Here is a 57,671-nt window from a genome sequence, read left to right as displayed (position 1 = left end):
ATACTATCTCGGGCATAAACTAATTGTTTCCAAATCAGTGGAACTAAATACCAGAGTGCAATAGTTAAGGTTACACCTATTCCGACGAATACCACGCTAATTGCTAACCAGCGAGGCAATTTCATTTTTACCAGCACATCAACAAGTGGACTGAATAAATAAGCCAGGAAAAAAGCACCGATAAAAGGAATGACTACAGGCTTGAGTAAGTACAACACCCATACCAGCAATACAATACCTGCGAGTAAAAAAATACGGCGCAGTATACGATCTTGCATAAAATCTAGCCTTTTTTGATTTAATCGTTATAAATGAAAAAATATTTTTATTAAAGATAGCATTTTCGAGCATAAATAACATAAGAGTTTCGTATATTCAGGTTATAATCTGCCGCCAATGCGGAGACTTCATTTATGAGCAACTCAACTTCTACCCCAAATACCGGTTTAAGCTACAAAGATGCGGGTGTCGACATTGAAGCGGGCGACGCACTGGTCGATCGTATCAAGTCAGTCGCTAAACGTACAAGTCGTCCTGAAGTAATGGGCGGGCTTGGTGGCTTTGGTGCACTATGCAAAATTCCTAAAGGTTATGAAGAGCCTGTTTTAGTCTCTGGAACCGATGGTGTAGGAACTAAATTACGTTTGGCCCTTAATCTCAATCGTCATGACACAATCGGCCAAGACCTTGTGGCTATGTGCGTAAACGACCTTTTAGTTTGTGGCGCAGAACCATTATTCTTCCTTGATTATTACGCGACTGGTCACTTAAATGTTGACGTTGCTGCAAATGTTGTTACTGGTATTGGTAAAGGTTGTGAGCTTGCAGGTTGCGCACTTGTAGGTGGTGAAACCGCGGAAATGCCAGGCATGTACGAAGGTGAAGATTACGATCTTGCTGGTTTTGCAGTTGGTGTTGTTGAGCAAAGCAAAATTATTGATGGCTCTAAAGTAAAGTCTGGTGACGTACTTATCGGTGTTGCATCAAGTGGTGCTCACTCGAATGGTTACTCATTACTACGTAAAATTTTAGACGTTAAAAACGTTGATTTAACTCAAACGATTGATGGTCGTCCTCTTGCTGATGTAACAATGGAACCAACTCGTATTTATGTAAAACCGGTTCTTGAACTCTGCAAACAAGTTGATGTTCATGCTATGGCACACATTACTGGTGGTGGTTTACCAGGTAACTTACCTCGTGTATTACCAAATGGTGCACAAGCAGTTATTGATGAATCTTCTTGGGGATGGCCTGAATTGTTCCAACTTCTACAACGCGAAGGCAATGTAGAACGCTTTGAAATGTACCGTACGTTTAACTGTGGCGTAGGTATGGTTATTGCTGTTGATGCAAATGATGCTGAAAAAACAATTGAAGTACTTAATGCTCAAGGTGAAAAAGCTTGGAAAATTGGATATATCCAAGAAAATGCTGAGTCAGTGGAAGGTGCAGACGAAAAAATTCGTGTGATCTTTGCATGATAAAAATTGCTGTTCTAGTCTCTGGGAATGGCAGTAATTTACAGGCCTTGATAGATGCAAATCTATCAGGGCAAATTGTAGGTGTACTGTCTAATAAAGCAGATGCTTATGCCCTAGAGCGTGCTCAAAAAGCCAATATTGCTACCGCTGTTATCTCCCATAAAGACTTTCCAACGCGCGAAGTTTTTGATGAGGCAATGCATCAGCAACTCTTAGCTTGGGAAGTAGATGTAGTTATTTTAGCTGGCTTCATGCGTATCTTAACATCCACCTTTGTCAACAAATGGCAAGGGAAAATGCTGAATATACATCCCTCGCTTCTTCCAGCTTACAAAGGTGTGAATACTCATCAACGTGTTTTAAACACAGGTGATCGTTTGCATGGTTGTACCGTACACTTTGTAACTGCTGAACTGGATTCTGGTCAATCTATTGCCCAATCAGCTATATCAGTTCAAGAACATGATACTGCCGCTTCATTAGCAGATCGAGTGCACACACTTGAGCACTTTATCTACCCACAAGTTGCAGAGTGGCTGTGTAACGGTCAACTTACATGGAAAGATGGGCAAGCCTATTTCCGTAATCAAGTTCTAAAAGACCCTATTCGTTTTGCAAGTTGGTAAAGTATTTTACTAGCAAACAAAAATAAAAAAGGACATGCTGGCATGTCCTTTTTTATAAGCTTTAAATTAATTTAATTAATGATGAATCAATTTCTTTATAGAATTTACTGTATCAATAGGATGCTCTAGAGGGAACATATGGCCCCCTTCAACCACAGTAAATGGGATTCCCATTTTTCGCTTTGCCATTTGAGGAAAGCCTCTTTTTAAGAAGTCACTTCCTTTACCCACAACTAAATGCACAGGCATCTTAGGTTTTGGCATAGGCAGCCACCACCAAGAAGGATTTTTACGGAAAATTGCAACTTCATCTTCACGAGAAATCGTTAAAGTTACTCCACCGCGAATCGAATCTTCTTTCAAAGCATAATCAATGTAAGCCTGAAAACAATCTTCATCAAAATCTTTATAAAATCCTTTAGGATGAAGTAACTCAGCAGCCTGCTCTCTCGACTCCCAGTGTTCACGACGACGTGCAGATAAGCCCGCCGGTGTCATCGCATCAACCAATTTAGGACGAAATAATTTTGCCATATGAAAAGCAAATGAATATCGCCCTAAAATAAGAGGCGGATCTAACATAATGACTTGAGAAAACAGTTCAGGACGTCGAAAAGATGCCATTAATGTTAAAACCGAACCAAGAGAATGGCCTAATCCGATGACTTTACGTCCTTTCGCCTGACGCACAATACTATCAATAACTTGATCAACCAAAGCAGGCCAATGGTTAGTCACAGGATAACGTTTGTCAGGACCAATGAGTGGAACATAAATTACGTCATACTCATCTTTTAATTGATCAAACAATTTTTGATACACCATAGATGGCACACCATTAGCATGCGCAAAGTGTATAACCGGTTTTACTGACATACCGTTATCCTAAAAATACAGATTTATTGTAATTTTGCGCTTTGACTAGTCTGCACCTCTTGAGCAATAGATTCACTTACTCCTTGCCCGATTTGTGCCCCCATACGGCCCAAAATGGATTGTAGTGGGTTACGCTCAATTGTGTAGTCAACTTTATTATCAAGGTTTAGTTCACGCATCAAGCTCGTAATATTACCTGAACGGTCAGCAACACCTAATTGAATTGCTTGTTCACCTGTCCAGAATAAGCCAGAAAAAATAGCTGGATCATTCGATTTTAAACGCTTACCACGGCCTTCTTTCACTGCGGTAATAAAGTGAGTATGAACATTATCAAGAACAGATTGAATATGTTGCTTTTGAGCAGGATCAATCGGTTTTGTCATACTTAAAATGTCTTTATTCGTTCCGGCAGTTAAAGTGCGGTCTTCAATACCGAGCTTCTGAGCTAAACCAGTAATGCCATAGTTAGGCATGATCACACCAATTGAGCCCACTAAACTTGATGGGTTGACAATAATCTCATCCGCAGCAGAAGCGATATAGTACGCACCCGATGCCCCCATATCACCAATAACGGCATAAACTTTCTTATCAGGGTGCTGTTTTTTCAAATAACGAATTTCCTGCCAGATTTCATCAGACTGAACTGGAGAACCGCCAGGTGAGTTAATGTTAAGTGCAACAGCCTTACTATTTGAGGCTTCAAAAGCACGTTTAAGCGCTTTATTGGTATCTTCACTATTTACCGCTTGATTACTCGAAGCATCAATCGTTCCAATAATATCCACCACTGCCAAATGAGTACTACTGCTACTTACAGCAGAGCCTTCTTTGCTGGTTGAACAGCCTTTGCCCATGAGTACAATAATGAATAGTAAATAAATAAAAGTTAATGTTTTAAAGAAGATACCCCAACGACGACTACGGCGTTGCTCTTCTACTGAAGCGAGTACAGCCTTCTCAAGAATTTGCCATTCTGGTCCATTTTGTTTAGGGATTATAGGTTCATTTTGTGGTTTTGGTGGCCAATCGGACATAAAATTCCAATCCAAATCAATCTAAAATGATGTCATTATATACGTTGATTTGATAAAAACTGTCTAAATTATATGATTTCATTTATAATATTTTTATCTTTTTTTACTTGTTGCCTCCTTTTTACCGCGATAGATGACCAAACTAGATGTAAAAAGCATGAACTATTACTTACTCAAAACTTTTAGCCGTCAACCCATTCAATTTGGACGTTTTATTGCCCGTATGTTGGCAGGGTTAGTCAATACTTTAAAAATTACTAGAACATCAAAAAGTATAGAACTTAACTTACAAATTGCACTTCCCCACTTAACACCACAGCAACGAATAGATATTACACAACAAGCTATTCGTAACGAGTTAACCTCATACTTCGAGTTTTTAAGTATTTGGGGCTCATCAAATAGTAAGAATATTTCACGTATTCACCATATTGAGGGTGAACATTACTTTCATGAAGCACTAGCAGCAAAAAAAGGTGTGGTATTGATTGTTCCACATTTTGGTACATGGGAAATCATGAATGCTTGGTGTGCCCAGTTCACTTCTATGACTATTTTATACAAGCCTGTAAAAAATGAAGATGCAGACCGTTTTGTTCGAGAAGCACGTAGCCGTGAACAAGCCAACTTGGTACCTACCGATGAGACTGGTGTTCGACAAATTTTTAAAGCACTCAAACAAGGCGAAACCACTGTAATTTTACCCGACCATACACCTAATGTTGGTGGGGATATGATCAATTATTTTGGTGTACCACTTGCCTCAAGTAATTTAAGCGCCAAGCTCATCCAAAAAACAAAAGCCAAAGCATTATTTCTTTATGCGATTCGTAATGAACACAACGGTTTTACGATGCATATTGAACCTATGGATGAGAAGATTTACGAAGGTAGTGCCGATGATGGAACTTTTGTTATTCATCAAGCCATTGAACAACTGATCCAGCACTATCCAGAACACTATCACTGGAGTTATAAACGTTTTAAAGCAAATCCCGCTTTAGATAATATTTACAATATTGATCCGAATGAAGCACTTCAAATTGTAGATAGACTTAAAGCAGAAGCTTCACAAATTCCTGTGAAGCCAAGTACGCTCGAGACGTCGAGTGTATAAAACCATCTCTTGATTGCGAGATACAAAGCTCAATGTTCCTTGCTCAACTGTGCTTTTAAATGGAATATTAAGCTCTTGTATTCTCGCTAAAACCTCTTTGCTTGGATGACCATAACGATTATTAAAGCCAGCAGAAGCAACAACAAGCTTGGGGTTTAACGTCGCTAAGAAGTCGTAAGCTGAACTATGTTTACTTCCATGATGACCTAATACCAGAACATCTACCTTGAAATCAGGATATTCTTTCATGAGTTGATATTCTGCTTCCCACCCTGCATCACCCATAATTAAATAATTTTGATAGCCATTTATCTGTTTTAAATGAATATAAACCACACAAGAATATTGATTTTGATTTGAAGAAACTAAGTTTAAATCTTTTTCTTTAGGCCAAAGGATTTCAATATCTAATTGTGGATATTGCCATTTTTGACCTTGATGACAATAGGTAAATGGTTCTTTAATTTGCTCTGTCCATCGTTCATTTGATATGACTTGTTTAATAGGAAAAGCCTGAGCGATTGAAGGAAATGCTCCGCTATGATCTTGATCAAGATGAGACAGTACGACGTGATCCAGTTGTTTAATTCCCTTTTGACGTAAATATGGAATCACCACATTTTGACCAATACTAAAAGCTTTCTCATCATAAGACCCACCCGTATCGATGAGCCATGTCTGCTGCGGGTGCTGCAAGAAAATAGCTTGCCCCTGTCCTACGTCTATAATATTTAATTGAACTTGCTGGGACGACTTATCTGGAATGATCAAGGGTAAACAGCATATTAGCCCCCAAGATTTTGGTAAAACCCCACGCGGTAAAAATAAGATAATAATAACGAAGCTAAGGCAAACTAAAGCAAGTGGTGTCAGGCTAAAACCTTGTAATGGTAGAGATAACTTTTCTAAAAGATTAAAACATGACAGTACTATACTAATCAGGACGTCATTAATTTGAAAAAGTAAATTTCCGAATGATTTAAAAATAAGCCATACACAAGCTGCAAAAATATTTAAAGGAACAATCACTCCTCCGAGTAAAGGAACTGCAATAATATTTGTAAAAGGAGCAACCCATGAAATCTGTTGAAAGAAAATCAGCATTAAGGGACATAAGGCAATAAATATTTTGCCTTGAGATTCAATTAAAATTTTACTGAAAAGAATGATTCTAGATAACAGACTAGTTGAAACAACATTTGGAGCTTGCTCTATAGTTTGATAAATCCGTAATAAAATAAAGCAAGAACCATAAGACAGCCAAAAACCTGCGGATAAAACACTGAAGGGATCGAAAAGTAAAAGTAGACTTGCACTATAAACCAAGAGTGAAAATGGTTTAACAGGCACTTTAATCAATACCAAAGAAGCAAATAAAAATACTGAGAGTAAAGTTCTTAAGGCAGGAATTTCAAAACCAACAAATGCCGTATAAATCAAAACACCAAAACATAATGGAATCATGGTCCAAATTTGTTTAGGTTGACGCAAATAAAGCTGCGGATAATAACGTCTTATTAATTGATGTAATACCCAAGACAACATGATAGCAAAAATGAGTACATGAGGCCCTGAAATGGCTAACAAATGAGAGATTCCTAATTCCTTAAATTGATTTTTAATCTCATCATTTAAGAGACTTTCGTCCCCTGTTAACAAAGCTAATAACAGACCCTTATTTTGCAAAGGAGATTGTTTTAACATTAATCTAAATGTTAGGCGCAACTTTTCTACATTTAACTTTTGTCTGTTAAAGAATTTTTGTTGCTCTTTTAAATGATGTTGATAACCCAACTGATAAATTTCATCAGAGCTTAAAGGCTCAATATGCTGAACACTAAAACCGGACATTATATTTCGTTGAATGAACCACTGTTCTTGGTCAAAAACACCAGCCACTGCGTAACTATGAGCAGGTTTGGTTTTGCCAGAAATTCGATAATAATGACCTAATTTTAATTTTGGCTCATCTATGGCCGAGTTTACTTTTTGATTTTTTAAATATAATAGCCAATTGACGGGATGTAAGGACTGCCCTAATACCTGAACGGGTTGCTGTGTCTTATCTTCTTTTTCTTCACTTATACGGTCGACATACACAATAATATCTAAAGATTTAGGCTGCATTTGTCGCAGTTCTAATCTTTCATTTAAGGCATACTGAGCATATTGATGTCCTATAGTAAAAAAACTAATAGCGCAGACTAAACAGTAAATGGTTTTTAATATGGGGCGATTTAAGAAAATATTTCTCTTAAAAATATAAAAAATAAAGCCCATAACAAGCAAAACTTTACCTAACCACCCATATTGCATTATTAAAGGGATATCTATCCCCATAAATGCAATACCCCCAATCCACCCCATTAAAATAAGTTTTAACATTCAAGGTCATATCATTATCTTTTTAGGGGCAAAATTAAAGCCCAACTAAGTGGGCTTTAACAATGTGATTTAATGACAATTTTTTAAGTGCCACTCACCCAGAGTCCATCTTGCATATGCAAAATAGAATCAGCAGCCTGAGCTAAATGCTCATCATGGGTCACAATTAACATTGCCATGTTGAGTTCTTTCTTAAGATCGGTCAGTAATTCAAAAATACCTAGAGCTGTTTTACGGTCTAAATTACCTGTAGGTTCATCAGCCAGAACAACCGCAGGTTTAGTGACTAAAGCACGCGCTAAAGCCACACGTTGGCGCTCACCACCCGAAAGCTCCCCTGGCTTATGATCCATACGATGAGATAACCCAACTCGATCAAGCAAATATTCAGCTTGCGCTTTTACAGATTTAAATTGGCTATCTGCACGAAGCATTAAAGGCATCGCCACATTTTCAAGCGCAGAAAACTCAGGTAATAAATGATGAAATTGATAAACAAAACCGAGGTATTGGTTACGCTGAAAACCACGTTCAGCTTCACCTAAATTATCAAAACGCTGACCATTTAAAAATACTTGCCCTTGAGTTGGCTGCTCTAAACCACCTAGCACATGAAGCAAAGTACTTTTACCTGAACCACTCGCACCGACAATCGAAACAAACTGCCCTGCTTCAACTTGTAAAGAAAGACCTTTAATGACTTCAACTTTAGATTTTCCGTCATCAAAATGTTTATATATTTCTTTCGCTTCTAAAACAATTTTACTCATAGCGCAGTGCCTCGGCAGGTTGAACTTTGGCAGCACGAAGTGCCGGATAAATAGTCGCCAAGAAGCTTAAAAGTAAAGAAACAATCACGATAATCGTTACATCTTGCCATCTTAAATAAGAAGGAAGGTAATGTACAAAGTAAGCATCAAATAGATTTAAGCCCAACACATTGTTAAACCATGAAATGATATCGCTAATGGTTAAAGCTAAAATTACACCTAAAACCGTACCTGCAACTGTACCAATCACCCCAATCACGGTACCTTGAACCATAAATATTTTAGTGATCATCGATGGCGAAGCGCCTAATGTACGCAAAATTGCGATATCAGATTTTTTATCAGTCACCACCATGACCAATGATGAAACAATATTAAATGCTGCAACCACAATAATAAGGACAAGCAATAAACCGACTAGAGTTTTTTCCATTTGAATGGCATTAAATAAATTACCATGCGTATAGGTCCAGTTCGTCGCGTAGAAATTGCTTGGTAAACTTTTTACTAAGTCGTCAGCAACTTGCGGCGCTGCAAAAATATCATCTAGTTTTAAACGGACACCTTGGGCACCATCTGGTAAACGTAATAAGGTTGAAGCATCGTATAGGGCGATATAACCCACCATAGAGTCGACTTCAGCGCCTACACTAAAAATACCAACCACTTTAAAACGCTTGAAACGAGGTACAACACCTGCTGGAGATGGCGTTGCTTCTGGTAAAACCAATGTCACGCTGTCATTTAGACGTAAGCCCAATGAATCAGCCATATCTTTACCAAGTACAATACCAAATTCACCTTTTTTAAGTGAATCTAAACTCCCTGCAACAATATGATTTTGAATAATAGAGACATTCTTTTCATATTTTGGGTCAATACCCGTCACCATAATACCAGCGACCTGTCCTTGCGCAGTTAACATACCTTGCAATTGCGTAAAAGGTGCAACCCCTGTTACATGTGGATGATGTTCAACTCGCTTCACGAGTTCAGGCCAATCCGTGAGGATTTGTGTAGATGAAACTGTTGCTTGTGGCACCATTCCTAACACACGGTTTTTCAATTCGCGATCGAAACCGTTCATGACAGAAAGTACTGTAATCAGCACAGCGACACCTAGTGTCAAACCGACCATCGAAACCAATGCAATAAAAGAAATAAAATGATTACTGCGTCTTGCGCGAGTATATCTCAACCCTATATACAGTGAGATTGGTTTAAACATACCTTCTAAATCCAAGGTCATTGATGGAAAATATAAGATGTTGATGGCAAATTGCACCCACATCTACTATTTGACCATACCGTTAGATGCTGTATTAAGGTTTAAAAATCAGTAAGTTCTGACTTATCCTTAACAATCCTAATATTATATTGCTGCGCTATTTTCTACTAGTTGAGTTGGGAGATCAATTTGATCGTGCATTTCGCTACGAATTAGAACAATTTAATGAATAAGCTCAACAAATTACCCAAATCTTCTCCTATTTAGACTTCATATGTTGAGCAAAGTTCCGGTTTGCCTGAATGTCTTTGTAGAAATATAAAAAAAGTCCAGACAAGATAATGAAAGCACCTACAAAAACCATAATTGAAAGTTGTTCATGGTTTAAAGCAGCTCCAATCATCATCGCTAACATAGGTGTAATAACTGTCGTTAAAGATAAAGTCGTTGCCTGAATATTTTGTATAAGTTTGAAATAACAGAACATGGCAACGAGTGATGCCATAAGTACCGTATAAATTAAGGCAAATAAAGATTTAGCTTCTGGCAAATGTGTTGGTGCATATTGCCAAATAAATGGAATAAAACAACTAGCAAAAATTGAAGACACTAAAATAGAACCAGTTGCCTGAGCCATCGGCTGGATCTGCGCATTAACTTTCTTAACCCAAAAAATTGAAAAAGAATAAACAAACACACTGATCAGCATAAGAACAATACCAAACGGGTGTACATGCTGATTCGCACCGCTCAGACAAATAATAGTTAACCCACAGACCGCAATTGCCATACCCAACCATTGCAGCTTATAAAGTTGTTGGCCAAAAGCAAACCGCCCAATAAGCCCCGTCATAATCGGTGCTAAGCCAAACATAAGCGCAATCATGCCTGAACTTAAATATTGGGTTGCGGCATAAGTGAAAATTTGAGAACCAATTAAGCTAAAAGATCCAGCAATGTAGCTATGAACTGCTTGTCGATGCGTTGGAAAAGGTGTTCTCAAAATTAGCAATATGATGACAGCCAAAGGCAGTGCAATAAAAAAGCGTAATAACAATGCCCACATAAGATGTAGATCAGACACACTCCAGACAATTGCCAACGGAGTTGTTGCCCAGATAAACACTAACAAGGCATAGGTTAGAGCCAAATTGGTTTGCGATGGCATGCGATGCTCACTTAGCTATTTTACGTTTTTGCTTTAAAATCGTTTGATCTAATGAACTTGAAAATTCACGTTTATCTCGTTCGGAAATAGGAGGCGGTCCACCAGTTTGCACACCTGCACCACGGAGCGTATCCATGAAATCACGTAGATGTAAACGCGCTTTAACATTCGCCGTTGTATAGACTTCACCACGGGGATGAATAGCAACTCCACCTTTCTCAATCACCTGAGCTGCCAGTGGAATATCCTGCGTAATGACAATGTCATTTTCAGTCATACGATCAACTATTTCTTTATCTGCTTGGTCGGCACCACTTAAAACTTGTATTGATTTAATTCGTACTGAAGGCGTAATCCCAACATTTTGATTGGCTACAAAAATAACTTCTAATTGATAACGATCTGACGCACGTAAAATCACTTCACGTAAAATTTTCGGTAAGGCGTCTGCGTCTACCCATAGCTTAAATGGCAGCACGTTATTCTCTATTTCCACTAAAAATATTAGTCTAACAGATGCTTTTCTAAGGTGAGTAAAAATAACGATTAAACTGATTTTTAATTTCAACATTTAATTTTTTTATAAATTAAACGTACTTTTAACTTATAAATAGAAACGGCGCTTCTTTTTAAATGACTAAATACGCGCTTTTACAAGAGAATTTACATATGGTGACTTGAAAAATAGTAAACACCCTCGATTTAATATAACAAGTAATGTGAACCCAACAGCATCGTGCTTATGAAAAATCAAAACAGTCCAGAAGTTATTAAAGTAAATGACCAAAATTTTGGTAGTCATGGAGAACATTGGAATCTATTGACGTCCCATCCCGAAACAGATGTACCAAAATGGTTAGGACTGGCACTTGATGCACCTGTAATGCCAATGGGTTTGTGTGAACATGAAGAAGACATGGATCAATCTTTTTGGCTCATTCAAGGTCCACAAGACCAAAAAGTTACCATCAATCAAATTATTGCTGTTGAAAATCAAAAACCTCGTGCGCTTAAAACAGCCTTCCCAAGTTTTGAAAGTCCATATCAATATAATGCGAAAATTGAACGCATCATTACTTGTGACTCTGCTACACAAGCCGTGTTGAGTTTAAGACTAAATAAAAATACAACCGTTTATGCATTTGATAATTTATTTAGTGTTAACTACTGTCAATATGACAAAAATCAAAACTATCAAGTCCAATTTAATGCATGGGCTTATGAATTAGAACCTGTTCCAGCAGGTGAAAAAATCATTGTTGATGACCCCGCTTCTATTAAACATCACCGTGCATTAAATGCAATTTTAACTGAACATAATGGTGTTGCTCCTGAAAACTTACAGGAACTCATTAATGAATGGCAACCAAAAACTCCAGAAGATCAAGAACCTGTAACCGTTGATTTTTCTAAAATGGTCGCTTATTTATATGGCGAAAATCTTGGTCAAGAAGATGAAGCATGGTTCCAAGGTAATATTGTTGGTAAAACCTCTATGACATTTATGGGGGCAGAATATACCCTTTATGATGTCACTTTGGTTTTAGAAGATGATCTTCCTGCCATATTAGTGCGCATTGCGACCAAAAACGATTTGTATAAAAACTTTAATATTGGCGAATATATTCGCGGTAATATCTGGATTCAGGCGACTATTTGTGCTAAAAAGGGTGAAACTAATTGAATTTCACTAATATTTTAATAATTAGGTTATTGAATGAAGATTATACCCGAACAAACTACCAGCCTCATTCAATCCAGTAGCCTGCGCGTAAAGGTCGATACTGGTGCGTTTTGCTTTTTTGTCTTGGGTATGTTCTTAGCTGCCATATTCATGCACCAGTTTGGTTTAGTGCCTTTTTAATTTATAACTTATTCAATAAATAAAGCCCTCATTTGAGGGCTTTATTTATTTGATTTGCTTAACCATTACGCTTAGCAAAATCATCCATAAAGTTGATTAAAGCCTGTACGCCTTCTAATGGTACAGCATTATAAATACTTGCACGCATACCGCCGACAGAACGGTGGCCAGCTAAATTCAACAAGTGATTAGCTTCCGCTTCTTTTAAGAATTGCTTTTCTAAAGCTTCGTCTGCCAAGGTAAACGGTACATTCATAATTGAACGGTTTGGAATTGCGATAGGATTATTGTAGAAATCGCTTGAGTCGATATAACCATATAACAACTGAGCCTTTTCAAGGTTCACTTTATGAATAGCCTCTACCCCACCCTGCTCTAGCAACCATTCAAATACCAAACCAGACAAGTACCAAGCGTAAGTCGATGGTGTGTTTACCATAGAACCATTTTTGGCTTGGTCACCATATTTTAAAATGCTTGGAATTTCTGGTTTAGCCTGATCAAGTAAGTCATCACGAATAATGACAATTGTTAAACCAGCAGGACCAATATTTTTTTGCGCGCCAGCATAGATTAAACCAAACTTGGTGACATCTAATGGAGCAGATAAAATACTTGATGAATAGTCACAAACAAGTGGCGCTTTTACATCAGGAATTCCTGCGAACTGTAAGCCACCAATCGTTTCATTATCCGCATAATGTACGTATGCTGCATTGTCCGATAAATTCCATTCGCTTTGTTCAGAAATTGCGAACTTGCCATCTACTTTAATGCCAGCTTCTACAACATTAATATCGCCATAACGTTTTGCTTCTTTTAACGCTTTTTCAGACCAGATGCCGGTGTGAATATAATCGGCTTTACTGTTCTTACCTAAAAGGTTTAAAGGAATAGCAGAAAATTGTAATGACGCACCGCCTTGTAAAAACAGTACTTTATAGTTTTCTGGAATGTTCATTAAATTGCGTAAATCTGCTTCAGCTTTTTCAGCTACAGCAACATAGTCAGCACTACGGTGACTCATTTCCATGATGGATAGACCTTTACCCTGCCAATCCAACAATTCTTGTTGAGCTTTTTCTAAAACGGCAGTAGGTAATGCAGCAGGACCAGCACAGAAATTGTACGCGCGCATGATTTTTCCCTTGTATAAAGTCAAACACAATAAAAATGGCATTTAACCACAGATTGCTTAAGCTTGCAGCAGCTTCTCAAGTAAATATTTCAATGCTGGACTGTATTTAGCTTTATTTTTTCAATTATTGTTGTCGTTATTTCTTTAATTTTAATAATCAGCTTCCCCATTTAAAAAAATTTTTAAGCAAAAAGATCAACTTGACTTGTGATTATCATTTCACATACCTTGATAGCTATTACAAAAATATTGGCTTAGTAAATTCAATAATTAAAGGAGCTAAAAACCACCATGTTTTTATACAAATGTATAATAAACAAGATGATAATTGAATTTAATAACAAGAAATTTAAACTATAAGGGATGCCAAAAATTGTTATTTAAAATGCCAACACATCGATATAGACAGTCTATTTTTCCCTTTTCATTTAAACCAAAACATCTTGCTTTGGCTTTAGGCTTTTTTTTCACTAATCATTTATATGCCGGAAGCTTAAGTTATGCCGAAGCAGAACAACAAGCTTTAAAAAGTTCATACAGTACTCAAGCCAACCAAGCATTACAGCAAGCATCTCAATTAGAAGCTGAAGCAGTAAAGGGCCTCGGATTACCTAGAGTTGATTTGAATGTCAGAGCCTACGCTTTTCATAGTGAAACAGATGTACCTCTTGGGGCTTTTAAACAAAAACTTGAAAATGATTTAAGCCAAGGACTAAATGACAAACTTTCACAGTGGAGCAATGTCATTCCATCAGATGTGCTGGGACAAGTTCAAGAAGGCGCAAACCAAACCATACATGATGGTATAAATCGCTTTCCTGATTATGCGAATCTGACTATCGAAGATCAGGTGGTACGCCCTTCGATTTCAGTCGTAATGCCACTCTATACAGGCGGCTTAACCAGCAGCGCTAAAAAAATAGCTAATATACAAGCACAGCGCTCTGAGCTTTCAAGCCAACAACAGCAGGATATACAGCGATTTGAAGTAGTACAAAGTTACTTTAATGTGCAATTACAGCAGCAGCTGGTCGCAAGTAGCTTATTTAACTTTAATGCGATGCAAAAACATTACAGCAATGCCCTAAAGCTGGAACAACAAGGATTTATTAGTAAAGGGCAACGCATGCAGTTTGAAGTCGCTCGTAATAATGCAGAACGTACTTTACAAAATACTCAAGCTAACTTAAACGCCAGCCGCTTTAGCCTTAATAACCTTTTACATCAACAAAATAATGTAGATTTAAGTACACCTTTATTTGTAAATAACACTCCAAGCCAGTCTCTAGAATCACTTTTAACCAGTTATTCACAAAAATCTAGCCTTGTACAAAAAATGCAGATGGATACTCAACTGGCTAATGTCAATATTCAAGCTCAACAAGCAGCAAAAAAACCAAGTTTATTTGCATTTGGTGAATATGCGCTTGATGAAAATGAAAATTGGATTGTCGGTGTAATGGCAAAATACAATCTATTTTCTGGGGTAGATAAAAATAAGAATATTCATGCCGCTGAATTAAAGCGTTACGCTTCTGAACTCATGACTGAACGAACCAAACAAGAGATTGAAGCTCTTTTGAATAAATCATATAACGAGCTTGACTCTGCTCAGCAAAGTCATCAGCTTTTACAAAGAAACGTAAATGCTGCTCAAGAAAACCTACGTATTCAAGAACTTTCTTTCCGCGAAGGAATGGGTACAGCAACCCAAGTGATTGATGCGCAAAATGCATTAAGTGCGTTAAAAACTGAAATGGCTTTAAATGCTTATAAATATGTCATATCACTTGCAACTTTACTGCAAAGTCACGGCTCAATTGACCAATTTAAAGCTTACGTTAATCAACCACATACCGACTATATTCGTTAAGGGGAGTATAAAATGAATCAAGACTCAGCTCATTCAGAACAAGATTCTCCTGCTGCGGATACGGCAGAAACCAACCAAGCTCCAAAAGATGATCAAGCTAGCAATGATCAAGAATCAAACGCAAATAAAAATGACGCCAATCCTCCTAAAAATTCCAAAATTAAACTGATTATTGGCCTGATCATCATTGCCTTATTAGGTTTAATTATTTTTGGTTTGTGGAAAAGTTATCAACCGAAACCTATTGAACTACAAGGCCGTGTTGAAGCTGAAACTATTCACGTAAGTACAAAAGTCCCAAGTCGTATTGAAGAAATTTATGTACAAGAAGGCCAGAAAATTTCCAAAGGTCAGCCACTTGTTCGTTTGGTTAGCCCTGAAATAGAAGCTAAAAAGCAACAAGCTTTGGCTACCTTACAATCAGCTTTAGCCTTTCAATCTACGGTAGACCGCGGTTCGCAACAAGAAAATATCGATACTCTTTATGCCAACTGGCAAAGCACCAAAGCGCAAGCGAATCTTGCAAAAACAACTTACCAACGTGGTGAAAATTTATATAGACAAGGGGTAATTTCGCGTCAAAGACGAGATGAAATGCTCGCAGCACAGACCTCTGCTCAAGAATTAAGTGAAGCCTCTTATCAACAATATGCTCGTGCAAAACGTGGAAGTACTAGCCAGCAAAAATCTACAGCAGATGCACAAGTTGAAATTGCAAAAGCAGCGGTAAGCGAAGCAAAAGCTTTAGAGGAAGAGACACGCTTACTCTCTCCGATTTCGGGTACAGTTTCAAAAACTTACGGTAAGCCTTCTGAATTAGTCGCTATGGGTGTACCTGTTGTCAGCATTTTAGAAGATGATGATTTATGGGTAAGTTTGAATGTTGGTGAAAACCAATACGCTTCTGTTTATAAAAGTAAAACCCTTGAAGGATTCATACCTGCTCTTAATCAGAATGTGAATTTTAAAATCAAGAATATTGATGCGGAAGGTGAATTTGCCACTATAAAAACGACTCGCCAAACTGGGGGCTATGATATTCGTAGCTTTAAATTGCATCTGGTGCCTGAACGTCCTGTCAAAGATTTAAAGGTTGGCATGAGCGTTCTATTTAAAATTAAAGAAGAAAAATAAAGCATGTTTGCCAGTATATTACGGGAACTAAACTATCTAAAAAGCAATAAATGGGATTTGTGTATGGTGACACTTATCCCTGCTTTTATCATTTTTTTGTTTAGCAGCATGTTTTATGCAGGTAAAGCTGAACATTTACCAATTGCGATTATTGATCAGGACCAAAGCGAACTCAGCCGTAATATTGAAAAGTATCTTTCGTTGAATCATACAGTAGACATTAAAACAATTACGGTAAGCTCTGCGGAGGCTGAACAACTACTCAATGAAACCAAAATATGGGGTTATGTTTTCATTCCAGACGGTGCTGAAAAACGCTTCGTGAAAGCACAAGATGCTCAAATCAGCATTGCATTTAACCAGTCTTTTTTTAGTGTTGGAAATACGATTTCTTCAGCAATGCTGGTCAGTACCCTCAATGCTTTAGCAGACTATGCTGGTCAAAGTTATCTTGCAAATAGTATTCCCTATTTAGATGTTCCTACCGCTCATGTAAAAATCTCAACGCTTTATAATCCAAGTATGAGCTATGAGTTTTATTTAGAACCTTTCATGGTTCCTGCTGTATTGCACTTATTGCTGTGTTGCTGTGTTGCCTTTGCTATTGGACAAGAGCTTAAACGTGGCACATTAACAGCATGGGTAAACCGAGAAAGTTTTATTCAAGGCTTACTGGCTAAAAATCTGCTTTATAGCCTTATATTTTGTGCATGGACATGGGTATGGATGTTTTGGCTAGTCGAAATCCGTGGCTGGTTCGTAGCAGGTTCTCTTAGTTTATTGTTATGCGCACAGTTTTTACTTTATTTTGCCTACGCTTTGATTAGTAGCACCGTCATTCTTGCAACCAAAAATTTAAGTAAAACTTTTGGCTTTATCGCGGTATATGGCGGCTCTTCTTTAAGTTTCGCAGGCGTTACGCTACCTTTAAATAATGCGCCTATTTTCACCAAATTTTGGTCACTCATTATTCCTTATACCCCTTATGCTAAGCTTCAAACCGAACAATGGGTGATCGGCAGTCCAATTTTCATTTCAATGATTCCTTTTTTAATACTCATCGGTTATTGCCTGATTTACTTCTTTTTAAGTTGTCTATTGCTTAAAAAATTAGTTCGAGGGGCAACACAATGAAAGAATTCTTTAAGGCTTATGGGCAAACATTTAAAGACATTGTAAGTAATAGCTCAGTTTTCACAACTCTGATTTTATCGGTCATTCTTTATAGCTTTTTTTATCCTACCGCCTATAAAGCTGAGCGTGCAGAATCTATTCCTATTGTCATTGTTGATGAAGAACAAAGCCTCTTAACTTCTCAATTGATTGGCCAAAGTGCAAATAGCCCCCATGTTCATATCGTTACCGTTACCAGCAATTTTTTACAAGCTGAACAAATGGTACGTGAGCAAAAAGCCGATGGTATTTTACTTTTACCAAATAACTTAACCCAAAGCTTACGCAGAGGAGAAACAGGTGGAATCGGCTTATACTTAAGCACAACCAACTTTTTAAAAACTAAAGAAATTGGTTTAGGTCTAGCAACCTCGATAGAAGCTACATTAAAAGAATATATTGAAAAATTTGGACAGCGCACTCATTTCCAGCCAGCGCTTTCTATTCATCAAGTGCCGTTATTTAATCCACTTTCAGGATATGGAAGTTATATTTTTCCGGCTGTTGCATCTTTGATTATTCATCAAACGATTGTGCTAGGTTTGGCAATGTTAATAGCTAGCTATCGTGAGCAACGTGAAAAGATTACTGCTGTTCGCCTCGCTGGAGTTTTCGCAAGTATATTTACGATTGGTTGTTTAGGGTGTTTTTATCTTTTTGGTTTTACCTTGTGGTTCAATGACTATCCACACGGTGGAAATTTTATAGGTCTACTCATTGCCGTTCCAATTTTTATTAGTTGTGTGATTGGATTAGGCATGCTGATCGGTTCACTTTTAGATATGCCGGAACGTGCCGGACATATTATTGTGTTTAGCTCAGTACCTTTATTCTTATTAACCGGAGCTGCTTGGCCTCATCAAGCCATGCCTGAATGGTTACAATGGCTTGCGTGGTGTTTACCTTCCACACATGGGGTACAAATGTTTGTGCAACTTAACCAGATGGGTGTTCCATTAGCCACGGTTGTACCAAAGCTGATTTTTCTTGGGACCCTTGGATTAATATTGGTGAGTTTATCTTATTATCGGCTTGTTAAAAAATCTTCTTCATAAAATAAAAAAGGAAGCTTATGCTTCCTTTTTTATTTAAGTTTTACTTACTCTTCAGAAGCATCTTCATTATTTGATACAACTTCTTCGCTATCAGTTTCAGTAGTATCTACTTCGCCTTCGAGAAACTCTTCTTCATCTTCGACAGCTTCAATAGACACAACACCTACTAGAGTTTCTTCTTCGCTTAAGCGAATTAGGCGTACACCTTGTGCATTACGACCAGTCATCGCAACTTCTGCTGCACGGGTACGAACTAATGTACCGCCATCAGAAATAAGTAACAATTCTTTGGTTTCATCAATAGACACTGCACCAACAAGCTCACCGTTACGTTCGCTTGTCTTAATCGCAATTACACCCTTACCGCCACGTTTCTTGGTCGGGAAGTCATTTACTGGAGTACGCTTACCATAACCGTTGGCACTTGCACACAGTACTTCACCTGTTTCAGGTACAACTACAAGGGATACGATACGGCTTACTAAATTTGAATCTGCTGAATCGTCATTGTCATCTGATTCATCATTTTCAACATCTACATCTTCTTCACTTAAAGTACTGCTTGCAAAGCTCACACGCATACCACGAACACCTTTCGCAGTACGACCCATTGCACGTACGTCAGTCTCAGCAAAACGGATTGCCTTACCTTCGTTCGAGAACAACATGATTTGCTGATTACCATCAGTAATCGCAACACCAATTAAGGTATCTTCTTCATTGAGTTCAATTGCACGTAAACCATTTGAACGGATATTAGCGAATTGCTCTAAATCAACACGTTTAACCGTACCTGACGCTGTCGCCATAAATACGTAATGGTTTTCTGGGAACTCAGTTAACGGCAAGATAGCTGTTACTGTTTCATTCGCATCTAAAGGTAACAAGTTCACAATCGGACGGCCTTTGGCACCACGTGATGCTTGAGGCACTTCAAACACACGAAGACGATATACTTTACCTACGTTGGTAAAGCAAAGCACAGTCGCATGGTTTGAAGCTACAATCAGATGTTGAATAAAGTCATCATCTTTCATTGAAGTTGCAGACTTACCACGTCCACCACGGCGCTGAGCCTGATAATCTGAAAGTGGTTGAGTTTTTGCGTAACCTGTTTGTGAAACCGTTAATACAACTTGTTCTTCAGGAATTAAATCTTCACGGCTAAAATCAATACGTGATTCAATAATTTCAGTGCGACGTCCATCACCATACTGTTGTAGTACCAGTGCCAACTCTTCGCGAATTACAGCCATCAATAAATTGAAATCATTCAAAATCGCAGTAAGTTCAGCGATTTGACCTAAGATCTCAGTATATTCTGCATGTAATTTGTCTTGTTCAAGACCAGTTAAACGATGTAAACGTAATTCTAAAATTGCGCCTACTTGTGTTGGTGATAAACGATAAATCGATTCAGTTAAACCGAATGGACGATTTGGATCTTCACCTTCGATTTCATCTGGACGAACAGAAATTGCGCCAGCTTTTTCAAGCAATGAAACGACACCACCACCTGCCCACTCACCTGCAAGTAAACGCTCACGCGCTTCAGCAGGGTTAGCAGAAGTTTTAATCGTCTCGATAATTTCATCGATATTGGCTAAAGCAACGGTTAAGCCTTCTAAGATATGACCACGTTCACGTGCTTTACGCAGTTCGAACATAGTACGGCGTGTCACAACTTCTTGGCGGTGACGGATAAATGCCGCAATAATATCTTTCAGATTCATCAATTTTGGTTGTCCGTTATCAAGACAAACCATGTTGATGCTGAATGAGTTTTCAAGTTGAGTATTTAAGAATAAGTTATTTACAACGACTTCAGCGTTTTCACCACGCTTTAAGTCAATTGCAATACGCATACCTTCTTTGTCAGACTCATCACGAAGTTCTGAAATACCTTCAAGTTTTTTCTCTTTCACTAACTCAGCAATACGTTCAATAACTCTTGCTTTGTTTACTTGATATGGAATTTCAGTAAAGACGATCGTTGTACGGCCTGTCTTTTCGTCTTCTTCGAAATGGTACTTACCACGAATGTGTAAGCGGCCTTTACCTGTACGGTAGGCATCAACAATACCTGATTTACCGTAAATAATACCGCCTGTAGGGAAGTCAGGACCCGTAATGTATTCCATCAATCCTTCAATCGAGATATTCGGATTGTCAGCATAGGCTAAGCACGCATTCACAACTTCTGTCATGTTATGCGGTGCCATGTTGGTTGCCATACCTACGGCAATACCAGCAGCGCCATTAATTAACAAGTTAGGAACACGTGTCGGAAGTACTTCAGGAATACGCTCAGATCCGTCGTAGTTATCTTCCCAGTCAACCGTGTCTTTTTCTAGATCTGCAAGAAGCTCGTGTGCAAGCTTGGTCATACGGACTTCGGTATAACGCATCGCAGCTGCGCTATCACCATCAATCGAACCGAAGTTACCCTGACCATCTACCAATAAATAACGTAAGCTAAAGTCCTGAGCCATACGTACAATGGTTTCATAAACAGCTGAGTCACCGTGAGGGTGATATTTACCGATTACGTCCCCAACAACACGCGCAGATTTCTTGTAGGCTTTGTTATAGTCATTGCCCAATTCGTGCATGGCATAAAGCACACGACGGTGAACAGGTTTAAGACCGTCTCTCACATCCGGCAATGCACGAGATACGATTACACTCATCGCGTAATCTAAATATGAATGCTTGAGTTCGTCCTCAATGGCAATCGGTCGGATTTCCGATACGCTCATGCATACTCCTTCTTACAGATAGAAATTTCCATCTGCTTATATGTCTTGATCTTGCAAAAAATTTAGTTCCGGAAACTGAACTAAAATCGAAAAAAATATAGCTGTATACTATAGCATAAAAGCACTTTGTAATGTGCGGAATCTACACCGCTAATCTGGTGATATTTGTATAATTTAATTGCATATTATTCTTATCATATCGCTATAACGAGCATGTTCTATTCTTGATAAAACTATGTGATTTTTATTCTATAAAAATCAAACCTCAAATGAGATAAAAGTCTCAGTTATACATTTCAGGACACTATCCATAATAAAAAAACCCCTAGTAAAAACTAAGGGTTTTTTAGCTTTAATCAGTAAAGATTAAAGTTTAGATACCAATTCTGGTACTACAGTGTTCAAATCACCAACTAACCAGTAGTCAGCAACACTGTTGATTGGCGCTTCTTCGTCTTTGTTGATTGCAACAATAACTTTAGAATCTTTCATACCAGCTAAATGCTGGATCGCACCAGAAATACCTACAGCAACATAAAGCTCAGGCGCAACGATTTTACCAGTTTGACCAACTTGGAAATCGTTAGGTACAAAGCCCGCATCAACTGCTGCACGTGAAGCACCTTGTGCTGCACCGAGCTTGTCAGCTAATGGATCAAGTACTTTATGGTAGTTCTCACCAGAACCTACACCACGACCACCAGAAACTACGATGCGAGCCGCAGTTAATTCTGGACGATCAAGCTTAACGATTTCTTCAGATACGAAGTGAGAAATACCCGCATCTTTTACTTCGCCAACTGTTTCAACAGCAGCTGAACCGCCTTCCGCAGCAACTGGATCAAATGCTGTACCACGAACGGTACCAACAATGATTGCTTCGTCAGATTGAACAGTTGCAATCGCGTTACCAGCGTAGATAGGACGCTTGAATGTGTTCGCAGATTCAACAGAAATAATATCTGTGATCATGCTTACATCAAGAAGAGCAGCAACACGCGGAAGAATGTTCTTACCAGTCGTTGTAGAAGCAGCTAAAACGTATTTGTAACCTTTAGCCAAGTCAGCAACTAAGCCAGCTACGTTTTCAGCTAATTGGTTTGCATAAGCAGCGTTGTCAGCAAGTAAAACTTTGCTTACACCAGCAACTTTAGCAGCAGCATCAGCAACTGCTTGAGCACCAGAACCAGCAACTAATACAGTAATATCACCACCGATTTTTTGTGCTGCAGCAACAACGTTTAAAGTAGCACCGTTAAGTACTTGGTTGTTGTGGTCAGCGATAACTAAAATACTCATGATTTTATCCTTCCGTATTAGATCACTTTCGCTTCATTTTTCAATTTTTCAACAAGCTCATCTACAGATTTCACTTGTACGCCAGCTTTACGTTCTGCTGGAGCTTCAACTTTAACAGTTTTAAGCTTAGTACCAGCTGTAACGCCATAATCCGCAGGAGATTTTGTATCAAGTGGCTTCTTACGAGCTTTCATGATGTTAGGCAATGCTGCATAACGTGGCTCGTTCAAACGCAAGTCAGTCGTGATGATTGCAGGAAGTGTAAGTTCAACAGTTTGTAAACCACCGTCAACTTCACGAGTCACTTGTACTTTACCGCCATCAACTTTCACTTCAGAAGCGAATGTACCTTGACCAGCACCTAATAATGCACCAAGCATTTGACCTACTTGGTTAGAGTCATCATCAATTGCTTGTTTACCAAGAAGGATAAGTTCTGGTTTTTCAGCTTCAACAACACCTTTTAAAATTTTAGCAACTTCTAAAGCGCCAATTTCATCAGTAGTTTCAACCAAAATACCACGGTCTGCGCCTAGAGCCATTGCAGAACGGATTTGTTCTTGAGCTTCTTTAGGACCAACAGAAACAACAACGATTTCTGATACTGTTCCTTTTTCTTTTAAGCGAACCGCTTCTTCCACTGCGATTTCACAAAATGGGTTAATTGACATTTTTACGTTGGTAAGGTCAACCCCACTATTGTCCGGCTTAACACGAACTTTAACGTTGGCATCAACCACGCGTTTTACAGCAACAAGAGCCTTCATGTAATCCTCGGCTGTTCTAGCAAAAGTAAATGTTGAGAAAAGTATATTAACTCTTCAATTAAAATTTTTTAGGTACCCTATCTTGCAATGTGTTTGGCATTTCGGTCAAGTCACAATTTTCTGGAACAGCACAAAAAAAATGAAATCATCAGTTCATAAAAAAATTTTAGACTGCCATGAGGGCCTATTTTATTCTTTTTAAACTGTATTTTATACATTGATTTTTAGTATCTTTTTATCTTATTTAGCATATTAGCTAGAAACATAACATTACTTTTAAACACCATAAATCCGACGTTTTTTAGACCCAGTCGTCCACAAAATACTCAAAGATCAAAATGGTCAATTGGGTAGTTTCCCTTATTTCTCTTAAACAAATTTGTAAAAAAATCCAAATGATCTCTACATTCACCTAAAACATCTCAATTTAATTATCTTTGATTGAGTCTATTTTTTAACTTTTAGCTTTTATGTGCCCTTGGATGGGCTTGATCATACACTTGAGCCAAATGATCGAAATCAATATGGGTATAAATTTGTGTTGTAGATAAATTACTATGGCCTAGCATTTCTTGTACTGAACGCAAGTCACCGCTACTCGATAGCATATGGCTAGCAAAACAATGTCTGAGTAAATGTGGATGTAAATCGACATTTACACCTGCTCTTTGTGCCTGAAGCTTCACTCGTTTTTCAATTTGCCTTGGAGTGAGCGCCCCTCCTCGTAAGGAAATAAAGACAGAATCGTTTTGATCAAAATGTCCTTTCCAAATTTTATAAACTTTCAACCAGTTCAATAGGCTTTCTTTTGCTTTTTTCCCAAATGGTACTATACGTGTTTTATTTCCTTTACCTGTAATACGAACAAGTTGGCGATTAAAATCTACATCCTTAACTGTTAAACCCTGTAATTCAGCCAAACGTAAACCACTTGAGTAAAGTAACTCAAGCATGGCTTTATCTCTTAACCACAATTGCTGATCAACCGGTTTTTCTGGCATAGGTTGATCCAAAATTTGATTAACCGTTTCTATGTCGATCATGCCGGGCAAAGGTCTAGGTTGGCGTTTTAACTTAAAATCGTCGGTAGGATTAATTTCTAGATATTTACCTTGTTCAGCCCACTTCATAAATTGACGAATTGAGGTGAGATGACGTTGCATGCTACTTGAACTTAACTGGTCCTGTTCGACACGCTGCGCTAAGTACTCTCTTAAATCTGAAGCTTCAATATTTCTCAAATCTAGTTGTTTGTGCTCGCAGAACTCAAGAAAGCTTTTAACATCCCGTTCATAAGCAGTAATCGTGTGCTCAGATTGATTCTGTATTTTTCTTTCTTTTAACCACATTGAGAGCAGTTGTAATGCAAAATCCAAATTGCTCTCCATTTATTTGCTCATTTTTTTGAGTGTATCAAAAACTATGTGATCATGAAAATTTGATACCGCACAACCTAATGCTGATCTAATTTATATATTACAATTTAAACCAAGTATTCATTGGACCTTGCTGCCATGACCACCATACTCATTCCTTATTTAATTGCGATTACCTTACTTACACTGACCCCTGGTTTAGATACGACTTTAATTATTCGTACAGCAACACTTGAAGGTAAATCGAAAGCGTTTCAAGCAGCTGTCGGCATTAGCCTTGGCTGTATTGTATGGGGAATTGTGGTTGCCTGTGGTCTAGGTGCTTTGCTCATGGCATCTGATCTCGCTTTTAATATTCTAAAATGGATGGGAGCAGCTTATCTAGCATGGTTAGGTTTAAATATGATTTTAAAACCACGTAGCCAACTTGCAGATATTCAAGAGAATAGTTCAAATACCTCTCCTTCACAAAATTGGTTTATTAAAGGCTTTTTGGGTAATTTACTTAATCCCAAAGTTGGTATTTTTTATATTTCATTTCTTCCACAGTTTATTCCACCACAAGCATCAGCAGTTACTTGGGTGATGGGACTGGTAATGATTCATGTGGTGATTGGAATGTTATGGTCAACTTTATTAATTTTGACTATGCAACCACTGTCACGTTATCTTAAGCAACCTAAATTTGTGAAATATATGGACCGAATTACTGGCAGTATTTTTGTGTTGTTTGCTTTGAAATTAGCTTTGAGTAAAAGATAATTAAATCAAATATTATTATACATATAAAAGAAAGCCTCTTTTATCACTTTAGCTGATGAAAAGAGGCTTCTATTTAGGTAATGCTATTAACCTTGGAAATAACGTAAATCCAAACGCCCATCATAAACATGAGTTGTTGGACCAGTCATCCAGACCACATCGCCTTCTTGCCATTCGATTTGTAACTTACCACCAGCAAGCTCAACTTCAACTGAGTTCGCAAGTAAGCCACGGCGCATACCACTTACAGCAGCAGCACAAGCCCCTGTACCGCATGCAAGTGTTTCACCTACGCCACGCTCAAATACACGTAAGCGAATATGTTTTTCATCAATTACTTGCATAAAGCCAGCATTAACACGTTCAGGGAAACGTTTATGTGACTCAACTTGTGGACCAATGCCAGCAACATCAGCAGTTAATACATCTGGAACAATAGTGACAGCGTGAGGATTGCCCATATTGACCACATCAATATTAATGTTCTGGTCGTTAGCTAACTCAAGTGTATATAAAGCTTCTGGTTGTTCTGCAATGAATGGAATTTCATTCGGCAAGAACTTTGGGTAGCCCATATTGACGCGAACCCAACCATTTTGTCCCAACTCAGGTTTTACAATACCTGCTTTGGTTTGGACAGTAATACTTGTTTTAGTTGTTAAATGGCGCTCATGTACAAAACGAGCAAAACAGCGTACTCCGTTACCACATTGTTCAACTTCAGAACCATCTGCATTAAAAATACGATATTTAAAATCTGCTTCCGGTAAATCTGGTGGTTCAACAATTAAAAGTTGATCAAAACCGATGCCAAAATGACGATCGGCTAAGCGTTGAATTGTTTCTGTATCCAAATAGGCACGTTGGCTGATTAGATCAACCACCATAAAGTCGTTGCCTAGGCCATGCATTTTAGTAAATTCTAACAACATTTCATTTACTCCTCAGGCAACAAGCGTTCATTTTCCCACAGGGATTCAACCGTTTCACGCTCACGAATCAAATAGGCTTTATCGCCTGACACCATCACTTCTGCGGCACGGCCACGTGTGTTGTAATTTGAACTCATTACAAAACCATAAGCACCAGCGCCAAGAACAGCCAACAAGTCATTTTCTTTTAAAGCCAATGAACGATCTTTACCAATGAAGTCACCTGTTTCACAGATTGCTCCAACAAGATCCCAAGTTTTTTCTTCAGTATCTGAACTTGTCACCACAGGTTGGATATCCATCCAAGCTTCATATAAAGCAGGGCGAATTAAATCATTCATTGCAGCATCAATAATGGCAAAGTTACGGTGGCTCGTTGGCTTGAGCAAATCAACTTTTGTTAGAAGCACACCTGCATTTGCACTAATGCTACGACCTGGTTCCATATAAACCTTGAGACCTAACTTTTCTAAAGCAGGTTTCATTGAGTTGGCATATTCTTCAACACTTGGCGGTGTTTCATCTTTATAACAAACACCTAACCCGCCACCAATATCAATGTGTTTAAGAGTAATACCAAGTTTTTTTAGTTCTTCGATCATCAACATGACACGATCTAAAGCATCAACGAATGGTTTAGTCTCGGTTAATTGCGAACCGATGTGGCAGTCAATTCCAATAATTTCAAGGTTTGGTAAAGATGCAGCATATTGATAAGTTTCATAAACGGTATCACTTGGAATACCAAATTTATTTTCTTTTAAGCCTGTTGAAATATAAGGATGAGTTTTTGCATCTACGTCTGGATTTACACGTAAAGAAATCGGCGCTTTTTTGCCTAGACGAGCTGCAACTTTTTGAAGACGGTCTAGTTCTGCATAAGACTCTACGTTAAAGCAAGCAATGCCTACATTTAACGATGTTTCGATATCGGCTTCAGTTTTACCTAAACCAGAAAAAACAACTTTAGATGCGTCTCCACCCGCTTTTAAAACGCGTGCAAGTTCACCACCTGATACGATATCAAAACCAGCACCAAGTTTTGCCAACACATTAAGAACAGCTATATTTGAGTTAGATTTCACCGCAAAACAGATTTGATGATCAATAAAATCAAAAGCACGGTCCATATCTAAGTAATGTTTTTCAAAAGCTGCTTTTGAATAAACATACAAAGGTGTGCCAAATTGCTGCGCAAGCTGCTCCATAGAACATTGCTCTGCATGCAATACTCCATTAATGCGGGTGAAACTCATGAAGGTGTCCTTATTTCAAAGCTTAAGGTGATGTAGTTTGTGGTTGAGCTGCTGATGATTCGACTGACTGTTCAGCCTGTTCATCTTGTTGCACAACTTGTTTCTGTTCTTTATTACGATAGAGCAAGTATTTTGCACGTTTGTCATAATTTGGATCAGAAGGTAGCTGCAATGCTCCTGACTGACCGCAAGCGCTAAGCAAAATACTGCTGCTCAATAAACTGATGAGGCAAATGACACGACGCATCTGAGCACCTGATTTAAACAATTCGATGCAGTATACCGTGATCAGGCAAGCGGCTAAAGAGTAAACTTGAATAGAAAAACAATATGCATAAAAAACGCCAGCTTTTCAGCCAGCGTTTCATCATAACCAAATAAATTTAATTATTTTTTATGACGTGGTTTATAGAAGAAGAAATAACCAATGATCAAAATAACAAACCAAATTGGGCTGACTTTAAGCGCTTTAAAAGTGTCTGGCTCTAAAGACAATACGTAAATCATACCAATAAAGAAAATAATCGTGATCCAACATGTAAATAAGCCACCCGGCAATTTAAATGTTGATTTGGCATGCAGTTCAGGACGCGTGGTGTAATAACGGATGTAACTCCAAATAATAAGCAACCACACGCAGATGAAGAGAATCGTTGAAAGTGTTGTTGCAAGCGTAAATGCTTCAACTGTATTTGGTACAAAATACTGTAATGCTGCACCTAACAATAAACACGCAGCAGAGAAATACAGTGCATTTGCAGGTACTGCACGTCTGTTAAGCTTACCAAAAGCTTTTGGCCCCTGATCTTCACGAGATAAACCAAATAACATACGGCTTGTTGAGAAGACACCACTGTTCATTGATGACATCACTGATGACAATACCACCAAGTTCATCAGGATGGCTGCTGCTGCCACACCTGCTTGACTAAACAAGTTTACAAATGGACTGATCGCTGGATCAATTTTATTCCAAGGTGTTACAGACATCACAATCAACAATGCCAATACGTAGAAAATAATGATACGGATTGGAATTGAGTTAATTGCTTTTGGTAAGTTACGTGCTGGATCTTTCGTTTCCGCAGCCGTTGTTCCCACAAGTTCCACACCAACAAAAGCAAAGATTGCAATCTGGAAGCCTGCCAAGAAACCATGTACACCTGTTGGGAAGAAGCCACCGTTAGCCCAAAGATGAGTAAATGATGCAACTTCACCTGTACTTGAGGTAAAGCCTGTAAAGATCATCCATAGACCCACAGCGATTAAAATAATAATCGCAAGAATCTTAATGAGCGCAAACCAGAACTCTAACTCACCAAATAGACGTACGGTTAATAGGTTTAAACCCATAATAAATACAATCGCGGCAACACTGATCATCGCCCCTTCGACAGGCGAGAAAGGTAAACCATTATTGAAGAACTGTAAGTAGTAGATAATTGCAGAGAGGTCAGCGATACCAATCGTGATCCAACATAACCAGTACGTCCACCCTACAAAATAACCTGCCCATGGACCGATTAAATCTGTTGTGAAGTCAATAAATGATTTATAGGCAAGGTTTGAAAGAAGTAATTCGCCAAGCGCACGCATGACAAAAAACACCATCACACCAATAATCAAATAAATGAATAAGATCGACGGACCAGCAAGGCTAATTGTTTTGCCTGATCCCATAAATAATCCGGTCCCAATTGCACCACCAATCGCGATCAGCTGTAAATGCCGATTGGAGAGGCTTCGATGGAGCTCACCTTGTTCATGAGGCTCGCTCAGATTTTGATTCGACATTTGATAAATACACTCCAGTAATTTTTTTAGTCCGTTAGCTAAATTCAAATCAAAAAGACGATATCGCACCATTTGCAGGTATCTTTTAAATGTATATTTTTTGACAACTTTTCAGCTAACCAATTTTGTCTGTATTGCTGATGATTCCAAGCTACATACAATTAGGGCCGATAATACGCACAAGCCCACTGCAATACAACGGACTCTCAAGTCAACTTTTGTCGTACTTGCTTAACTTTCGCATATATAAAAAGGCTACCAGTGAGATAGCCTTTTCGATTAAGGATCAGGAAATAAATTTATCTTTTGAAAAATTTACTTTTGTTTATTCTTCAATCTTTCTTCCCAGAATGTCGCATTTTTAATTCCTAATTTAACAGGGTCAAATGTGTACTCTGTTACTCCAGCTTTTTGCTGCGCTTCATAATCTTTAAGAGCTTTAATTGTTGGCTTCCATACAAAATAAGTCACAATAATTCCGACAATATTAATCCATGCCATTAAACCAACACCAATATCACCAATACCCCATATATAACCGGTTGCACTTAAAACCCCATAAGATACAGAGAGAATAATAAAGCACTTAGTCACAAATAATAACGATGGAGATTTAGTAATATAGCTTAGATAAGTAATGTTAGTTTCAGCAATATAGTAATACGCAACGATTGTTGTAAAAGCGAAGAAGAACACAGCCAACGCCACGAAGATTTGGCCAAAATTACCAAACATTGTACTCACTGCCATTTGGGTAAAAGCAGGGGAACCTAGTTCCACAGTAGCGCCAACATTTTGTACAATAAAATGACCAGCTTCTAATGTACCTTGTACGTTATACATACCTGTAATTAAAATCATAAATGCTGTTGCAGAGCAGACGAATAATGTATCGACATAAATCGAGAATGCCTGTACAAAACCTTGTTGAGCTGGGTGTTGAACTTCTGCTGCAGCTGCTGCGTGTGGCCCTGTTCCTTGCCCTGCCTCATTTGAATAAACACCACGTTTTACCCCCCAACCGATTGCAGCACCAAGACCCGCCATAGGAGAAAAAGCATCTTCAAAAATTAATTTGATTACACCAGGTAGCTCGTGAATATTCGCAATCACAATAACAACAGCCATTAGAATATAACCAGCTGCCATAAAAGGAACAACGAATTCAGCAAAACGTGCAATCCGTTTAATACCACCAAAAATAATGATAGCGAGTAAACCAACAATCACCACAAGTGCTACAATTTTAAACAGGCCAATATCACCAAAAATAATTGCCCCTTCACCTGTAATTTGTGTAAATGCCTTACCTACTGCATTTGCTTGAATTCCCGGTAAGAACAAACCACAAGAAATAATTGCTGCTATAGCAAATACGATGCCTAACCAACGCTGTCCTAGCCCTCTGTCAAAATAAAAAGCAGGACCACCACGATATTGCCCTTGATATTCGACTTTATAGATTTGACCTAAAGTTGATTCTACATATGCCGTGCTTGCTCCTAAAAATGCAACCAACCACATCCAAAAGACAGCACCGGGCCCACCAAAGCCAATTGCTGCCGCTACACCCGCAATATTACCTACACCTACTCGTCCCGATAATGAAACAGCTAAGGCTTGAAATGATGAAATCCCCTGTTCTGAAGAAGTACCTTTTATTAATAGTCTGGCCATTTCCTTCATTTGACGCACTTGAACAAATCTTGTCAAAATAGAAAAAAATAAACCCGCGCCTAAGCACAGGTAAATAAGTGCCTTACTCCAAATAATGCCATTAATCCAATCAACAATTTCTGCTGCACTCATAGATATCAACCTTTTGTATTTTTAAAATACAATACTCATATTATTTTGTTCGTTTTCACTTCAGCAATATCCATGCCATATCTATAATAAACAGCTAGATACATACTCCAGTAAAAACACCGTCCTTGGGGAATAGATTAGATTTTTTATATCCACTGAAAACAAACTTTATCTGACTTGTAAAAATCCAATATCGTGTTATTTTTGGTGTCTTTCCCTTATTAGTTCCTTAAAAGATCCCTTCAAATTTCCTCATTATCTTTTATGATAATTTCTGGAAACAAGAACGAAGAACTTCCTAAGAACTATATTTATATAATATTGAGCAAAATTTCAATTTTTTATGAGCAAAGTCAAAACTGTTTACCGTTGCGAGCAATGTGGTGCCGATCATCTTAAATGGGCTGGTCAATGCTCAGAGTGTGGTGAATGGAATTCTCTGACTGAAGTTAAACTTGAGCCAACCACTGCTCACCGTGCACGTCCTAAAATTGGGGGCTATGCTGGACAAGTTGCTAATATTACAACACTAAATAAAGTTTCCGTTTCTCATGAAACCCGCTTACCTACAGGCATTAGCGAATTTGACCGAGTGCTTGGCGGCGGTTTGGTGACAGGTTCTGTGGTGCTGATTGGTGGTGACCCCGGTATTGGTAAATCAACCATTCTTTTGCAAACCGCAACGCACATGGCAAGCGCAAAAAGCTCTGCACTTTATATTACGGGTGAGGAATCTTTATCTCAGGTGGCGCTTCGTGCGCAACGTCTTGATCTGCCAACTGACCAATTAAAAGTCATGGCTGAAACCTGTGTAGAACGCATTTGTGAGGTTTTAGAACAAGAAAAACCTGTAGTCGCTATTCTAGATTCGATTCAAACACTTTATACAGAAACTCTCCAATCTGCTCCGGGTGGTGTTTCACAAATTCGTGAATCTGCTGCTTTATTAACCCGTTATGCAAAAAATAGTGGCACAGCGCTATTCATTGTTGGCCATGTGACCAAAGAAGGTGCACTGGCAGGTCCGCGTGTTTTAGAGCATATGGTGGACTGCGTACTTTACTTTGAAGGTCAATCGGATTCTCGCTATCGCATGATTCGTGCTGTTAAAAACCGTTTTGGTGCAGTGAATGAACTTGGCGTATTTGGCATGACTGATAAAGGCTTACGTGAAGTGGCCAATCCTTCCGCTATTTTCTTAAGTCGTTATGATGAAGCGATTCCCGGTTCAATTGTCATGATTAGCCGTGAAGGAACTCGCCCTCTTTTGGTCGAAGTACAAGCTTTAGTTGATGATGCTCAAGGACAACCACGACGTGTTGCACTTGGTCTTGAACAAAACCGTTTGAACATGTTGCTTGCTGTAATGCATCGTCATGGTGGGGTGCAAACCACTGGACAAGATGTATACGTCAACATTGTAGGTGGCTTAAAAATTACCGAAACAGGTTCTGATTTGGCTGTTTTACTTGCATGTGCTTCAAGTTTACGTACTAAAGCGTTGCCCCAACAGCTTGCAGTTTTTGGTGAAGTTGGTCTTTCTGGTGAAATTCGCCCTGTTCCTAACGGTCAGGAGCGCTTAAAAGAAGCAGCAAAACATGGCTTTAAATATGTCATTTTACCAAGAGGAAACGCCCCTCAAAAGGCAATTCCAGGCGTACAAGTTATTGCTGTTGCGCGCTTGCATGAAGCATTGACAGAAGCTATGCAACTCAGTGATGAATTGACATAAAAAAACATACTTTTATAGTTGAAATTTAGAGTAAAAGCCTGCATAAATACTATTACAAATTAACTTTAAACAGGAATTTCCTATGGAAGTACACCAGCGTGGCTTGATTACCGGTATTTTAATGGCTGCTTTAGCAATTTCTCCTCTTGCTGAAGCTAAACGTGCAGGTGGTGGTAAAAGCCACGGTATGGCACGTTCGACTACTTCAAGCCAGTCTTATCAACAACCTCGTCAAGTGACTCCAGTTCAACAAACCACTACAGCGCCTCAGAAATCTGGTCCAGGCGTTGGTTCAATGGTTGCAGCTGGTGTGGCTGGTGCTGCCGTAGGTGCTGTTGCAGCAAATGCTTTAGCTGATGACAAACCGACATCAACTGAGCAGCAAGCCACTCAGGCGCAAGCTCAAGAAGAGAAAAAAGGTGGAATCCCAGGTTGGATTTGGGTATTGCTTGCCGCAGCTCTTGCTTTCTTTGTATTCCGTAAATTGGGATCAAAAAAAAAATTAGCAGGTAACAACCCTTACGCACCAAATAGTAACGGTCAAAACCCATTTGGCCGTTCTGCTGCGCCACAAGCAGCTCCACGTAATGCTGGCGATAATACAAATATCTTTGGTCAATCTGTGGGTGGCGGTGCAGCAACGCAAGCACCTTTTGGTGGTGTAACCACGAGCAATGGCAATCAACTTCCAGATGGTAGTGAACCAGCTGCGTTCTTACGTATTGCACGTCAACGTTTTAATCACATCCAATCGATGAATACTGCAAGTAACATTGAAGAAATTCGCCGTTACTTAACACCAGAACTTTATAGTTCTATGTATAACGACATCATGGAAAACCAAGATCAAGACGTTGCTGAATTTAGTAACTTGAATGCGATGGTTGTAGACAGTGCGACTGAAAATGGTCAATACGTAGTAAGTGTACGTTTCACTGGTACAGTAAGTGAAGACCTAAACAGCTTGCCACAACCGTTTACCGAAATCTGGCACTTTGTTAAGCCTGCTGGCTCTCAACAAGACTGGGTTGTTGCAGGTATTCAACAAGCTTAAGCTGAATAAACCCTAAATAAAAAAGCCACAATATTGTGGCTTTTTTATTTGTCAGCTTTTAAGCAATTTCTGCAGGAAAGGTCACTACTTTTTCAATTTTGACCTGATCTGTTGCAACCATGAGTAAACGGTCTATACCTAAAGCGATACCTGAACATTCCGGCATATGAGGCAATGCTGCTAACAGATGCTCATCTAAAGGCATAACATGAAGCCCTTGCTTAGCCCGCTCTGCATTATCTGCTTCAAAGCGTGAACGTAACACGTCTGCATCAAGCAATTCATCGTAGGCATTGGCTAGCTCTAAGCCTTCAATATAAACCTCGAAACGCGCCGCGACCTCTTCCCCATCTTCATCGACTTTCACTTTTGCCAAAGAGGCCATTTCTGGTGGAAAGTCAGTTAAAAAAACTGGAGCATCAAAACCCAAACTTGGTTCAACAAAATGAGAAAACAACAAATCCATGTAAGCTAGACGATCATCGCCCAAATCAAGGTTTAACCCCACACGATTTGCCGTATCTTTGAGTTGTTTCAAAGTTGCCTGCAAAGGGTTGATATCAAGACGATCTTGAAAGGCATGTTTATAACTTAAAATAAACGGACGAACTTCACCAAAACGATGTTGCAAACAGGTTTGCAATAAATCGGCTGTTTCATGCATTAACGCTTTTAAGTCCAGCCCCGGACGGTACCATTCAAGCATGGTAAATTCACTGTTGTGTTTACGCCCGTGTTCATCATCTCGGAACACCTTACAGATTTGATAAATCGGCCCACTACCGCTCGCCAATAAACGCTTCATGGCAAACTCTGGTGAAGTCTGTAAATATTGAGTTTGCAATTTGCCATTAATATGGCGCAAAGCCTGAACCGAAGCTAAATGTACATCGGTGACACCTGCCTGTGAAACGATTGGTGTTTCGACTTCCATGACATCACGTTCCGCAAAAAACTGACGAATTTGGGTATAGAGCTTGGCACGTGCTTTTAAGGCATCAATTGAACAAGTAGGTTGATAGCTTAAACTCATGCCTGTGGCCCCCCATGTGCTGCCCATTCACGGCGCAGCGGATAATTTTTACGTAATAAATCAAATGCTTTTTGCTCTACTTTTCCGTCTTTAATACAAGCACGGATGTTGGCATCATCTTGAGCAATATCATAAATTTGAGATAGTTTTTGCTTTAACACTGCTTTTAAATCATGTCCCGAAAAATAGTCTTCGCATGCAGGTAGCTGAGTTTCAAAACGCTTATTAATGTCGTATCCAAATTTTTGGCAAAACGCTTCATAAATCATTTGTGTACCGCGGGCTTTTCCTTCAAGGCTATAACCAGCAATATGCGGTGTTGCTAAAGCCAACATATTTAAAAGCTCTTCTGATATGACTGGCTCATGCTCAAATACATCAAGCACCACTTTACGCTGGGTACGCTGAATATCTTCCATTAAAGCAGCTTCTTTCACGACTGGACCACGTGCACTATTAATTAAAATTGTGTCAGGTTGAAGCGCTGCGAAAGCTTTTTCATCAAACAAATGATATGTGGGATGTTCACCATTTTTGGTCAGCGGCACATGAATTGAAATTGCGTTGGCTTGTTGCAACAAAGTTTCTAAGCTTACATTTTCAATTGAATCTAACTGTATATATGGGTCAAAGCCAATTACATTCCAACCAAGTAACTGAGCCATGTAGGCCAAGCGCTTACCGACATTGCCAAGGCCAACAATACCCAGGATAAATTTTTCTTGTTGTTCTAAAAGGTTTGCATCTAAATGAAGTAAAGCAGTAATGACATATTCAGCAACCGCTTGCGCATTACAACCAGCCGCATTGGCCCACGTAATTCCTTGTTTTTCTAACGCTGCAATATCTAAATGATCGGTCCCGATTGTGGCACTGCCCACATATTTTAATGCTGTATTTTCAATTAAACCTGCGTTAACCGCAGTAACCGAACGGACTAACAATGCTTGAGCATCTTTTACATCTGCATGGGTTAAAGTACGCCCTGCTTTGTGTTGAATATCGCCAAACTCAGAAAAAAAGTAATCGGTAAACGCCAAATTTTCATCTGCGACGATTTTCATTGTCTGCAACCCATAGCTTATAAAAACGTTATTATCCTTTGAGTTGTAGCAAAGCACAATGTTAAGGGTATAAATTAGTATAGGGTCTCAAGACTCAGTTTAGTTACAACCCACCACCAAAATAAAAGTAAGCCATGACCGCGAGTGTGAGCCAAATTAAAATAATGAGTACGGCAACCAAATAGTTTTTTGGTCGTTTTTCATGTTCATCCAACCATTCTTCAGATTGTTGTTCTGCATCGAAAATGACTTGTTGAGGCGTAAAATGGACTGCTAACCAAATCAGCGTTGGTAAAATGATGGCATCATCAATAAAGCCCAAAATAGGAATAAAATCGGGGATTAAGTCGATGGGGCTAAAAGCATACGCCACAGCCACCACAGCAATAATTTTGGGTAACCACGGCATTTGAGGATGCCTTGAGGCAAACCAAAGCATAATAATTTGTTTCTTTAGACGTTTTGCCCATTCTTTTATTGATTGTAACCAAGACATTTGGACAGACTCTGAACCTTTAGAGTTTTATAATAATCCATAAAACCTATCCTTAGCTTAAAAGCCAAAGAAATGTCAAATGAGCTTTATTTTAGGCACATCATCTTGAACAATATATTTTAAATTTCTGTATATAAAACAAATCTGTCTCCCCTACAAAAACTTGCCAAAGTCAGGCCAGATTGTTTGGCTAATTGAATAGCCATGCTGGTAGGCGCTGAAATTGATGCCAATAGGCTGATGTTTAGCTGAGCACATTTTCGTATCAGTTCATAACTTGCCCGACTGGTCATCACCACAAAACCTAAACTGGTGTCGTAGTTTTGTTGCGCTAAATAACCGAGTAATTTGTCTAGGGCATTATGTCGCCCTACATCTTCAAATAAAGCCACGATTTGACCGTCAACCACCCATGCTGCGGCATGTGCCCCACCCGTTAAAGCGGTAATTTCTTGCTGGGCTTTTAAATGAGAAATGGCACTCGGAATTTGCTCAAGCCAAATTTTTGATGCATGTGTTGTAATTTTGGGAGCATCTAACTGAAACTGTTCTAAACTCTCAATTCCACACAAACCACATCCTGTACGCCCTACCATCATGCGGCGGTGTTCTTTTAAGGCAGCAAATGCTCTCGATGAAATGGTCATTTCCACCGTAATGCCCAACTCATTTTGATGTAGATCAAGCGCATATAGCTCTTTTAAGCTAGTTAAAATTCCTTCCGAGAGACTAAAACCTTTGGCAAATAATTCGACATCTGTTGGTGTCGCCATCATCACCGCATGCGAAATTCCGTTATACACCAAGGCGATTGGGTACTCTTGCACAATATGATCTAAAACATTTTCAGAGTCGGTTTTGTTAAACCGCTGTACTGGTAATGTTTCAACCCCATAAGAATGTGGTGTCAAAATTATTTCCTTTATTTCAAAATGGCGCTTGTTTAGAGCGCCATTTGTTTGGATGACATTTTTTAATATTGCCTTTGATTAAAGGTTACTTACTTTCTTATCAGCGTCTTCAGGCGCAACTGCCGTTGCCAAGTTAAAATGCTCAGGTGCATTTCCGGGATGCAAAATCACAGGAACACTTTTTGAAGCAGGAATCTTGGCATATTTATCGTGACTGCTTAATGCCACCAAAGGATTGGTTTCCGGATAGTAAGCCGCCAAGCTGCCGCGCGGAATGTTGTACGGCACAATACGGAAACTATGCACGATCCGCTTCACACCATCCGAGAAAACACTTTCAATATCAACCCATTGGTTTGCTTCAAAACCAGCTTCATCAATATCAGCTTGGTTCATAAATAACACACGGCGTTGCCCAAAGACCCCACGATAGCGGTCATCTAGACCATATAGAGTGGTGTTGTATTGATCATGAGAACGCGTGGTCATTAAGGTATAAACCTTACTGTCGGTATATGCGGCAGCGTACTGATTTTCTTTATCGGCATAGACCTCACTCAGCGGTGTAATCATAAACTGCGCTTTACCACTTTTTGTATTCCAGATGTGCTGATTGGCCGGATGTTCGAGGTGGAATCCACCTGGTTTATAGACACGTAAATTAAAGTCATGGAACTCATCAAACACATCGGCAATAGAGTCACGGATACGGTCATAACTTTCGATATACCACTTCCACTTAATTTGGCTGTCTGGAAGCACTGCTTCGGCCATTCGGGCGACAATATCTGGTTCAGACAAAATATTTTCAGAAATTGGAGCGTTACGCCCTGCTGACAAATGAATATTACTCATTGAATCTTCGACTGAAATTGCCTGTGGGCCATGAAGCTGCTCATCAATTTCGGTACGCCCTAAACATGGCAAAATAAGTGCATCTTTACCACACACCAAATGGCTACGGTTTAACTTGGTTGCGACATGAACGGTTAAATTACACTTTCTAAGTGCTTCTTGGGTATATGGTGTATCAGGCGTTGCAACTGCAAAGTTCCCACCCAAACCAATAAAGACTTTGACCTCACCTTCTGCCATGGCTTTAATAGTTTCAACGACACCATGCCCATTTTTTCTCGGTGATTTAATTCCAAATACGCGGTCAATGTTGTCGAGTAGTTTAGGGCTAGGCAGTTCATTAATGCCCATGGTGCGGTCGCCTTGCACGTTACTGTGCCCACGAACCGGACAAAGCCCTGCACCCGGTCTGCCAATTTGTCCACGCGCCAACAATAAATTTGCCAGCATATGTACGTTAGCTGTGCCGTGGCGGTGTTGCGTGATACCCATTCCCCAACAGAAAATTGAACGCTCTGATTCTAAAAAGAGTTTGGCGAGTTTTTCTAAATGTTCAGGCGATAACCCTGAGTGTTTATAAATATCTGCCCATTCAGTTCTTTCAATCTCAGCAATCATTTCATCGAAACCAACGGTATTCACCGCAATAAAGTTTCGGTCAAAAACGCTTGGTTTACCTGAGGCAAGTGCTTTTTTATCCCACTCATTTAAGTGCTTTAACATCCCTAACATGAGTGCATAGTCGCCCCCAATTTTAGGTTGGAAATAATAACGACTAATTGGGGTACTACCATTGGTCATCATTTCAAGAGGTGCTTGCGGGTCTTGGAAACGCTCAAGACCTCGCTCTTTAATTGGGTTAATCGCAATAATGTTGCCGCCACGTTTAGATACTTCACGCAAAGTACCTAACATACGTGGATGGTTGGTTCCGGGGTTATGACCAAAACTAAAAATAGCATCGGCTACGTCAAAGTCTTCTAGGGTAACTGTGCCTTTTCCTAAACCAATCGAGTCAAGTAAGCCAACACTTGTGGTTTCATGACACATGTTCGAGCAGTCTGGAAAGTTATTTGTACCAAAGCTTCGCACAAATAATTGATATAAAAATGCTGCTTCGTTACTGGCACGGCCCGAAGTATAAAATGCCGCTTGGTCTGGGTTGTCTAGTGTATGTAAATGTTGAGCAATGAGCTTAAATGCATCGTCCCATGAAATAGGCACATATTTATCGGTTGCAGCATCATAGCGAACTGGGTCTGTTAAGCGGCCCAAGTCTTCTAGAAAAAAGTCACTTTGCTCTGACAGCCAACTGACGGTATGACCTGCGAAATATTCAGGAGTCACTGTTTTACTGGTTGCTTCAAAGGCAACTGCTTTTGCACCATTTTCACAGAAGTTAAAGGCATGAGCATCTTTCTTTTCTGGCCATGCACAGCCGGGACAGTCAAAACCTGTAGGCTGGTTAATGTTGAGTAAGGTAATTGAACCTTTACCTAAAATATCTTGTCGCTTTAAGTTTCGAGCAACACTTAGCAGTGCGCCCCACCCGCCAGCAGGATGAGTATATGGCTCAATTCGCGCAAAACCGTTATTTTCCTGTATGTGCTTTTGTTCTTCTGAATTATCCACTTTGTCATCCTCTTAATTCTTCTTAGGCATTCAACAGATCTAATAGAACCACAATTTAATTATGCTTATATCAAGAATCGCTGCTGTCTAGCTTGGGGGTAGAGTCCGCTTGGTATGTTATTCACCATATTTTAAAAAGCTGGCTCAACTGTTCTTATAATATGTGCCATATTTTTTACAATTACAATCATTCAAGCCAACCACGCTATTTATAGAAAAATATATAAAACAATGAGTTAAAAAGATAGAAACTCCGCCTTTTACAGATCAAAACATTATTAGTTTTCATTCTTAACAGAAGAGAAACTCTTTAAAATTGATGCTTACATGTCTTTATGTATGGTTTTTTGGGACTAAGCAGTATAAAACAATTAAAAATCTATCCACATTAGAGCACTTATGAAGGTTGTGATCGCCCCTGATTCATTTAAAGACAGCTTATCTGCTTTAAACGTAGCTCAGGCCATTGCCAAAGGATGGCAAGAAGTTTTTCCTCATGCAGAAACGATTTTATGCCCTATGGCAGATGGCGGTGAAGGAACCATTGAAGCTGTTTTAGAAGTCTGCGATGGTCAATGGCGTGAAAAAACTGTGGTTGGGCCATTAGGTCAGCCTGTTCAAGCCAAATGGGGATGGTTAGAAAAACAAAAAATCGCCATCATTGAAATGGCTCAAGCCAGCGGCATACAGTTAGTTCCACTGGCTGAGCGTGATGCTTGCCACAGCACAACGTTTGGAACAGGCCAGCTCATTCTGGATGCTTTAGACGCAGGTGCAAAAGACATTATTTTAACTGTGGGCGGTAGTGCGACCAACGATGGCGGCACAGGATTACTGAGTGCTTTAGGTGCTGTTTTGCTCGATGCCAACCAAAAGGTTTTACCCACAGGTGGTCTCGCTCTAAGTAACCTATCAAAAATTGATTTAACACATTTCGACTCACGTATTCAGCACACGCGGTTTTTACTGGCTGCCGATGTGACCAATCCACTTTGCGGTCCAAACGGCGCATCACATATTTTTGGTCCACAAAAAGGGGCTTCTCCTGCTCAAGTACAAATGCTTGATGCAGCGCTTGCTCATTTTGCCGATGTCTCTGCGCAACTTTTAGGTTTCGACAAACGAGAGGAAGCAGGTTCTGGTGCTGCTGGTGGTTTGGGCTTTGCGGCCAAAAGTTATTTAAATGCCGACTTTAAAGCTGGAGTTAAAGTCGTGGCTGAACTGAATCAGCTTGAGCATAAAATTTCTAACGCAGATTGGGTGATTACCGGTGAAGGTAAATTTGACCAGCAAACCTTAAGCGGCAAAACAGTTTTTGGGGTAAGCCAAATTGCTAAAGCACATGACGTTCCGGCCATTGTGATTGCAGGAACTTTAGGCCAAGGCTATCAAGCACTTTATGAGCATGGCGTTACGGCTGCTTTTTCGCTAACTAATGGTCCCATCACATTAGAACAAGCCTGTGAACATGCAGCCAAACTTATTTATGAAAGAACAGTCGATATTGCGAGGTTAATTCAGCTTAGCCAAACCAGTTTGAGAGATAAAAAAGTTTAACCGCCTAACTTTAAAAGACTCTCTTTACAGCTTTCCAATATTTCATCGCTAAGCACAGATTGGTCTGGGCATGCGCGAGACAAGGCAATTGCCCCCACAGATTGAGCAAGAATATTGATGGCTTGCTTTCTCAACTCTTCTGTTTCTAAAGAAACTTGTTTTGCTCGTTCATTCATAATGAACTGAATAAGTTGCTCAATGCCCTCTTCAAATTCGACTTTTACTTCGTCTGGCTGTCTTGCGGCATCACAAGATAGCGCTGTTAAGGTGCAGCCCAAATCTCGGTTGTCTCGATGAGTACGAGACACATAAAGCTGAATAAATTGAGTTAAGTTTAAACCTTCTATTCTTTTTAAAACCTGCTCAAGTCCATGTTTAACGGTAATTGAGACAAGGTCTGTTTTAGAGCTGAAATGTTTATAAAAGCCGCCATGAGTAAAGCCTGCGCTAGACATTAATTCAGCAATGCCGACGCCGTCGTAGCCTTTGCTACGAAACAGTTGAGTCGCCTTATCGACAATTTTTTCTCGGTTTTCTTTTACCTGAGTTTTACTGACTTTCATGTTGGCCTACCCACTTTTATTCACCTATTCGTCACAATTATACATTGATTATGATTGACATCAAAACTTGTATGTTTTAGATTATGAACATCATCTAAAAATCAAAGCGTGGAGACATCACATGTCAGCTCAATCAAAAGTACTTATTACAGGAGCTTCGTCAGGAATTGGTTCTGTCTATGCAGACCGATTTGCTCAACGTGGCCATAACTTAATCTTGGTTGCACGAGACACAAACCGCCTAGATAAAATCTCAAAAGATCTTCAAGAAAAATACGGCGTACAAGTCGAGTTCATTCAAGCCGATCTATCAAACGATCAAGACATTAGTAAAATTGAAGATGTACTCAAAAACGATGCTGATATTGAAATTTTGGTAAATAACGCAGGCATTGCACTAAACGGAACCTTTTTAACTCAAAATATTAAAGATATTGAAAAACTCATTACTTTAAATATGACTGCGGTTGTTCGTTTGTCTCATGCAATTTCGCAATCACTTAGACATAAAGGTCAAGGTGCCATTATTAATTTAGGTTCTGTGCTTGGATTAGCCCCTGAATTAGGTTCTACCATTTATGGCGCAAGTAAATCTTTCATCCAATTTTTTAGCCAAGGCTTATATTTAGAATTAAAAGATCATGGCGTGCATGTTCAAGCCGTATTGCCTTCTGCTACTAAAACCGAAATTTGGGAACGTTCTGGCATCGACTTAAGCCAAGTTCCACCATTAATGGATGTCAATGATTTGGTCGATGCAGCCCTGATTGGCTTTGACCGTAAAGAAACAATCACAATTCCTGTGCTGAAAGACGAAAATCAATGGAATAATTTTGAAAAATCACGTATCACATTACTACCAAACTTTTCTTCGGCTGATGTAGCCCAACGTTATAAAAACTAACGAGTACCGCTACCCAACTCTTAAGTAGGAAAATCTTATGAATGTTATTGATGCCATCCGTAACCGCCGCGCAGTTAAACGCTTCGACCCTGCTTTTCAACTTTCTGACGATAACAAAAAGCAGTTATTACAAGAAGTTTTAGCAAATGCGCCAAGCGCTTTTAACTTACAACATTGGCGTCCAGTCATCATTGAAGATACTGAGTTAAGACAAAAAATTCGCACCATTGCCTGGGATCAACCACAAGTTACAGAATCATCATTACTAATTGTGTTGTGTGCAAAAGTAAATACATGGGAAGTTGATGCTAAGCGTGTGTGGGATGGCGCGACTCCAGAAGTACAAAATATTATGGCGGGCGCAATTGACCAATATTACCGTGACCGTCCACAAACCCAACGTGACGAAGTTATGCGTAGTGCAGGTATTTTTGCTCAAACCTTGATGCTTCTTGCTCAAGAGCATGGTTTAGACAGTTGCCCAATGGATGGTTTTGACTTTGACGCGATGGCGAAGCTCATTAACTTACCTGAAGACCATGTGGTGTGTTTAATGATTGCTGTTGGTAAGTCGGCTTCCGAGCCTTACCCACGCGTGGGCAAACTTCCTTACGACGATGTCATTATTCAAAATACATTCTAAGTTTTTAGTCAGATTTTAGGCCCTCATGCTATTTATAGCATGAGGGCCTAATTGTTAATGACATTCTGTTTTGTAAAATCATTTTGCCTTTTTGGTGTTTAACTTATTGGTTAAACGACGAACTAAAAGAAAAAATAAAGGCACAAAGAAAATAGAAAGTAGAGTTCCCGAAATCATCCCACCAGTTACGGCGATACCAATTTCTTTTCGGCTAACAGCCCCTGCTCCTGTAGATACAGCCAATGGAAGAACACCTGCAACAAAAGCCAGAGATGTCATAATAATTGGCCGTAATCGCTGACCAGCACCTTCAATAATAGCGTCCATTAATGCCTGACCAGCCTCTAACTTGGCTGCCGCAAATTCAACAATCAAAATGGCATTTTTGGCAGAAAGCCCAATGGTGGTAAGCATAGCGACCTGAAAGTAAATATCGTTAACAAAACCTGCCAGACTTGCAGCCACTACAGCCCCAATAAGACCTAAAGGAATCACTAGCATGACAGAGACAGGAATAGACCAACTTTCATAAAGTGCTGCCAAACATAAAAAGATAAAGATGATTGAGGCTAAATATAACCAGATCGTTTGGCCACCCGCTAGTTTCTCTTGATAAGACAACCCACTCCACTGAAGATTAAAACCTTGTTGCTGGTCAACTAACTGCTGCATCTTATCCATAGCCCCACCAGAACTCTCACCTGCTGCCGCAGAGCCTTGTATTTGAACGGCTGAAAGACCGTTAAAGCGTTGCAGCATTTGAGGGCCCATCTGCCATTTCACAGAAGAGAAGCTAGAAAATGGCGTCATCTCACCAGTAGCACCGCGAACATACCATTGCCCAATATCTTGGGGTAAGGAACGATAGATTGCCTCTCCTTGTAAATAAACTCGCTTAACACGTCCCTGATCTATGAAATCGTTAATATAAGATCCGCCCCACGCCAATGACAGCGTATTACTAATATCTGCTTGGGCTAATCCAAGAGCACTGGCTTTTCTTTGATCGATATTGACTTGTAACTGGGCTTTATCTTCTAAGCTATTCAAACGTACTGCAGCTAGGCCAGAATCAGCATTTGCTCCTTTTAACACATCATTTTGTGCTGCGAGTAAAGCATCTCGTCCTTTATTTTCAGCATCTTGCAACCAAAATTCAAAGCCACTAGATTGCCCAAGGCCTCTTACAGCAGCAGGTGAAAGTACCTGAACACGTGCGTTACGTAGTGACTTAAAATGTGCATTTGCACGAGCAATCACAGCTTCGGCTGTATTTTCACTACCTTCTCGGTCATCCCAATGTTTGAGTCCGGCAAATGCCATTCCCACATTTTGCCCACTGCCTGCGTTATTTCTACCCATCACCATGAAAATCACATTGAGATTATTCTTTTCTTTCGTCAAAAAGTAGTCTGCAATCTGGTTGCCAACCCGCTCTGTTTCAGCTAGTGTCGTGCCTACAGGCGTACTAAATTGAACCATAACCGAGCCTTGGTCTTCTTGGGGTAAAAAACCTGTATTCATACGCGTATATTGCCAACCTAACAAAGCTGTAATACCTACGAATATGACCATAAAGACTTTGGGTTTACCTAAAACAGCAACTAGCTTTGTGCGGTAGCCTGACTGCCCTTGTTCGACTTTACGATTGAACCAAGTAAAGAATTTTCTCTGCTTATGTTTTTCATTTGCAGGTTTGAGTAATGTTGCACATAGCGCAGGTGAAAGTGTTAAAGCAACAATTGCAGAAAGTACCATAGCCGATACGAGCGTTACCGAGAACTGGCGATAGATAATCCCGACAGAACCACCAAAAAATGCCATAGGTAAAAATACCGCTGCGAGTACCATGGCAATACCCACGAGCGCACCTGATATCTCCTGCATTGAAATTAGGGTGGCTTGCCGAGCATCAAGATTTTGCTCATGCATAACCCGCTCGACATTTTCTACAACGACAATCGCGTCATCAACCAGTAAACCAATTGCGAGTACCATCGCAAACAAAGTCAGTGTATTAATGCTATAGCCAAGTACGCTCAACACACCAAATGTACCTAACAATACGACCGGAACTGCAATTGCCGGAATTAAAGTCGCACGCCAGCTCTGCAAAAATAAGAACATGACAATAATGACGAGAACAATCGCTTCAGCTAAAGTTTTAATCACCCCATTTACCGAAGCTTCTACAAATGGCGTACTGTCGCGTGGGTATGCAACTTTTAAACCCGCTGGCATAGAGGCAGTTAACCGTGTGACTTCTGCTTTAACTCGTTCAGCCGTTTCTAATGCATTGGCACCAGATGCAAGCTGAATAGACATACCTGAAGCTGACTTTCCATTCAGACGTGTAGAAGTCTGATAACTCTCTGCACCACGCTCGACTCGGGCAACATCTTTAAGTAATACAACCGCACCATTTGTTTGTGTGCGCAAAATAATATTTTCAAATTGGCTCACGGTTTGTAACCGAGATAATGCTGTTACTGTTGCATTTAGAGCCTGCCCATCACGCGTGGGTAATGCGCCCAACTCTCCCGCTGTAATTTGAGTGTTTTGTGCTTCAATTGCAGTTCTGACATCTGATGGCATTAATCCATAACTGTTTAATTTATGAGGATCAAGCCAGATACACATTGCATATTGAGCACCAAATACAGTGATTTCACCCACTCCATCGACCCGACTTAATGGGTCTTGAAGTGTACTCACCATATAGTCAGATATGTCGACAGAAGATCTAGTCCCACTTTCATCGTAAAGCGCAAAGACCAGTAAACTATCGCCTTGTGACTTTGTCACAGTAATCCCTTGCTGCTGAACCTCTTGAGGCAATCGACTCAGTGCCTGATTCACAGCATTTTGCACCTGCACCTGAGCAGTGTCAGGATTGGTATTCTGATCAAAACTAAGACTTATCCGTGCTTGACCCGCCGAACTACTACTCGATGAAAAATAAAGTAGACCATCAATCCCTTTAATTTGTTGCTCCAAAATCTGGGTAACACTGTCTTCAACAGTTTTGGCAGATGCTCCCGGATAGTTTGCAGTAACATTTACACCCGGTGGTGCAATGTCAGGATATTGCTCAATGGGTAACGTTAAAATCGAAATCGTCCCCAATGCCATAATACAAATAGAGAAGACCCAAGCAAAAATAGGTCGTGCAATAAAAAAACTCGACAACATACGCAATCCTCAACTCATTGGGGTAGATTCAATCGTCATGCCGGCACTTAAGCCTTGCAGACCCTCAACAATGACTTGATCTCCTGCTTTCAAGCCAGAGGTCACTAACCAACGATTATCAATTGCATCGCCTAGAGTAATTTTTCGTTGCTCGGCTTTATTATGTTTTCCAACAATCCAAACAAGTGGATTTCCTTCTGCGTCTCGGAACAGCGCACCTTGAGGAATTAAGACGCTGTTAGGACGTGTTCCCGTTCCAAGTTCTGCCCGCACATACAGGCCGGGCAATAACGCATTATTGGGATTGGGAAATGCTGCACGTAAGGTGACACTTCCTGTCGCCTCATCTACAGCAACATCACTAAACTTAAAAGTCCCCTGTTCTGCATAGACAGTGCCATTCTCAAGCTTCAAACGTACTGAAAGTTCAGTCGGTTTTATTCCATTTTCAGTAAGCTGTTTACGCAGTGCCATGTATTCATCACTCGATTGAGTCAAATCGACATACATGGGGTCCAGTTTTTGAATCGTTGCTAAAGGATCTGTTTGAGCAGAGGTGACTAAAGCCCCACGTGTAATAGATGAACGCCCTATTCGTCCTGAAATTGGTGCACTAACTTGTGTATAACGTAAATTGGTTCGTGCTGTTTTCAGTACAGCTTCATTTACGGCAACAGTCGCTTTCGCTTGCTCATATGCACTTTGAGCATTATCAAACTCTTGTTGACTCACCCCATTTACTTTAATTAATTCTTTATAACGCTCGGCTTGAAGGCGAGTCGAATTTACAGTGGCTTTTGCTAATGCAAGATTACCAGCGGCCTCGTCAACGCTATCCCGATAGAGTGATGAATCAATTTTATAAAGTGGCTGCCCTTTGTTTACTTGTGTGCCTTCTTTAAATAATTGCTCTATTACTACTCCATTGACTTGTGGACGGACCTGAGAAATTTCAGAGGCCACCGTTCTACCAGCCAATTGATAGGTAGATTCGATCGTCTCTGGTTTTATAGTGATCGTACCCACCTGCTGAATATTTTTAGGGGCAGGCTGATCAGAATCACATCCATTTAAAAAAACAAATAAAGGCAATAAATATATAAACTTACGGTAATTAAAACTTAGATCAAGCATATCTGGGACCCCAGACTTATAGACAATTTATTTACTTTACTGTAAAGTAAATAAATAAGATGTGCAAGAAAACCGATATGTTTAAAAAATCTCCAGGTCGTCCCTCTCGAATTCGCCCTACTATCATTGCTGCAGCACGCGAACTATTTCTTGAGCATGGATTAGAAGTCCGTTTAGAGGCTGTTGCCACGAAAGCCGGTACAAATCGACAAACTTTATATAACCACTTCCCGACCAAGACAGCGTTACTCATTGAAGTCTTTGATCATTTAAAAGCAGAAATGGAAGCACCTTTCATTGAGCAGCATGAATTGAAAGATAAGCGTCTAGATCAGTTACTGTTAGAAATTGGGCAGTCTGTACAAAATCATTTTTATCATATTGACGTCATTCGCCTGCAAAGATTGCTGATTATTGCCTTAGTTGAAATGAAAGAAATTCTTCCTAAAATTCAGCAACGTACTCAAGGTAATATTAAAAGGTCCTTAATCGATATTCTTGCAACTGCACACAATGCTGGCATAGTCAAAATTGATCAGCCAGAGGAAGCAACAAAGGCTTTCCTCGGTGCGGTGATGGGATATGCATATCCAGCTACGTTGATTAGTGGAAATATTCCAACTCCAGAAGAACTACAGCGGTTAAACCAAGAAGTTTGCCAAACCTTTTTAAAAGCATGGCAATATAAAGAATAGCCCCACAACAAAAGCCCTTATGACAAAAAGGGCTTTTTAAATTAGGCATTTAAACATCGTATCAATTATTAATGGCTTGAAGAAACATCTAGCAAACTCATTTAAGCAGATTTAGCAGGAATATTCTTGCTTTACTCACTTTATTTAAACTGCTTCAAAAAACATTCTAATATCATCTCTCTATCCCCTACTTGACCCGAGCTTAAAAGCTGAATAATAGTCCCCTCAATCATATATAAAAATAATTTGGCGTCCTGAAAGGAAACATCTTTTTTTAGTTTTATTAACTGACTATAGATTTCATTAAGCAACCATGTTCTATATCTCATTGCGGTTATATAGGCTTTTGGATAGGTCAGTTTGGTCTCAAAAATTGCTTTAAATAATAGATAGTAAAGCCCCTCCAAATCGGTATGTAAGACATAAAGTTTCTTAAGTTTATCCATCACACTTGTTTGACTGGTGTACTCAACCATTGAAACTACTTTTTCTTTTAAACGTTCTTTTTGCACGATCATGCAAATTTCAATGAACCGTTCTTTAGAGTGAAAATAATGATAAAAAGTCGCTTTTGGAATTTGAGATTCTTTCACAATTCTATCGACTCCAACTGTATAAAATCCGTGGTTGTGAAACAGATTAATTGATTTATTTACGACTTGTATGGCACGTGGGGAGATCACTAAATTTGGCATAGTTTTACCGTTATAAAAATTCTTGTTGTATGTAAACGAGATACTTTTTTGGGAGAAAAAAAGGCATAGCAAAGCCGTTAAGACTGTGCGTGGCACATCTCAAGTTTTATTGTTGATTAAGTTTTTGGTCGCGACGAATTAAAGCCAGAAAGCGCTAATCGCTATCAAGCTGCTTATAGATTTAAGTCGTGTCGATATAGACTTTGGCAAAGGCTGCCAAGAAATAATGGATGTGCAAAGCCAACTCCTTTTTATTGGGAGTTCCGCCAGACATTTATAGAATTATGGTGGCAGAACGAGAAAGGGTTCGCAGACTAGTAATAACTCAAACTAGCACACCCGTAGGTGTCCCTCTCCCGTCCTACCGCTACGGGAAAGGAACGAGTTGCTACCACATATGAGTATTCCTCAGAAGGAATGGCTCTGATGCGGGAGTTATTATGCGGTCTGCGACGACCGACTGGCAATGTAGGCCAGCAGGCAAAGAATAGTGCTCAACCCTTTTGCAGTCAAGCACACAAAATGACATTTGTTTTAAAATAGATCATTAAAAAGTAAGGATAAATAATAAGATGATTATTGTTAAATGGGGGTTTATAAAGGCATAAAAACAGAAAAATTAGTAAACAACTATTTGTTATGTTTACACGACTATTCAGTGTAAGGAAAATGATAGATCTTCATTTGAATTAAATTTAAAAGTTATTACACAAACACTGATAATTATAAAAACACTATCCTCTAGACGAGATAGAATTTAAAAAAATGATTTTTACATAAGGCATGGGATGAACAGACAGAAAATTGGTGTAGATCTTGGAGGTACTAAATTATTAATATTATGTGATGAAATTGAGGAGATATTTAGTACAGGAATTTCATTCACCCCAGAAGAATTAATATCACACCTACAATCTTTTATTTTAAAACATGGAATTAAACCCGAACGTATAAGCCTAGCAGTGCCGGGTCTAGTTAACGAATATGGGCACATTGTTAATTGTGATGTCCTCCCTGCATTTATAGGTTGGCAAGGAAATGAAGCATTAAAATTATTATGTAGTAAAACAATTATCTTAAATGATGTAAAAGCTGCCATGCATGCGGAACTAAATGATTCCTCGTCTCATCTCGCAAGCGGCATTATTATGATTGGTACGGGTATTGGGGCTGCATTCATAATAAATGGAAAACCCTTACTGGGAGCTAGTGGTTGGGCTGGTGAGCTAGGTTACTTACCAGTAAAAAGTAATGAAGGAATTAAGCGTCTAGATGAAGTTGCAAGTGGCTCAGCAATTACAAAGCAATGTGCACTCAGTCCATCTAATCTAGCATTAATGGCTAACAATGGAGATCAAACAACTTTAACTGTTATAAAAGAGGCAGGTACTGCTTTCGGTCTTGGAATAGCAACTGTTATTAATCTTTTAAATCCATCGCAATTAGTAATAGGAGGAGGAACAATAGAATTACCCGGTTATTTAGACGCGGCTTTAAAGTCTGCTAAAGAAAACTGCCTTCCTGAGCTTTGGCAAGATTGCGACATATCAAAAGTAAAAGCGGGAAGAAAAGTAGCCGCTTTAGGTGCTATACGTGCAATTGAACAATAAAATAATATGAGTATCTTTCTGATCCGGCATGCTGAGAGTGAAGCCAATATTAATGGAAAAACCCTTTCGCATGCTTTGATTACTTTAAGTGAACATAGGCATAAACAAGCTCAAGCACTCTGTTCACAACTACCTAAAAGCACTAACTGAAAATTATGTCCAAAAGAATTTGGCTATGTTTAGCCACGGACAGTTTTTACAACTTTTGATGATGCAAATAAAGCAACCTAAGCCGTTATCCAAAGAGTTGATGCGGCAATTTAGATTCAACTTGATAAATCAGCCGATTAGAAATACTCAGATTTTTACTTATTGAACTGATAAATTTCGTATAAGCTGTATTGTAGATTTTAGGAAATAATTTAAAAATAAATAAAACAAAAGCCAAGCCCCATCACCGAGACTTAGCTTTTAAAAATAATTTTAAATTAAAAATTACTTATTTGATGTCTGCAAATTCAGAAACAGGCTTGTTCACTTCAACTTTTGTGCCACCGAATTTTTCGCTCACAAACTTTTGAACTTTAGGTAAGTGGTAAAGTTCGCCAAGTTTTGTATAGATCGGGTCGTTTTTGTTCGCTTCAGCAACACCCAACAAATTCACATAAAGCTTTGTAGACTGGTCAATAGGCTCACGGAAGATAGAATCTTTCATTACATTGAGGCCACCCTCAAGTGCCAATGTATTACCCAACACAATTGCGTCTACATCGTTTTTAACACGAACTGCTGTAGTCATTTGAATTGGTTTTAATTGTAAGTTTTTAGGGTTTTCAACGACGTCATTGGTCGTCCCTTTTACAGGATCAAAGTCTGGTTTGAGTTTAATCAGTTTAGCAGACTGTAATAATGTTAAAGCACGCGCTTCGTTAGCAGTGTCGTTTGGAATCGCGATAGTCGCGCCTTGTGGGAACTCTTCAACAGATTTAACTTTATTTGCATAAATACCCATTGGCTCTAGATAAGTTGTCGCAACAGCAGCAACTTTAGCTGTATTTGAAGAGTTATAAGCTGCCAAATAGTTAAATGACTGGAACGCATTTACGTCTTGTTCGCCACTTGCTACAGATGTATTCAATACAACATAGTCAGTCAGGTTAGTCACTTCGAGTTTAATGCCCGCTTGAGCAGTTTCAGGAAGCGTTGCAACGTATTTCCATACGTCAGTGTCTGAACCTGTTGAAACCAATTTAATAGTTCGAACTGACTCAGTTTTGTCTTTAGCTGATGCTGTATTTTCAGTTTTTGCAGGTTCTTTATTACATGCAGTCAGTGTTAGAACAGATGCGCTGAACAGAACACTAAATAATTTTTTCATAGATACATCCTAAAATAGGAAACGCCTATCTTTCAAAAGAGTCAGGCATTGCCAACCAATGGGTCAAAATACAATTTTGGGGCGGAAATAATTTCCTGATATCGGGTTTAGAAAACTGAATTCAGCATCATTCCTTCCTTGAACTTGCTCGCTGAACAATAGAATTATGTTTTGAAACAGTTTCTAAATATTGGCTCATCATATATCAATAAATGAATATTCTACAAATAACTTGTTCGATTCTGATATATAGAAGCTTAATTGGTAAGATATTGAAAATAAAAAATATATTATATAAATATAGTAATTTTGATTAAAATATATACTTGTTTGATTTATATGAAATTTTCAGGATTTATTAGCAGTATTTAAGCTAAATCTTACTGTAATGTAGACACTAGGTATAAAAAAAAAGCCCTTGTCATTAACAAGGGCTTTTTAAGAATCTGGCGGAAGCGGTGTTAGTCAAATTAAACAACCAAACCACTGATAAACATACAAAAAATAATTTAATTTTAGTTTTTTACTGTTATTTTTACTACAATAAAATTTCAACCAATCATTTGTTTATATTTCATTCACCTGACACTATTCTTGCTTAGTAAGCTAATGATTGTAAATTACAAATCATCTTAAACTACCCATTCTAAGACAGTTCATGTAATTTTACCTCAATTAAGAGTTCATTCGAGAATATATTCAATTAGAAGATTTTATATTCCCCGCCCCACGTAGTGGTGAAATGCTTTCCGACATGCCATTGACTACACTAATCAAGCGTATGCATGAACAAGAACTAAAAAATGGCTTAGGCTATATTGATCCAAAACAGAATCGTATAATTACCACACATGGCTTTCGGTCTACTTTTCGTGACTGGTCTGCGGAAAAAACTAATTATGCGCGTGAAGTCTGTGAACATGTATTAGCGCACAAACTACCAGATAAAGTTGAAGCTTCTTACTTGCGTGGAGATTATCTAGATAAACGTAAAGAATTAATGGCAGATTGGGCAGAGCACTGCTCTACGCTTACAGAGTGATGTAACACATAAACCTTGTATTTCGCCTAACCAAATAATAATCTTACCCTTTATATTTATCATAGAGCCAACATGTCAATACAAACTATAAGCAGTACCATAACAAGGTTAAATAAGGAGTTAGCAGATATTACTCATCGAATGAGCTTAGAGCAGAAAAAGGGAGCTGATATAATTTCTAAAATTTTACAAATTCAAAATTCTATCGGGAAGACAACTAGCCCCTCTACATTAAAAACAAAGTTATCAGAAATTAGTAGGAAAGAACAAGAAAACGCTCGTATACAATCAAAACTTTCAGACTTACAAAAGAAAAAGATTGATATTGATAATAAGCTGCTGAAAGAAAAGCAGAACCTTATAAAAGAAGAAATACTGGAAAGAAAAAAATTAGAGGTCCTGACTAAAAAACAGCAGAAAGACGAAATTGAACATCAAAAGAAGCTGAAACGTGAAATTGATGCTATTAAAGCTTCTACCCAATATATTACTGATGTTTCAATATCATCTTACAACAATACAATACCTGAGACGGAACCAGAATATGATTTGTTTATTTCACACGCTTCAGAAGATAAAGAAGATTTTGTCAGACCGCTTGCAGAGACATTACAGCAACTTGGAGTAAACGTTTGGTACGATGAATTCACGTTAAAAGTTGGGGACAGTTTACGTCAAAAAATTGATAGTGGTCTCCGAAACTCTAAATACGGTACCGTTGTTCTTTCAACTGACTTTATTAAGAAAGACTGGACCAACTATGAACTTGATGGCTTAGTAGCTCGAGAAATGAATGGCCATAAAATGATTTTACCGATTTGGCACAAAATTACTAAAAATGACGTTTTAGATTATAGTCCGAATTTAGCCGATAAAGTCGCCTTAAATACTTCTGTAAATAGTATTGAGGAAATTGCCCATCAATTAGCTGATGTTATCTTAAATCGATAAGCGCCTTCTAAAAATTAAAATTTTGACTGAGATTTACAAATAACCTAATTCTCAGTCAACTTTTGAACACCCTACAATTTAGACACTTTACAATCAATAATTTAATTATAACTAAAACAATTTTTTTTGTGATGAGTAATACTGAATTCACAAATATTGATGTATATTGAAACAATAAAACCAAATAATTTATATAAAATCAAAAACTTAAAAAATTCTTCTTTAGCCATTTCCGCCCTTTAATATTTCTTTTGATATAAGAAATCGATTCTTCATATTTGTATCCAAGCCAAATTAATGTTATATATTTAACAAATAAGTTGAGTATACAACATGAAAATATCTTTACTCATATCCTCTTTGCCTACACAGAACACATCTACACGTATGAGAGTATGGCGTTCTCTTAAAGCAAGTGGAGCCGCAATCCTTAGAGATGGTGTGTATTTACTTCCCATTTCTCATAGCGAGAAATTTGATCCTATTGCAAGTGACGTTATTTCAGAGCAAGGCTCTGCGTATGTATTCCATGCGGAGCAGCCTTTAAACCTTGAATTAGCTCCTTTCTTCAGTCGAAAAGAAGAATACGATGTCCTCTATAAACAACTCTCTGAGTTAAGAGATCGTCAATCTAAAGATGAAAAGAAAGAGCTGCTCAAGCAAATCCGTAAATTAAGAAAAAGTATCGATGCACTCGTAGAAATTGACTATTACCCCGATGAGACTCAAGCACAGGTACTAAATGAACTTTCTGCTTTAGAGCTTTCAATAGCTCGACTTGGTGAAGTGAATGAGCCTCAAGCAATACAAGCACATATTCAACTTCTAGATAAAAATAGTTATCAAAACAAAATATGGGCAACTCGTAAGAGACCTTGGATTGATCGTCTAGCCTCTGCATGGCTAATCAAGACTTTTATTGATTCAACTCCTACATTTATTTGGTTAGAAACACCAAGTGAATGTCCAGAAGAAGCTTTAGGATTCGATTTTGATGGTGCAGCTTTCAGTCATATCAATCACTGGGTTACCTTCGAAGTTCTTTTACATAGTTTTAATTTAGAAACACCTGCTTTGAAAAAAATTGCAGAGATTGTCCACTATCTTGATATTGGCGGGATTGAGCCACCCGAAGCTTCAGGCATAGAAACCGTCTTTGCAGGAATACATGAAAACATTACAGATGATGACCAATTATTAGTCGCATCAAATGCAATCTTTAATGGCCTATTGTCTAGCTTTAATAAAAATAGCTCTGTACTGAATGATTAAACGCATCAAATACTTTTTAAATTTCAAAAATTTAGGTGAAATAGCAATGAATACAAATGAAGATTCCACTGCTTTAGCTGAAAGCATTCCCCCACATGAACTTCATGGTGTTTCATTTCGTGAAGCTTTTTGGGTATGGCTTAAAGTAGCTGCGCTTAGCTTTGGTGGACCTGCGGGGCAAATCGCAGTAATGCATAAAATTTTAGTTGAAGAGAAACAATGGATTAGTGAAACGCGTTTTTTACATGCCTTAAATTACTGTACACTTGTTCCTGGTCCTGAAGCACATAAGTTGGCTGTATACATAGGTTGGTTATTACACCGAACACGTGGCGGACTCGTTGCGGGTACTCTCTTTATTTTACCGGGTCTACTTGCATTAGGAATACTAAGCTGGATTTATGCAAGTTATGGTCAGATTAGTATTGTTCAAGCATTATTCTTTGGATTAAAAGCAGCCGTACTTGCAGTAGTTCTTGAAGCTGTCATGCGTGTAGGTCGTCGAGCCTTAAAAAACAAGGTGATGGTCATTGTCGCTATCTTGTCATTTATCGGCATCTTTATCTTTGCTTTGCCTTTTCCATTTATTATTTTAGTTGCTGCGCTTATCGGTTACATCGGAAATAAAAGTGGAAGTAAAGCATTTAACGCCTCCTCATCTCATTCTGACGCTAATAGCTCTAATGCTTCATTAGCAGCTATTGATGCTGCTTTTGCTAAGCAGATCCCAGAGCATGTACAACCTTCCCATACAAGAGCTCTAAAAATTACTCTCATTGGTTTGGTCTTATGGCTCGGCCCACTTATAGCTTTTATTACTTTAATGGGCAAAGATAATGTTTATACGCATATCGCTCTATTCTTCAGCAAAATGTCCGTACTTACGTTTGGTGGTGCTTATGCAATTTTATCTTATGTTGCACAGCAAGCCGTCGAAAACTTCCATTGGCTTAAACCTAGTGAAATGCTGATCGGACTTGGTATGGCTGAAACCACCCCTGGCCCCCTGATTAGTGTAGTTCAGTTTGTAGGCTTTATGGCAGCGTATCGAGACCCAGGATCATTGAATCCTGCCTTGGCTGGTACTCTTGGAGGTATATTAGCGAAATGGGTAACATTTGTACCCTCTTTTCTATTCATTTTTATTGGTGCTCCATATATTGAAGCATTAAGAAATAATAAGGCTTTAAATGCCATACTTTCGACAATTACAGCAGCTGTTGTTGGAGTGATCCTTAATCTATCAGTGTGGTTTGCATTACATACATTATTTGCTGAAGTTAATGTAATTCATAAATATGGAATGGTTTTACAAGTTCCAGTTTTATCCAGCATTAACCCATGGTCACTAATGTTATCAATCATAGCTATGCTTGCTTTATTCCGTTTCAAACTTGGAATGATGACTACTTTAGCTGGTTGCTGCGCTATAGGAATTATTCTTCACTTTTTCGGGATAAGCGGCTAATCACTTATAACTATATAAAAATGTTTTAGTTGGACTTATTTGTCCAACTAAAACAGAGGTGGTCCCACATGTTTGAACAACTAAAAGCTTATTTATAAGTGATACTCTGCTCTAGTTAAGCTACCTTATTTTGTTGTGGTAGCTGGTCATAGTAAAACTCATCTG

At 38.9% G+C, this 57,671-nt stretch carries 48 protein-coding genes and 2 pseudogenes (1 of these 50 running past the window's edge); 22 read left to right on the top strand and 28 right to left on the bottom strand.

Annotated elements, in window-relative coordinates:
* Positions 1-278: the 5' portion of a chloramphenicol efflux transporter CxpE gene (cxpE, locus tag WBW42_RS08610; protein WP_002118385.1), read on the bottom strand. Its footprint begins 916 nt before the window's first position; 278 of the gene's 1,194 nt are visible here — the first part of the coding sequence; its start codon is at positions 276-278; the stop codon falls past the left edge of the window.
* Positions 279-413: 135 nt separating this feature from the next.
* Here cxpE and purM point away from each other — a divergent pair, with 135 nt between their 5' ends.
* Together purM and purN are read left to right on the top strand one after the other, a co-directional pair.
* Complete coding sequence (gene purM, locus WBW42_RS08605) at positions 414-1,484, top strand: phosphoribosylformylglycinamidine cyclo-ligase (RefSeq protein ID WP_498478717.1); 1,071 nt, start codon at positions 414-416, stop codon at positions 1,482-1,484.
* Complete coding sequence (purN, locus tag WBW42_RS08600; RefSeq protein ID WP_032055175.1) at positions 1,481-2,110, top strand: phosphoribosylglycinamide formyltransferase; 630 nt, start codon at positions 1,481-1,483, stop codon at positions 2,108-2,110. Before purM ends, purN begins: the two co-directional genes overlap by 4 nt.
* 75 nt (positions 2,111-2,185) lie before the next feature.
* Here purN and WBW42_RS08595 read toward each other — a convergent pair whose 3' ends face one another.
* Entirely contained in the window at positions 2,186-2,986 is an 801-nt protein-coding gene (locus WBW42_RS08595) for an alpha/beta fold hydrolase (RefSeq protein ID WP_032055174.1), read from the bottom strand.
* A gap of 23 nt (positions 2,987-3,009) precedes the next feature.
* Positions 3,010-4,026, bottom strand: coding sequence for a signal peptide peptidase SppA (gene sppA / locus WBW42_RS08590; protein WP_032055172.1), 1,017 nt, complete (start codon positions 4,024-4,026; stop codon positions 3,010-3,012).
* Positions 4,027-4,159: 133 nt separating this feature from the next.
* Here sppA and WBW42_RS08585 point away from each other — a divergent pair, with 133 nt between their 5' ends.
* Positions 4,160-5,143, top strand: a complete 984-nt coding sequence (locus WBW42_RS08585; RefSeq protein WP_080612814.1) for a lysophospholipid acyltransferase family protein — start codon at positions 4,160-4,162, stop codon at positions 5,141-5,143.
* Here the strand turns inward: WBW42_RS08585 and WBW42_RS08580 are convergent.
* From WBW42_RS08580 to WBW42_RS08570, 3 genes are all read right to left on the bottom strand, one after another.
* Positions 5,096-7,528, bottom strand: a complete 2,433-nt coding sequence (locus WBW42_RS08580; protein ID WP_032063277.1) for a DNA internalization-related competence protein ComEC/Rec2 — start codon at positions 7,526-7,528, stop codon at positions 5,096-5,098. The two genes, WBW42_RS08585 and WBW42_RS08580, sit on opposite strands and share 48 nt — an antisense overlap.
* 83 nt (positions 7,529-7,611) lie before the next feature.
* On the bottom strand, positions 7,612-8,298 hold the full coding sequence (gene lolD, locus WBW42_RS08575; RefSeq protein ID WP_032004412.1) for a lipoprotein-releasing ABC transporter ATP-binding protein LolD: 687 nt from the start codon (positions 8,296-8,298) through the stop codon (positions 7,612-7,614).
* Positions 8,291-9,526, bottom strand: a complete 1,236-nt coding sequence (locus tag WBW42_RS08570) for a lipoprotein-releasing ABC transporter permease subunit (RefSeq protein ID WP_004790618.1) — start codon at positions 9,524-9,526, stop codon at positions 8,291-8,293. The genes lolD and WBW42_RS08570 overlap by 8 nt, the downstream gene beginning before the upstream one ends.
* A gap of 128 nt (positions 9,527-9,654) precedes the next feature.
* Between WBW42_RS08570 and WBW42_RS08565 the strand changes: the two are divergent.
* Positions 9,655-9,756: pseudogene (locus WBW42_RS08565) on the top strand (PilZ domain-containing protein); the annotation flags it as partial.
* Positions 9,757-9,785: 29 nt separating this feature from the next.
* Here WBW42_RS08565 and WBW42_RS08560 read toward each other — a convergent pair.
* Positions 9,786-10,694: a DMT family transporter gene (locus WBW42_RS08560; protein WP_498478713.1), complete on the bottom strand. Its 909-nt coding sequence runs from the start codon at positions 10,692-10,694 to the stop codon at positions 9,786-9,788.
* Positions 10,695-10,701: 7 nt separating this feature from the next.
* Positions 10,702-11,190, bottom strand: a complete 489-nt coding sequence (locus WBW42_RS08555) for a YaiI/YqxD family protein (RefSeq protein WP_080777123.1) — start codon at positions 11,188-11,190, stop codon at positions 10,702-10,704.
* A gap of 246 nt (positions 11,191-11,436) precedes the next feature.
* Here WBW42_RS08555 and WBW42_RS08550 point away from each other — a divergent pair, with 246 nt between their 5' ends.
* Positions 11,437-12,378: a hypothetical protein gene (locus WBW42_RS08550; RefSeq protein ID WP_002118998.1), complete on the top strand. Its 942-nt coding sequence runs from the start codon at positions 11,437-11,439 to the stop codon at positions 12,376-12,378.
* 238 nt (positions 12,379-12,616) lie between these two features.
* Here the strand turns inward: WBW42_RS08550 and serC are convergent, their stop codons facing one another.
* Entirely contained in the window at positions 12,617-13,696 is a 1,080-nt protein-coding gene (gene serC, locus WBW42_RS08545) for a 3-phosphoserine/phosphohydroxythreonine transaminase (protein ID WP_163114329.1), read from the bottom strand.
* Positions 13,697-14,081: 385 nt separating this feature from the next.
* Between serC and WBW42_RS08540 the strand changes: the two genes are divergently transcribed.
* Genes WBW42_RS08540 through WBW42_RS08525 form a run of 4 tightly spaced genes read left to right on the top strand, consistent with a single transcriptional unit; the run spans position 14,082 to position 18,931 of the window.
* Entirely contained in the window at positions 14,082-15,569 is a 1,488-nt protein-coding gene (locus WBW42_RS08540) for a TolC family protein (protein ID WP_032057616.1), read from the top strand.
* Positions 15,570-15,581: 12 nt separating this feature from the next.
* Positions 15,582-16,703, top strand: coding sequence for an HlyD family secretion protein (locus tag WBW42_RS08535; protein WP_017399228.1), 1,122 nt, complete (start codon positions 15,582-15,584; stop codon positions 16,701-16,703).
* A gap of 3 nt (positions 16,704-16,706) precedes the next feature.
* On the top strand, positions 16,707-17,837 hold the full coding sequence (locus tag WBW42_RS08530) for an ABC transporter permease (protein ID WP_185126870.1): 1,131 nt from the start codon (positions 16,707-16,709) through the stop codon (positions 17,835-17,837).
* Positions 17,834-18,931 (top strand): A1S_2622 family ABC transporter permease subunit, encoded by a 1,098-nt coding sequence (locus tag WBW42_RS08525; RefSeq protein ID WP_045126691.1) that lies wholly within the window; start codon positions 17,834-17,836, stop codon positions 18,929-18,931. The genes WBW42_RS08530 and WBW42_RS08525 overlap by 4 nt, the downstream gene beginning before the upstream one ends.
* Positions 18,932-18,975: 44 nt before the next feature.
* On the opposite strand, the gene gyrA is transcribed toward WBW42_RS08525, so the two are convergent.
* From gyrA to xerA, 4 genes are all read right to left on the bottom strand, one after another.
* On the bottom strand, positions 18,976-21,690 hold the full coding sequence (gyrA, locus tag WBW42_RS08520) for a DNA gyrase subunit A (protein ID WP_032057622.1): 2,715 nt from the start codon (positions 21,688-21,690) through the stop codon (positions 18,976-18,978).
* Between the two features lie 366 nt (positions 21,691-22,056).
* Positions 22,057-22,989, bottom strand: a complete 933-nt coding sequence (locus WBW42_RS08515) for an electron transfer flavoprotein subunit alpha/FixB family protein (RefSeq protein WP_002118921.1) — start codon at positions 22,987-22,989, stop codon at positions 22,057-22,059.
* 17 nt (positions 22,990-23,006) lie between these two features.
* Entirely contained in the window at positions 23,007-23,756 is a 750-nt protein-coding gene (locus tag WBW42_RS08510) for an electron transfer flavoprotein subunit beta/FixA family protein (RefSeq protein ID WP_002118903.1), read from the bottom strand.
* Between the two features lie 461 nt (positions 23,757-24,217).
* Positions 24,218-25,105, bottom strand: coding sequence for a site-specific tyrosine recombinase/integron integrase (gene xerA / locus WBW42_RS08505; RefSeq protein WP_080631163.1), 888 nt, complete (start codon positions 25,103-25,105; stop codon positions 24,218-24,220).
* Positions 25,106-25,270: 165 nt separating this feature from the next.
* On the opposite strand from xerA, the gene WBW42_RS08500 reads away from it, so the two are divergent.
* Positions 25,271-25,894, top strand: a complete 624-nt coding sequence (locus WBW42_RS08500; RefSeq protein WP_005067713.1) for a LysE family translocator — start codon at positions 25,271-25,273, stop codon at positions 25,892-25,894.
* An 86-nt stretch (positions 25,895-25,980) separates the two neighbouring features.
* On the opposite strand, the gene dapF is transcribed toward WBW42_RS08500, so the two are convergent.
* The 5 genes from dapF to WBW42_RS08475 form a co-directional block, all read right to left on the bottom strand.
* Positions 25,981-26,826 carry a diaminopimelate epimerase gene (dapF, locus tag WBW42_RS08495; protein WP_017399221.1) on the bottom strand — a complete coding sequence of 282 codons (846 nt, stop codon included), beginning with the start codon at positions 26,824-26,826 and terminating at the stop codon, positions 25,981-25,983.
* Positions 26,827-26,831: 5 nt separating this feature from the next.
* Positions 26,832-28,082, bottom strand: coding sequence for a diaminopimelate decarboxylase (lysA, locus tag WBW42_RS08490; protein WP_017480537.1), 1,251 nt, complete (start codon positions 28,080-28,082; stop codon positions 26,832-26,834).
* 22 nt (positions 28,083-28,104) lie between these two features.
* Positions 28,105-28,329: an LPS translocon maturation chaperone LptM gene (lptM, locus tag WBW42_RS08485; protein ID WP_001255198.1), complete on the bottom strand. Its 225-nt coding sequence runs from the start codon at positions 28,327-28,329 to the stop codon at positions 28,105-28,107.
* Positions 28,330-28,469: 140 nt separating this feature from the next.
* Positions 28,470-29,876, bottom strand: coding sequence for an amino acid permease (locus WBW42_RS08480; protein WP_014207418.1), 1,407 nt, complete (start codon positions 29,874-29,876; stop codon positions 28,470-28,472).
* 315 nt (positions 29,877-30,191) lie between these two features.
* Entirely contained in the window at positions 30,192-31,685 is a 1,494-nt protein-coding gene (locus WBW42_RS08475; RefSeq protein ID WP_017399219.1) for an alanine/glycine:cation symporter family protein, read from the bottom strand.
* A gap of 343 nt (positions 31,686-32,028) precedes the next feature.
* Here WBW42_RS08475 and radA point away from each other — a divergent pair, with 343 nt between their 5' ends.
* Together radA and WBW42_RS08465 are read left to right on the top strand one after the other, a co-directional pair.
* A complete protein-coding gene (radA, locus tag WBW42_RS08470) occupies positions 32,029-33,417 on the top strand; it encodes a DNA repair protein RadA (protein ID WP_005073053.1) in 1,389 nt (462 codons plus the stop codon).
* Positions 33,418-33,499: 82 nt separating this feature from the next.
* The gene (locus WBW42_RS08465; protein WP_002118912.1) at positions 33,500-34,471 is read left to right on the top strand and encodes a Tim44 domain-containing protein; all 972 of its coding nucleotides are present in this window, start codon (positions 33,500-33,502) and stop codon (positions 34,469-34,471) included.
* Between the two features lie 58 nt (positions 34,472-34,529).
* On the opposite strand, the gene epmA is transcribed toward WBW42_RS08465, so the two are convergent.
* The 5 genes from epmA to WBW42_RS08440 all read right to left on the bottom strand — a co-directional run bounded on the left by epmA (position 34,530) and on the right by WBW42_RS08440 (position 40,462).
* On the bottom strand, positions 34,530-35,504 hold the full coding sequence (gene epmA, locus WBW42_RS08460) for an EF-P lysine aminoacylase EpmA (protein WP_032057630.1): 975 nt from the start codon (positions 35,502-35,504) through the stop codon (positions 34,530-34,532).
* Complete coding sequence (locus WBW42_RS08455; RefSeq protein WP_032057632.1) at positions 35,501-36,568, bottom strand: 4-phosphoerythronate dehydrogenase; 1,068 nt, start codon at positions 36,566-36,568, stop codon at positions 35,501-35,503. The genes epmA and WBW42_RS08455 overlap by 4 nt, the downstream gene beginning before the upstream one ends.
* A 103-nt stretch (positions 36,569-36,671) precedes the next feature.
* Entirely contained in the window at positions 36,672-37,064 is a 393-nt protein-coding gene (locus WBW42_RS08450) for a YkvA family protein (protein WP_032057633.1), read from the bottom strand.
* Positions 37,065-37,183: 119 nt separating this feature from the next.
* Positions 37,184-37,975 (bottom strand): formate dehydrogenase accessory sulfurtransferase FdhD, encoded by a 792-nt coding sequence (fdhD, locus tag WBW42_RS08445; protein ID WP_032057634.1) that lies wholly within the window; start codon positions 37,973-37,975, stop codon positions 37,184-37,186.
* Positions 37,976-38,053: 78 nt separating this feature from the next.
* Positions 38,054-40,462 (bottom strand): FdhF/YdeP family oxidoreductase, encoded by a 2,409-nt coding sequence (locus WBW42_RS08440; protein WP_032057636.1) that lies wholly within the window; start codon positions 40,460-40,462, stop codon positions 38,054-38,056.
* Positions 40,463-40,861: 399 nt separating this feature from the next.
* On the opposite strand from WBW42_RS08440, the gene WBW42_RS08435 reads away from it, so the two are divergent.
* On the top strand, positions 40,862-42,019 hold the full coding sequence (locus WBW42_RS08435; RefSeq protein WP_032057638.1) for a glycerate kinase: 1,158 nt from the start codon (positions 40,862-40,864) through the stop codon (positions 42,017-42,019).
* Here the strand turns inward: WBW42_RS08435 and WBW42_RS08430 are convergent.
* On the bottom strand, positions 42,016-42,582 hold the full coding sequence (locus WBW42_RS08430) for a TetR/AcrR family transcriptional regulator (RefSeq protein WP_032057639.1): 567 nt from the start codon (positions 42,580-42,582) through the stop codon (positions 42,016-42,018). The two genes, WBW42_RS08435 and WBW42_RS08430, sit on opposite strands and share 4 nt — an antisense overlap.
* 121 nt (positions 42,583-42,703) lie before the next feature.
* Here WBW42_RS08430 and WBW42_RS08425 point away from each other — a divergent pair, with 121 nt between their 5' ends.
* Together WBW42_RS08425 and WBW42_RS08420 are read left to right on the top strand one after the other, a co-directional pair.
* A complete protein-coding gene (locus WBW42_RS08425; RefSeq protein ID WP_032057641.1) occupies positions 42,704-43,486 on the top strand; it encodes an SDR family NAD(P)-dependent oxidoreductase in 783 nt (260 codons plus the stop codon).
* A gap of 37 nt (positions 43,487-43,523) precedes the next feature.
* Entirely contained in the window at positions 43,524-44,129 is a 606-nt protein-coding gene (locus WBW42_RS08420; protein WP_032057642.1) for a nitroreductase family protein, read from the top strand.
* Positions 44,130-44,207: 78 nt separating this feature from the next.
* Here the strand turns inward: WBW42_RS08420 and adeE are convergent, their stop codons facing one another.
* Positions 44,208-47,321 (bottom strand): multidrug efflux RND transporter permease subunit AdeE, encoded by a 3,114-nt coding sequence (adeE, locus tag WBW42_RS08415; protein ID WP_032057644.1) that lies wholly within the window; start codon positions 47,319-47,321, stop codon positions 44,208-44,210.
* Between the two features lie 9 nt (positions 47,322-47,330).
* On the bottom strand, positions 47,331-48,455 hold the full coding sequence (adeD, locus tag WBW42_RS08410) for a multidrug efflux RND transporter periplasmic adaptor subunit AdeD (RefSeq protein WP_032057646.1): 1,125 nt from the start codon (positions 48,453-48,455) through the stop codon (positions 47,331-47,333).
* A 77-nt stretch (positions 48,456-48,532) separates the two neighbouring features.
* Between adeD and WBW42_RS08405 the strand changes: the two genes are divergently transcribed.
* Positions 48,533-49,150 carry a TetR/AcrR family transcriptional regulator gene (locus tag WBW42_RS08405; RefSeq protein WP_032057647.1) on the top strand — a complete coding sequence of 206 codons (618 nt, stop codon included), beginning with the start codon at positions 48,533-48,535 and terminating at the stop codon, positions 49,148-49,150.
* A gap of 140 nt (positions 49,151-49,290) precedes the next feature.
* Here the strand turns inward: WBW42_RS08405 and WBW42_RS08400 are convergent, their stop codons facing one another.
* Positions 49,291-49,845: a TetR/AcrR family transcriptional regulator gene (locus tag WBW42_RS08400; RefSeq protein ID WP_032057648.1), complete on the bottom strand. Its 555-nt coding sequence runs from the start codon at positions 49,843-49,845 to the stop codon at positions 49,291-49,293.
* Positions 49,846-50,633: 788 nt separating this feature from the next.
* Here WBW42_RS08400 and WBW42_RS08395 point away from each other — a divergent pair.
* Together WBW42_RS08395 and WBW42_RS08390 are read left to right on the top strand one after the other, a co-directional pair.
* Positions 50,634-51,455 carry an ROK family protein gene (locus WBW42_RS08395; RefSeq protein WP_032057650.1) on the top strand — a complete coding sequence of 274 codons (822 nt, stop codon included), beginning with the start codon at positions 50,634-50,636 and terminating at the stop codon, positions 51,453-51,455.
* A gap of 6 nt (positions 51,456-51,461) precedes the next feature.
* Positions 51,462-51,605, top strand: coding sequence for a phosphoglycerate mutase family protein (locus WBW42_RS08390; protein ID WP_080777163.1), 144 nt, complete (start codon positions 51,462-51,464; stop codon positions 51,603-51,605).
* Positions 51,606-51,894: 289 nt separating this feature from the next.
* Here the strand turns inward: WBW42_RS08390 and WBW42_RS08385 are convergent, their stop codons facing one another.
* Positions 51,895-52,773 carry a MetQ/NlpA family ABC transporter substrate-binding protein gene (locus WBW42_RS08385; RefSeq protein ID WP_002118503.1) on the bottom strand — a complete coding sequence of 293 codons (879 nt, stop codon included), beginning with the start codon at positions 52,771-52,773 and terminating at the stop codon, positions 51,895-51,897.
* A gap of 685 nt (positions 52,774-53,458) precedes the next feature.
* On the opposite strand from WBW42_RS08385, the pseudogene WBW42_RS08380 reads away from it, so the two are divergent.
* The 4 genes and pseudogenes from WBW42_RS08380 to chrA form a co-directional block, all read left to right on the top strand.
* Positions 53,459-53,815, top strand: a pseudogene (locus WBW42_RS08380) (tyrosine-type recombinase/integrase); the annotation flags it as partial.
* Positions 53,816-53,887: 72 nt separating this feature from the next.
* A complete protein-coding gene (locus WBW42_RS08375) occupies positions 53,888-54,766 on the top strand; it encodes a TIR domain-containing protein (protein ID WP_000027438.1) in 879 nt (292 codons plus the stop codon).
* Positions 54,767-55,099: 333 nt separating this feature from the next.
* A complete protein-coding gene (locus WBW42_RS08370; protein ID WP_002065076.1) occupies positions 55,100-56,038 on the top strand; it encodes a chromate resistance protein ChrB domain-containing protein in 939 nt (312 codons plus the stop codon).
* A gap of 46 nt (positions 56,039-56,084) precedes the next feature.
* Positions 56,085-57,506, top strand: a complete 1,422-nt coding sequence (gene chrA / locus WBW42_RS08365) for a chromate efflux transporter (protein WP_002040866.1) — start codon at positions 56,085-56,087, stop codon at positions 57,504-57,506.
* Positions 57,507-57,671: the final 165 nt, after the last annotated feature.

The sequence above is a fragment of the Acinetobacter sp. LT1 genome (assembly GCF_059800965.1).
The sequence above is the reverse complement of the archived record's forward strand: the minus strand, read 5'-3'. Positions and strand labels throughout refer to the sequence as shown.

What these genes read in the sequence shown, in the direction of transcription:
- purM (WP_498478717.1), top strand. Translation starts at nt 414, where the DNA reads ATGAGCAACTCAACTTCTACCCCAAATACCGGTTTAAGCTACAAAGAT.
- purN (WP_032055175.1), top strand. Translation starts at nt 1,481, where the DNA reads ATGATAAAAATTGCTGTTCTAGTCTCTGGGAATGGCAGTAATTTACAG.
- WBW42_RS08595 (WP_032055174.1), bottom strand. Translation starts at nt 2,986, where the DNA reads ATGTCAGTAAAACCGGTTATACACTTTGCGCATGCTAATGGTGTGCCA.
- sppA (WP_032055172.1), bottom strand. Translation starts at nt 4,026, where the DNA reads ATGTCCGATTGGCCACCAAAACCACAAAATGAACCTATAATCCCTAAA.
- WBW42_RS08585 (WP_080612814.1), top strand. Translation starts at nt 4,160, where the DNA reads ATGACCAAACTAGATGTAAAAAGCATGAACTATTACTTACTCAAAACT.
- WBW42_RS08580 (WP_032063277.1), bottom strand. Translation starts at nt 7,528, where the DNA reads ATGTTAAAACTTATTTTAATGGGGTGGATTGGGGGTATTGCATTTATG.
- lolD (WP_032004412.1), bottom strand. Translation starts at nt 8,298, where the DNA reads ATGAGTAAAATTGTTTTAGAAGCGAAAGAAATATATAAACATTTTGAT.
- WBW42_RS08570 (WP_004790618.1), bottom strand. Translation starts at nt 9,526, where the DNA reads ATGTTTAAACCAATCTCACTGTATATAGGGTTGAGATATACTCGCGCA.
- WBW42_RS08560 (WP_498478713.1), bottom strand. Translation starts at nt 10,694, where the DNA reads ATGCCATCGCAAACCAATTTGGCTCTAACCTATGCCTTGTTAGTGTTT.
- WBW42_RS08550 (WP_002118998.1), top strand. Translation starts at nt 11,437, where the DNA reads ATGAAAAATCAAAACAGTCCAGAAGTTATTAAAGTAAATGACCAAAAT.
- serC (WP_163114329.1), bottom strand. Translation starts at nt 13,696, where the DNA reads ATGCGCGCGTACAATTTCTGTGCTGGTCCTGCTGCATTACCTACTGCC.
- WBW42_RS08540 (WP_032057616.1), top strand. Translation starts at nt 14,082, where the DNA reads ATGCCAACACATCGATATAGACAGTCTATTTTTCCCTTTTCATTTAAA.
- WBW42_RS08535 (WP_017399228.1), top strand. Translation starts at nt 15,582, where the DNA reads ATGAATCAAGACTCAGCTCATTCAGAACAAGATTCTCCTGCTGCGGAT.
- WBW42_RS08530 (WP_185126870.1), top strand. Translation starts at nt 16,707, where the DNA reads ATGTTTGCCAGTATATTACGGGAACTAAACTATCTAAAAAGCAATAAA.
- WBW42_RS08525 (WP_045126691.1), top strand. Translation starts at nt 17,834, where the DNA reads ATGAAAGAATTCTTTAAGGCTTATGGGCAAACATTTAAAGACATTGTA.
- gyrA (WP_032057622.1), bottom strand. Translation starts at nt 21,690, where the DNA reads ATGAGCGTATCGGAAATCCGACCGATTGCCATTGAGGACGAACTCAAG.
- WBW42_RS08515 (WP_002118921.1), bottom strand. Translation starts at nt 22,989, where the DNA reads ATGAGTATTTTAGTTATCGCTGACCACAACAACCAAGTACTTAACGGT.
- WBW42_RS08510 (WP_002118903.1), bottom strand. Translation starts at nt 23,756, where the DNA reads ATGAAGGCTCTTGTTGCTGTAAAACGCGTGGTTGATGCCAACGTTAAA.
- xerA (WP_080631163.1), bottom strand. Translation starts at nt 25,105, where the DNA reads ATGTGGTTAAAAGAAAGAAAAATACAGAATCAATCTGAGCACACGATT.
- WBW42_RS08500 (WP_005067713.1), top strand. Translation starts at nt 25,271, where the DNA reads ATGACCACCATACTCATTCCTTATTTAATTGCGATTACCTTACTTACA.
- dapF (WP_017399221.1), bottom strand. Translation starts at nt 26,826, where the DNA reads ATGTTGTTAGAATTTACTAAAATGCATGGCCTAGGCAACGACTTTATG.
- lysA (WP_017480537.1), bottom strand. Translation starts at nt 28,082, where the DNA reads ATGAGTTTCACCCGCATTAATGGAGTATTGCATGCAGAGCAATGTTCT.
- lptM (WP_001255198.1), bottom strand. Translation starts at nt 28,329, where the DNA reads ATGCGTCGTGTCATTTGCCTCATCAGTTTATTGAGCAGCAGTATTTTG.
- WBW42_RS08480 (WP_014207418.1), bottom strand. Translation starts at nt 29,876, where the DNA reads ATGTCGAATCAAAATCTGAGCGAGCCTCATGAACAAGGTGAGCTCCAT.
- WBW42_RS08475 (WP_017399219.1), bottom strand. Translation starts at nt 31,685, where the DNA reads ATGAGTGCAGCAGAAATTGTTGATTGGATTAATGGCATTATTTGGAGT.
- radA (WP_005073053.1), top strand. Translation starts at nt 32,029, where the DNA reads ATGAGCAAAGTCAAAACTGTTTACCGTTGCGAGCAATGTGGTGCCGAT.
- WBW42_RS08465 (WP_002118912.1), top strand. Translation starts at nt 33,500, where the DNA reads ATGGAAGTACACCAGCGTGGCTTGATTACCGGTATTTTAATGGCTGCT.
- epmA (WP_032057630.1), bottom strand. Translation starts at nt 35,504, where the DNA reads ATGAGTTTAAGCTATCAACCTACTTGTTCAATTGATGCCTTAAAAGCA.
- WBW42_RS08455 (WP_032057632.1), bottom strand. Translation starts at nt 36,568, where the DNA reads ATGAAAATCGTCGCAGATGAAAATTTGGCGTTTACCGATTACTTTTTT.
- WBW42_RS08450 (WP_032057633.1), bottom strand. Translation starts at nt 37,064, where the DNA reads ATGTCTTGGTTACAATCAATAAAAGAATGGGCAAAACGTCTAAAGAAA.
- WBW42_RS08435 (WP_032057638.1), top strand. Translation starts at nt 40,862, where the DNA reads ATGAAGGTTGTGATCGCCCCTGATTCATTTAAAGACAGCTTATCTGCT.
- WBW42_RS08430 (WP_032057639.1), bottom strand. Translation starts at nt 42,582, where the DNA reads ATGAAAGTCAGTAAAACTCAGGTAAAAGAAAACCGAGAAAAAATTGTC.
- WBW42_RS08425 (WP_032057641.1), top strand. Translation starts at nt 42,704, where the DNA reads ATGTCAGCTCAATCAAAAGTACTTATTACAGGAGCTTCGTCAGGAATT.
- WBW42_RS08420 (WP_032057642.1), top strand. Translation starts at nt 43,524, where the DNA reads ATGAATGTTATTGATGCCATCCGTAACCGCCGCGCAGTTAAACGCTTC.
- adeE (WP_032057644.1), bottom strand. Translation starts at nt 47,321, where the DNA reads ATGTTGTCGAGTTTTTTTATTGCACGACCTATTTTTGCTTGGGTCTTC.
- adeD (WP_032057646.1), bottom strand. Translation starts at nt 48,455, where the DNA reads ATGCTTGATCTAAGTTTTAATTACCGTAAGTTTATATATTTATTGCCT.
- WBW42_RS08405 (WP_032057647.1), top strand. Translation starts at nt 48,533, where the DNA reads ATGTTTAAAAAATCTCCAGGTCGTCCCTCTCGAATTCGCCCTACTATC.
- WBW42_RS08400 (WP_032057648.1), bottom strand. Translation starts at nt 49,845, where the DNA reads ATGCCAAATTTAGTGATCTCCCCACGTGCCATACAAGTCGTAAATAAA.
- WBW42_RS08395 (WP_032057650.1), top strand. Translation starts at nt 50,634, where the DNA reads ATGAACAGACAGAAAATTGGTGTAGATCTTGGAGGTACTAAATTATTA.
- WBW42_RS08390 (WP_080777163.1), top strand. Translation starts at nt 51,462, where the DNA reads ATGAGTATCTTTCTGATCCGGCATGCTGAGAGTGAAGCCAATATTAAT.
- WBW42_RS08385 (WP_002118503.1), bottom strand. Translation starts at nt 52,773, where the DNA reads ATGAAAAAATTATTTAGTGTTCTGTTCAGCGCATCTGTTCTAACACTG.
- WBW42_RS08375 (WP_000027438.1), top strand. Translation starts at nt 53,888, where the DNA reads ATGTCAATACAAACTATAAGCAGTACCATAACAAGGTTAAATAAGGAG.
- WBW42_RS08370 (WP_002065076.1), top strand. Translation starts at nt 55,100, where the DNA reads ATGAAAATATCTTTACTCATATCCTCTTTGCCTACACAGAACACATCT.
- chrA (WP_002040866.1), top strand. Translation starts at nt 56,085, where the DNA reads ATGAATACAAATGAAGATTCCACTGCTTTAGCTGAAAGCATTCCCCCA.